The sequence below is a fragment of the Sphingomonas lacusdianchii genome (genome assembly GCF_022664395.1).
In the GTDB taxonomy this organism is placed as follows: domain Bacteria; phylum Pseudomonadota; class Alphaproteobacteria; order Sphingomonadales; family Sphingomonadaceae; genus Sphingomonas; species Sphingomonas lacusdianchii.
In genome coordinates this window covers 1-57,671 of sequence record NZ_JAKRET010000005.1, presented here as the reverse complement: position 1 = coordinate 57,671, position 57,671 = coordinate 1, and the positions used below count along the sequence as shown (strand labels likewise).

Genomic DNA, 57,671 nt, shown 5'->3' with positions numbered 1-57,671 from the left:
TCCGATCGCGGATCGCGGTACAGCGGTACCAGTTGCGCCAACGGCCGGTCGCCGATCACCACGCCCGCCGCGTGGGTCGAACTATGCCGCGGCAACCCCTCCAGCTTCATGGCAAGGTCGAGCAGCCGCCGGACATCCTCCTCGCGCTCGTACTGCTGGTTCAGCTCCGAGACGCCGTTGATCGCGCGGTCGAGCGTCCATGGATCGGTCGGATGGTTCGGGACCAGCTTGGCGAGGCGATCGACCTGACCATAGCTCATCTGCAACACGCGGCCGGTGTCCTTGAGCACCGCGCGGGCCTTCAGCTTACCGAAGGTGATGATCTGCGCCACCTGATCGCGGCCATATTTCTGCTGGACGTAGCGGATGACCTCGCCACGCCGGGTTTCGCAGAAGTCGATGTCGAAGTCGGGCATCGACACACGTTCGGGGTTCAGGAAGCGTTCGAACAGCAGCCCCAGCTTGATCGGGTCGAGATCGGTGATGGTCAGCGCCCACGCGACCGCCGAGCCTGCACCCGAACCACGGCCCGGCCCGACCGGAATATCGTGATCCTTCGCCCATTTGATGAAGTCGGCGACGATCAGGAAATAGCCCGGAAACCCCATCTGGCAGATGACGTCGAGTTCGAAATCGAGCCGTTGGAAATAGTCGGGGAACCGCGCGACCAGTTCGTCCTCGGACAATTCCGGCACCTTGCCGGTCACGGCGGGCGCCGGCGCATCTTCCCATGGCGCGGGTGCCTCCACCGCGACCTCGGCAGTCACCATGCCCGCTTCAAGCGCGACGATCTTGCGCAGCCGATCGACCAGGCCCGCGCGCGAATCGACGCGCAGCTTCAGCGCCTCACCCTCGCGATCGCCGGCAAGGCTCGGCAGGATCGGCTTGCGCTTCGGGGCGGCCACCGCGCAGCGCTGCGCGACGACCAATGTGTTGGCCAGCGCTTCGGGCAGGTCGGCGAACATCTCCTGCATCACCGGCGCGGGTTTCAGCCATGCCTGTGGCGACGAACGCTGGCGATCCTCGCTGGCAACATAGCTGGACGACGCGATGCACAGCATGGCGTCGTGGGCGTCGTGGAAGTCGGCATCGGCAAAACAGCACGGATTGGTCGCGACCAGTGGCAGGTCGCGGGCATAAGCGAGGTCGAGCAAGTGCGGTTCCGCCTTGGCCTCGATCGCATCGTCGCGCCGAGCGATCTCGACATAGAGCCGGTCGCCGAACAGCGCCTGCAACCGGTCGGCATAGGCCGCCGCCTCATCGTCGCGCCCCGCAGCGAACAGCCGCGCCAGCGCGCCGTCGCCCGCTCCGGTCAACGCGACCAGCCCTTCGCTGCGCCCGATCAGGGCATCGATCGGCACGTGCGCCGGAATTTCGACCGGCCGGTCGAGATGCGCCATCGACACCAACGCACATAGATTGTCGTAGCCGCGCGGATTCTGCGCATAGAGCGGCAGCCAGTCGATCTCCGGCTCAACACCATCCGCCCCGCCCGGGCGCGCGACGGCCAGCAACGTGCCGACCACCGGCTGTACGCCCTGATCCTTGCACGCGTCGGAGAACGCCATCGCCGCATATAGCCCGTTGCGGTCGGACAGGCCGGCAGCAGGAAAGCCCAGTTTGCGCGCGACCTTGGCAATCGCCTTCGGATCGATCGCCCCTTCCAGCATGGTGAAGGAGGAGAAGATACGAAGCGGTACGAACCCGGAATGCGCCATCCGATGGACCTAACCATCCGACCGTGATTCGACCAGTGGGCGCGCGGTTACAAATGCCCCTGCGTCATCCCGGACTCGATCCGGAGTGACGTTGTGGAGCGGGTGTCGCGAACGACGAACTTACCCCAACGCCGCGACGATCGCCCCTTCAAGGTCCTCAGGCTTTGTGGTCGGCGCGAACCGCTGCACCCGCCCGTCGCGCCCGACCAGGAATTTGGTGAAGTTCCATTTCACCCCCTCGCTGCCCAGCACACCCGGCGCGGCCTTCTTCAATGCCCGGAACAGCGGCGCGGCCGCTGCGCCATTCACATCGACCTTGGCGAAGACGGGAAAGCTGACGTCATAGGTCAGCGAACAGAATTGCGCGATTTCCGCCGCGTCGCCCGGCTCCTGCCCGCCGAACTGGTTGCAGGGGAAGCCGAGCACTGCGAAGCCCTGCGCGCCGAACCTGCGGCGCAGCGCTTCCAGCCCGGCATATTGCGGCGTGAAACCACATTTGGACGCGACGTTGACGATCAGGAGGACCGTGCCGCGATAATCGGCCAGCGTCGTCTCGGCACCGTCGGCAGTCCGCACCGGCAGATCGTACAGGTCGCTCATGCGAGCACCCCGTCGTGCAGGCGGACCACCCGGTCCATGCGGTTGGCCAGCCGCTCGTTATGCGTCGCGACCAGCGCCGCCGACCCCTGCCCGCGCACCAGCCGGACGAATTCGGCGAACACCACATCGGCCGTCGCCTCGTCCAGATTGCCGGTCGGTTCGTCGGCGAGCACCAGTGCGGGGCGATTGGCCAGCGCGCGCGCCACCGCCACCCGCTGCTGCTCGCCGCCCGATAACTGGCTCGGCCGATGGTCGAGCCGCTTGCCCAATCCAAGCGCGGTCAGCAATTCCTCGGCCCGCGCATTCGCCTCCGCCCGCGTGCCGCCACGTACCAGTTGCGGCAGCACGACATTCTCCAGCGCGTTGAAATCGGGCAGCAGGTGGTGGAACTGATAGATGAACCCCATCCGGTCGCGCCGCACCTCGGTCCGGCGATTGGCACCAGCCTTCGCGACCTGTTCGCCACAGACCAGAATCTCGCCCTCGAAGCCGCCTTCGAGCAGGCCGACCGCCTGCAACAGCGTCGACTTGCCCGACCCCGAAGGTCCCAGCAGCGCGACGATCTCGCCCGGCGCGATGGTCAGGTCGACCCCGCGCAGCACGTCGATCGTCACCGCGCCTTGCGTAAAGCTCCGCTGCAATGCGCGGGTCTGGAGGACCGGTTCAGTCATAACGCAGCACCTGCACGGGATCGGTATTGGCCGCCTTGAACGCCGGATACAGCGTGGCGAGGAACGAGAAGAGCAAGGCGACCAGCGCGATCGTCACCACCTCGACCGGATCGACCTTCGACGGCAATTCGGTGAGATAGCGCATCGTCGGGTCCCAGATATCGATGCCGGTCACCGCGCCGATGCCCTCGACCACCTTCTGCCGGAAGGTCAGGAACACGAAGCCAAGGATCAGCCCCGCCCCCACGCCCAGCGCGCCGATTGTCGTGCCGACCGTCATGAAGATGCGCAGCAGCCCGCCGCGCGTCGCCCCCATCGTCCGCAGAATCGCGATGTCGCGCGTCTTGGCGCGGACCAGCATGATCAGCGACGACAGGATGTTGAACACCGCGATCAGGATGATGATCGACAGCACGGTGAAGGTGACGATCCGGTCGACCGACAGCGCCTGGAACAGTTCGGAATTGAGCTGTCGCCAATCGGTGATCTGGGCGCTGGCGACATATTTCTCGCGCAACGGCGCCAGGATGCGGCCGACATCGTCGGGGTCGGACGTCTCCAGTTCGATCGATCCGACCGAATCGCCGGTCAGCAGCAATTGCTGCGCATCCTCGATCGGCATGATGACGAACGCCTTGTCGTAATCATATACCCCGACCTCGACGATCGCCGCGATGCGATAGGGCACCTGCCGAATCATCGTGCCGAACGGGGTCGTCGGCCCCTGCGGGCTGATGATCGTGATCTCGCTGCCGACGGTCACGCCCAGCGCCATCGCCAGCCTGCTGCCGATCACGACATTGCCGCTGCCCGGCGTCACCGCGTTCAGCGACCCCTGTTTGACATTGTCGCGGATCGTCGGGTTGTCGCGGATATCCTCGATCCGCATGCCGCGCATCAGGATGAATTCGGACCGGCCGTTATAGGTCGCGAACAGCGGCTGTTCGATCAGCGGCGTCGCGCTGGTAACGCCCGGCGTCCGCCGTGCCTCCGCCGCGATACGACGCCAGTCGGGCAGCTGATTATTATACCCCTGGATCAGTGCATGGCCGTTCAGCCCGACGATCTTGTCGAACAACTCGGCGCGGAAGCCATTCATCACGCTCATCACGATGACCAGCGCGGCGACGCCCAGCATCACCGCGACGAGGCTGATCGATGCGACCAGCGCGATGAACGCCTCGCCCCGTCCGGGCAGGAGATAGCGGCGGGCGATCATCCGCTCGTAACGCGATAGCAGCATAAGGGCGGTCGGTGTCCTCGAACGGGGGCGTTGGTCGGGCTGTAGGTAGGCGCGGGTCCGACTTCAATCCATGCTGTTGCCGAATCGACACATGGTTAGCAAAACCGTAGCAAAGCTGCCGCAAAGCCGGTGACAGAATAGGCGCGGTTCCGTATCGAGAGTGCCACGAAGCGCAGGCAAGCAAGGCCACGGTTCGGGGAGGCCAACCGGCTCCGCCCTGGAAGGGGGGAAGGGGCGTAGAAGCGGTGGCAACCAAGGGGGCTGACGAACGATCGTCACGCAGGCGGCCGGGCTGGTGACAGTCCGGCCGTTTGCCGTTTCAGGGCCTTTTGGTTCCGGGATGAAAGGCCATGACGGGTATCCGGCCTCCATTGCATCGGATCACGCGGCTGATTGTAAGTCACTTGGATCGTTATCTATTGTGGTCACTGCTGGCAGCAGCCGTGCGTCAAAGTTCACAAAGTTCACGCTTGCCGCAGTGCGTCGGGCCAACCGATACGATCGATAGAAGCGGCTAGAGCGGTTTCCGACCAGCTTGAACCACCGTCATCGCCCTACGGGCGACCGCTGACGCGGCGGGGTGATTTCGGCTCGGGGCAGCGTTGCTTCGTCGGTCACGATGCTTCGGCATCGCTCCCTCCTTGCGCCTCGCCCCGAACCAAAATCACCTCCGTGCCGGTGATCCAACCTGATCGGAAACCGCTCTAGAAGTCGATGTGCCGGCCGACCATCGCGCATGATGGCGCGGTCGCTTCTTGTAGGACAGCGGGCGATCCGCGACCTGACAACATTCACTCCATCACACGGGGCTTTGACCGACGCACACCCCATCGTCATTCCCGCGCAGGCGGGAGTCCATATGGGCCAAGGCCGCCGATCCGTCGGAGGCGATAGCGGCTATGGATTCCCGCCTGCGCGGGAATGACGAAGATGCGTTGCAGTCCCTGACTATCAATCGCCCTTGTTCCGAGCAATCGGTCGCGGAGCGCCGCAAAAAATTCGCCGAAGATCCGCTTGAAGCCCTTCACCTTCGAACCATATCGGTTCGCGAACGGTGCCTTTGGGCCGTTCACGAACCGGCATCGCTTTGTGGATGCCGCTCGGTTCAACTCGCTTCATCTGGAGGATTTGACATGCGTAGCTTCGACTTCACCCCGTATCGCCGCTCGACCATCGGTTTCGACCGTCTGTTCGACATGCTCGAAAACAACGCGCGCGCGACCACGGGCGAAAATTATCCGCCCTTCAATCTCGAACGCCTCGCCGAGGATCGCTACCGCATCACGCTCGCGATTGCCGGGTTCAAGCGCGAAGAGGTGGACATCACCGCCCAGCAGAACCTGCTCGTCGTCTCGGGCCGTAAGGCCGACCAGACCGACGCACAGAAGAGCGCGGTCCTGCATCTGGGCATCGCCAACCGCAGCTTCGAACGCCGGTTCGAACTGGCCGATTTCATCGTCGTCGAACACGCCGACCTTGCCGATGGCCTGCTGACCATCGACCTGCGTCGCGAGGTCCCCGACGCCATGAAGCCGCGCCGGATTGCGATCGGCGGCACGACCGAACAGCCGGTCATCGCGAACGACGCGACCAAGACCGACGATCCGGCACACGCTGCCTAAACTACGGCGCGCTGCTCCCTTGCGCGCCGTGGGCGGGCGCCCGAACCGGATGGGTTCGGGCGCCCGTTCCGATTCTTCGGATCGGTGGCCGAGCGATGCGACATCTCCGCCAGCTCTTTCGCGACTTATGCAACAGTCCCGAGCGTAGCCGAACAAGAGCCGTACCCCGGCGAAGGCCGGGGTCCAGTTGGGAAGGTTCCTCCGCCGATCACCGAAGTCCCCCAACTGGGCCCCGGCCTTCGCCGGGGTACGATCCAGGCGAAGGTCTCGAATTGAAGCGGGACCCCGGGGTCGCCCTGGGATGACGTAATTGGTGGGGCTACCCTGTGCGCCTCAGACCAACCGCGACTGCTTCACCGCCGCGGCGATAAAGCTCGCGAACAGCGGGTGCGGGTCGAACGGCTTGGACTTGAGTTCCGGGTGGAACTGCACGCCGACGAACCACGGATGGTCGGGCCGCTCGACGATTTCGGGGAGCATCCCGTCAGGCGACATGCCCGAAAAGACCAGCCCACCCGATTCGAGCAGGTCGCGATAGCCGGTATTGACCTCGTAGCGATGGCGATGCCGCTCGCTGATCGTCGTGCCGCCATAGATCGACGCTACCACCGAATTGCCGGTCAGCGTCGCCTCATAGGCGCCCAGCCGCATCGTGCCGCCCAGATCGCCGTCCGATTCGCGCTTCTGGATGCCCTCGGGGCTCATCCATTCGGTGATCATGCCGACCACCGGTTGCTCGGTCGGACCGAATTCGGTCGACGACGCATCCGGAATGCCGCCGGTCGTGCGCACGCCCTCGATACACGCCATCTGCATCCCGAAGCAGATGCCGAAATAGGGCACCTTGCGTTCCCGCGCGAAGCGGACGCTGGCGATCTTGCCCTCGGCACCGCGCTCGCCGAATGCGCCGGGGACGAGGATCGCGTGGCACGGCTCCAGCTCGGCGGCGACCAGGTCGTGATCGCCCTCGAACAGTTCCGCATCGATCCAGCGGATATTGACCTTCACCCGGTTGGCGATGCCGCCATGGACCAGCGCCTCGTTGAGCGACTTGTACGCGTCCTGCAGCCCGACATATTTGCCGACCACGCCGATCGTGACCTCGCCTTCGGGATTCTGCAGCCGGTCCATGATGTCGCTCCAGCGCGACAGGTCCGGATTGCCTTCCGGTTCGATACCGAAGGCGCGGAGCACTTCGGCGTCCAGTCCTTCGGCATGATATTGTTCGGGCACCGCGTAGATGCTCGGCGCGTCAAGCGCGGGGATGACCGCGCCCGCCGGCACGTTGCAGAACAGTGCGATCTTGGCGCGCTCGCTTGCCGGCAGCGGCTTTTCGCAGCGGCAGACCAGCACGTCGGGCTGCACGCCCAACGCCGCCAGTTCACGGACCGAATGCTGGGTCGGCTTGGTCTTCAGCTCGCCCGCCGCCGCGATGTACGGCACCAACGTGACGTGGATGCTGATCGAGCGGCCCCGGCCCAGTTCGTTCTTGAGCTGACGGATCGCCTCGATGAACGGCAGCGATTCGATGTCGCCGACCGTGCCGCCGATCTCGCACAGGACGAAATCGAGGTCCTGCCCGTCGTCATCGACGGTATCGGCCTGCGCGAACGCCTTGATCGCGTCGGTGACGTGGGGGACGACCTGCACCGTCGCGCCCAGATAATCGCCGCGCCGTTCGCGCTGGATGATCGTCTGGTAGATGCGCCCGGACGTTACGTTGTCCGACTGGTGCGCCGCGACGCCGGTGAAGCGTTCATAATGGCCGAGATCGAGGTCGGTCTCCGCCCCGTCGTCGGTCACATAGACTTCGCCATGCTGATAGGGCGACATCGTGCCCGGATCGACGTTCAGATAGGGATCGAACTTGCGGATGCGGACCTTGTAGCCGCGCGCCTGCAAGAGTGCTGCGAGAGAGGCGGCCATGAGGCCCTTGCCGAGCGACGAGACCACGCCGCCGGTGATGAAGATATACCGCGCCATGGGAGATATCGCCTAGCGTCGAACGCCATCGCCGCCAAGCGCGGGATTGCTCCCACGCCCGCGAAATACGACGGACCGGTTGATGAAAGTGGGTTTAGCGGGCCAGCGGGACCGCGCCGTTATCGGCACCCGTCAGATTGCCGATCGGATCGGCGGCCGGATTGACCGGCCCGCTGGCGGCGGGCGGCGGAGTCGTCGGCCGCGCCAGCGAGGTATCGATCGAGTTCGCCCCCCGATTCGCCGCGATCACCGCCAGCGCGATGCTCATCGCGATGAACAGCCCGGCGAGGATCGCGGTCGCCCGCGTCAGGAAATCAGCCGCTCCCCGCGCCGACATCAGCCCCGACGGGCTACCGCCGGTGGTCAGCCCGCCGCCTTCCGACTTCTGCATGAGGATCACCGTCACGAGCAGCGCGGCGATGATCGCATGGACGACGAGCAGGAAGGTGAACATGGTCGGGGAACATTTCCGAAAGAAAGGAGTGCGAGTTCGAAGCGCGGCACATAGGCGAGGCTGCCGCGCCAATCAACCGAGCGCCACCGACCAATCCGTAACATTATCGTATCGACCGGGAAACCAAGCGCGCAATTGCGACGTTCATCTTTCGACCCCGCCTCACGGCCTGTATCGACGTTAGGTTGCTGCGATGTTCCCCACGATCCCCTTGAAGAAATGGATGGACGGCCTGGTCGACTATGTACGCTCGGGCGAGCCGGACCTGACCAACCGCCAGATGGCGCTGATGATGATCGTCTATCTGCAACCCGGCCCCCATACCGTCCGCGGTCTGGCACGTGCGCTGAACGTATCGAAGCCGGTCGTAACGCGCGCCTTGAATCGTTTGGGTACGCTCGGCTATCTCCGCCGCCAACGCGACGATGCCGACAAGCGCAACATCTTCGTCGCTCAGACCAGCGAAGGGGCCAATTTTCTTGCAGAGTTCGGGCAGTTCATGGGCGGCGACGGCGTCGGCGACTTCCAACGACGCGCCAGCGCGTAGCCGCTTCGCGCTGCGCGGCCGGTCGGTCGCGCTCGATTCCCGGATCGACGCAGTCCGCCGTGATCTGGCCGATATCCGTCTCGCCGACCGGGTGTTCGCGCCGCATTATGCCGTTCCCGCCCGCCGCAGCGTCGGCCTGACGACCTCGATCCTCGACGCCCCCGACGGCATCGTCGTGTCGCAGGCGCTTGCCGGCGAACCGTTCGACGTGCTCGAATTCACCTCGACCCATGGCTGGGGCCGCTCGCCGATCGACGGCAGTGTCGGCTTCGTACCGCGCGATGTGCTGGTCGAGGCTTATGACGCGACGCATGTCGTCGTGGCTGCGAAGGCGGTTCTGCATGCCGACCGCTCGCTCGATCGCCCCCTCCCCCTGTCGCTGCCGATGGGCTGCCGCGTTGCGGCGGTGCCGGCAAATGACGAATGGGCGGAGGTCGATGGCGGTTATGTCCTGCGGGCAACGCTCTTGCCGCTTGGCGACGATGTCGGCGATGCGGTAGCCTATGCGACCCGGTTGCAGGGGGTGCCGACGATCCCCGGCGGCCGGTCCGCCGAAGGTGTCGATGCCGCCGGTCTGGTCTTTCTCGCCCTGTCGCTGGCCGGGTCGCCCCCGCCCCGCTTCCTCGACCTGCAGGCCGAGACGATCGGCACGCCGCTGGCCGTCGGCGATCCGCTGCGACGCGGTGATTTGATCTACTTTAACGACCATGTCGCAATGCTGGTCGATAGCGATACCGCCATCCATGCCGACGACGTCGTGCGGTGCGAACCCGTCGCCGCGCTCGACCGGTTCGGCCCCATTCGCGCCCGGAGGCGCCCCGCATGACCGTTCGTGTCTTCATCGATGGTGCCGCCGGCACCACCGGCCTCGAAATCGCCGACCGGCTGTCGGGCCGGACCGAGATCGACTTCATCACCCTCGACGATGCCAGGCGCAAGGATCCGGCGGCGCGGCGCGAGGCGCTGAACGATGCCGATTTCGTCATCCTCTGCCTGCCCGACGACGCGGCGCGCGAAGCGGTGTCGCTGATCGACAACGACCGGACCCGCGTGATCGACGCCTCGACCGCACACCGTGTCGCCGATGGCTGGACCTATGGCATGGCGGAGCTGGAGCCGGCCCAGCCGGGCGCGATCGCGACGGCGATGCGGGTGTCGAATCCCGGCTGCTATCCGACCGGTTTCCTCGCGCTGGTCCGGCCGCTGGTCCGCGCCGGGCTGATCCCGCACGAATGGCCGGTCAGCGTCAACGCCGTCTCGGGCTATTCGGGCGGCGGCAAGGCAATGATCGCCGCGTTCGAGAATGGCGAGACCGATACCGCATGGCTCGGCTATGGCCTGTCGCTGGCGCACAAGCATGTGCCGGAAATGCAGCGTCACGCCCGCCTCGCCCATCCGCCGCTGTTCCAGCCTTCGGTAGCGCGCGCCTATCGCGGAATGGTGGTCGAGGTGCCGTTGCCGCTCTTCGCCTTCCACCGCCGCCCCAGCCTGTCGGCGATCGAGCAGACGTTGCGCGAGGCCTATCGCGAATCGCCGGTGGTGCGCGTGCTCGACGGCGACGACAGCGCGATCCCGATCGAGGCCGATGCCGGCACCGACCGCCTCTCGCTGCGCGTGTTCGGCAATATGGAAACGGGCCAGGCGCGGCTGGTCGCGACGCTCGACAATCTGGGCAAGGGCGCGGCCGGGGCGGCAGTGCAGAATTTCAACCTGATGGCCGGATTCGACCAGACGGCGGGACTGACACTGTAAATACGGCCGGTTTGTAATATTCTGACAGTTCTGCAATCGTTTCGCATCGCATAGCTATGCCGCCTTCGCGTTTGCGAAATAGGCTGCTAGGAGCGCGCGGGACCGAGTTTGAAGATAGGAGCACGCATGACGAGGCAAGCGGTAGCGAAGCTGCTGTTGTTCGGCGCGACCGGGGATTTGTCGCAACGTATGCTGCTCCCCTCGCTCTACGGCCTCCATGCCGATGGTCTGCTGCCCGACGGGCTGACGATCACCGGTACCGCGCGGCACGAGCATGACGACGAAGGGTTCCGCGCGTTCGCCAAACACGCGCTCGACCAGTTCCTGCCCGACGATCGCAAGGACGAAGTGGCAATCGACGGCTTCCTCGCGCGGCTCCATTATCAGCCGCTCGACGCGTCGAACGTCGAAGGCTTTGCAGACCTCGCCACGAAGCTCGGCGACATTTCGGGCGGCCTCGCCATCTTCCTGTCGACTGCGCCGTGGTTGTTCGGCCCGACCATCACCGGGCTGAAGAGCGCCGGCCTCGCCGGTCCGAACGTCCGCATCAGCCTCGAGAAGCCGCTGGGCAAGGATCTCGAATCGAGCCGCGAGATCAACGATCTGGTCGCGGCCGCCTTTCCCGAGGAGCGGACCTTCCGCATCGACCATTATCTCGGCAAGGAAACCGTCCAGAACATTCTCGCGCTGCGCTTCGGCAATGCGATGTTCGAGCCGGTGTGGAACGCGCGCGGCATCGATCATGTCCAGATCACCATCTCGGAAACGGTCGGCCTCGAAGGGCGCGCCGGCTATTATGACGAGGTCGGCGCGCTGCGCGACATGGTGCAGAACCACGTCCTGCAACTGGTCGCGCTGATCGCGATGGAGCCGCCCGCGAAGTTCGACGGCACCTCGATCCGCGATGAAAAGGTCAAGGTGCTGCGCTCGCTCCGCCCGATCGGCCCGGCCGAGGTCAACAGCCACACCGTCACCGGCCAGTACGACGCCGGCGCGGTCAAGGGCGAGATCGTGCGCGGCTATGACGAGGAACTGGGCAAGGATTCGGACACCGAAACCTTCGTCGCAGTGAAGGCGCATATCGACAACTGGCGCTGGCAGGGCGTGCCCTTCTATCTGCGCACCGGCAAGCGGATGCAGGATCGCCATTCGGAAATCTCGATCCAGTTCAAACCGGTACCGCACTCGATCTTCGCCGATCGCGGCGGCCGGTTGCAGCCCAACACGCTGGTCATCCGCCTGCAGCCGGAGGAATATGTCCGCCTGCTGGTCATGGCCAAGGAACCGGGCCTCGACCGCGACGGCGTGCGCCTGCGCGAAGTGCCGCTCGACCTGTCGCTGACCACCGCCTTTGCCGGCACCCGCCGCCGCATCGCCTATGAGCGGCTGCTGCTCGACCTGATCGAGGGCGACCCGACGCTGTTCGTCCGTCGCGATGAAGTGGAGGCGCAGTGGATGTGGATCGACGCGATCCGCGACGGGTGGAAGGCGAATGCGACCAGTCCCAAGGGCTATCCGTCGGGTAGCTGGGGACCGAATGCCAGCGTCGCGCTGACCGAACGCGACGGGGTGACGTGGAACGAGTGAGCGCCTTACGCGCTCCACTTCCACACCATAATTAACCCGTTCAGTTCGAGCAGCATCGAGCGAAGTCGAGATGCGTCCGTCGAGAACCGGTTCTCGACAAGCTCGAACAGAACGGAAAAATACACGGGAAGACAGAATGACAGAGATCGAATGGTGGGAATATGACGAACCCGCCGAATTCGCCGAAGCTTTGGCCGGCGATATCCAGTTCATCATCGAATCGGCGATCGATGCGCGCGGCGCGGCGGTGATCGCGCTGGCGGGCGGTCGCACCCCTGCCCCGATCTATGAGAAGCTGGTCAAGGCCAAGCTCGACTGGAAGCGGGTGACGATCGTTCCGACCGACGACCGCATCGTCCCGATGGGTGACGCGATGTCGAACGTCACCGGCCTCGCCAAGGTGTTCCTGCCCAAGGGCGCGCGGGTGATCCCGCTGACCGCCGAAAAGGCGGCGGACTATAAGGCGGCGGGCCGCGCCGCCGATGCCCGGTTGCAGGATCTGCACTGGCCGCTCGACCTGTGCCTGCTCGGCATGGGTGCCGATGGCCATACCGCGTCGATCTTTCCCGGCCCCGATCTGGCCGAAGCGCTGACCGGTCCCAAGGAACGCCGCGCGCTGGGCGTCATGCCCGACCCGCTGCCGCCCGAGGCCCCCGTCGCCCGTGTGACGCTCAGCCATGCCGCGATTGCTTCGGCGCGCGCGCTGATGATCGCCATTACCGGGGACGAAAAGAAATCGGTGCTTGAACGCGCCGTCGATCAGGGCGCATCCTCAACCTATCCGATCGGCCGCGTGCTGGCCGTAGTCGAACTTCCCGTCGATATCCACTGGAGCCGCTGATGGCCCTCAACGCCACGATCGCCGCCGTCACCGACCGCATCATCGAAGCGTCGCGCGACAAACGCGCCGCCTATCTCGCGCTGATCGATCGGGAGCGCGAAAGTGGCGTCGACCGTCCGATGCTCGGCTGCGCGAACCTCGCCCATGCCTATGCCGGCACCGACGAGGATCGCGATGCGATGCGGCCGGCCAACCGCATGAACATCGGCATCGTCACCGCCTATAACGACATGCTGTCGGCGCATGCGACCTATTACCGCTATCCCGAACAGATGAAGGTCTGGGCGCGCGAGGCGGGCGTGACGGCGCAGGTCGCGGGCGGCGTGCCGGCGATGTGCGATGGCGTGACGCAGGGATTTCCGGGCATGGAATTGTCGCTGTTCAGCCGCGACACCATCGCGCTGTCGACGGCGGTGTCGCTGAGCCACGGCACGTTCGAGGGCGCGGCACTGCTCGGCATCTGCGACAAGATCGTGCCGGGGCTGTTGATGGGCGCGCTGCGCTTCGGCCACCTGCCGATGGTGCTGATCCCCGGCGGCCCGATGCGGTCGGGCATCCCCAACAAACAGAAGGCGGCGGTCCGCGAAGCCTATGCCGAGGGCAAGGTGGGGCGCGAGGAGCTGCTCGACGCCGAGATCGCCGCCTATCATGGCAAGGGTACCTGCACCTTCTACGGCACCGCCAATTCGAACCAGATGATGATGGAGGCGATGGGGCTGCACGTTCCCGACGCCGCCTTCGCCAATCCGGGGACGAAGCTGCGCCAGGAATTGACCCGACACGCCGTCCACCGGTTGGCAGAGATCGGCTGGGACGGCGACGATTACCGCCCGATCGGCCGCGTCGTCGATGAGAAGGCGATCGTGAATGCGGCGATCGTGCTGCTCGCGACCGGGGGGTCGACCAACCATCTGATCCACCTGCCCGCCATCGCGCGGTCGGCCGGAATCATCATCGACTGGGAAGACTTCAACCGGTTGAGCCAGGCCGTGCCGCTGCTGACGCGCGTCTATCCGAACGGATCGGCCGATGTGAACGGGTTCGAGGATGCCGGCGGTCCGTCCTTCGTCATTCGCGAACTGCTCAACGGCGGTTTGATGCATGGTGACGTGATGACGATCGCGAAGGACGGCATGGCCGCCTATGGCCGCAAGTCGACGATCGAAAACGAGCAGCTTGTCTGGAAGGAGCATGGCCCGGTCAGCGGGGACGACACCATCGTCCGCACCGTCGCCAATCCGTTCAACGAAGAGGGCGGCTTCCGCATCCTGCAGGGCAATATCGGCCGCGCCTGCATCAAGGTGTCGGCCGTCGATCGCGATCGCTGGGTAATCGAGGCGCCATGCCGCGTGTTCAGCGATCAGGCATCGGTACAGGCGGCGTTCAAGGCCGGTGAGCTCGACCGCGACGTCGTCGTCGTGGTTCGTCATCAGGGGCCGCGCGCCAACGGCATGCCTGAACTCCACAAGCTGACCCCGCCGCTGGGCGTGCTTCAGAATCGCGGCTACCGCGTCGCGCTGGTCACCGATGGCCGCATGTCGGGTGCGTCGGGCAAGGTCCCGGCGGCGATCCATCTGTCGCCGGAAGCGCTGGGCGGCGGGCCGATCGGCAAGCTGCGCGATGGCGACATCGTCCGCCTCGACGCCGATGCCAACACGCTGGAGGCGCTGGTTCCGGCCGACGAATGGGCGGCGCGCGAGCATGCGCCGGTGCCGCCGGAGGCCGATGGCACCGGTCGCGAGATTTTCGCGATGATGCGGCAGGGGGCGAGCGAGGCCGAAGCCGGAGCATCGGCGATGCTGGCGGCGGCGGGGCTCTGACCCTAAACTGACCCGTACCCCCGCGCAGGCGGGGGTCCAGGGCAACAAGCGCCAGCGTGCGCGACTCTGGATCCCCGCCTGCGCGGGGATACGGACTGACGGAGAGATGCATGGAAGTCGTTGCGGTAGATATCGGCGGCACGCACGCCCGCTTCGCGATCGCCGAGGTCGAGGATGGGCGCGTCGTCCACCTCGGCGAGCCGAGCACGCAGAAGGTCGCCGAACATGGCAGCCTGCAGCTCGCCTGGCGCGCGTTCGAACGCGATCTGGGCCGCCCGCTGCCCAAGGCGGCCAGCCTCGCGGTCGCCTCGCCGGTCAACGATACGCTTATCAAATTCACCAACAATCCGTGGATCATCCGTCCGCCGCTGATGGAGGAACGGCTGGGCGTCGAAACCTGGACGATCATCAACGATTTCGGTGCGGTCGGCCACGCCGTGGCACAGGTCGCGGAGGAAGATTTCATCCACCTGTGCGGTCCCGAAGGCCCGCTGCCGGACAAGGGCATCGTCACCATCTGTGGTCCCGGCACCGGCCTGGGTGTCGCGCAGTTGCTGCGCACGGCGGAGCGCTATCACGTCCTCGAAACGGAAGGCGGGCATCAGGATTTCGCACCGCTTGACGGGATCGAGGATGCGCTGCTCAAGCGCTTGCGCAAGGCGCATGGCCGCGGCTCGAACGAGCGGGCCTGCGCCGGTCCGTCGATCGTCGCGTGGTATGAAACGCTTGCCGAGATCGAGGGCGCGCCGATGCCGCACAGCGACGACAAGACGATCTGGGCCGCCGCGCTCGACGGCACCGACAGCATCGCCGTCGCCGCGCTCGATCGCTTCTGCCTGACGCTCGGCGCGGTCGCGGGCGACCTCGCGCTGGCGCAGGGGGCGAAGGCGGTGGTGATCGCCGGGGGCCTCGGCCTGCGGCTCAAGGATCACCTGCTTGAGTCGGGCTTCGGTACGCGCTTCACTGCGAAGGGCCGCTTTCAGCAGCTGATGGCGGGCGTCTCCGTCAAGCTTATCACCCATCCCCAGCCCGGCCTGTTCGGGGCCGCCGCCGCCTTTGCGCAGGAGCACGCACGATGACCGTCACCATCGCCGATATCATGCAGACCAGCCCGGTCATCCCGGTCCTGGTCATCCACGACGCCGCCGAGGCGCGCCCAATGGCCGAGGCGCTGGTCAAGGGCGGCCTGCGCGTCCTCGAAGTGACGCTGCGCACCCCCGCCGCGCTCGAGGCGATTGCCGAGATGAAGAAGGTCGACAGCGCGATTGTCGGTGCCGGCACCGTCGTCAACACGCAGCAGTTCAAGCAGGCGATGGACGCCGGTTCGGAATTCATCGTCTCGCCGGGCCTGACCGAGACGATCGCACGGCCGATCATCGACAGCCGCGTGCCGTTCCTGCCGGGCATCGCCAATGCCGGCGACATCATGCGCGGGCTCGACCTTGGCCTCACCCACTTCAAATTCTTCCCTGCCGAAGCATCGGGTGGGTTGAAGGCGTTGAAGGCGCTGGCGGCGCCTTTCTATCAGGCAAAATTTTGCCCGACCGGTGGCATTACAGAAGCAACCGCACCCGAATGGCTCGCGTTCGATCCGGTGCTGTGCGTCGGCGGAAGCTGGATCGTCGGCGCGACCCATGCCGAGACCGAAACCCGCGCCCACGCAGCGGCGGGGTTGAAGGGTTAGAATCCTCCCCGCTCCGCGGGGAGGGGGACCATACGCAGCATGGTGGAGGGGGTTGGCCCCGTACGCGACGTCAGCGTTTGCGGCGATCCCCCTCCACCAGCTTCGCTGGTCCCCCTCCCCATGAATGGGGAGGATTGTTGGTCCTTACATCTCGCCTCTTGCGCGGCGGATGTCGTACCACTTCTTCACATTGGCGTTATGCTCGGCCAGCGTGTCGGCAAACACATGCCCCCCGCTGCCGTCCGCGACGAAATACAACGCCTTCGTCTCCGCCGGATCGAGCACCGCGTCGATCGATGCGCGTCCCGGATTGGCGATCGGCCCGACCGGCAAGCCGGCCGAGGCATAGGTGTTGTACCCGTTCTTCGCCTGCAACTCAGACCGAAGGATTCGCCGTCCGAGCGGCTTCCCCTTGGTAATCGGGTAGATGACGGTCGGATCGGCCTGTAGCCGCATGCCGACGCGTAGCCGGTTCGAGTAGACGGCAGCGACCATCCGCCGTTCCGAGGGCTTGCCGGTTTCCTTCTCGACGATCGAGGCGAGGATGATCGCCTCGCGCGGGGATTTGACCACCGTCGTCGGCTTGCGCTTCTTCCAAGCCTCGGCAAGGTAGCGGTCCATCGCCGCCTGCATCCGCTCGACCAGATCAGCACGGCTGCCGTCGCGTTCATAGCTGTAGCTGTCGGGGAGGATGCTGCCCTCGGCAGGCAGCGGCGCGTTGCCGGCCATTTGCGGGGCCTTCGCCACCGCTTCCTGCACCAGCACCGATGGCCAGCCTTCGGGCACCATCACGAAACGTTGCAGGGTCTTGCCGCCCTGCAACAGTTTCAGCACGTCCGCCTGGCTCAGTCCCTTCGGAATGCGATACTCGCCGGCACGGATCGGTTCGTCGCTGCCGAGGAAGCGGGCGAGCAGGCGGAAACGACCAGCCGACCGGATCGCGCCAGCCTCCTCCAGCTTTTCGGCGGCGGCAGCGAGGCTCGCGCCCTGCGGCACGGTCACCGTCAGCGTCCGCTCCGCCGGACCGGCCCCGCCCCAGCTCTGGATGACGAAGAACAGCGCGCCAATGGCGAGCAGTCCGACGATCAGGCCGACGCAACCGATCCGGCGCATGGCGTCAGATCGCCTTCATCACCAGCGAGGCATTGGTGCCGCCGAAACCGAACGAGTTGTTCAGCACCGCCTTCACCTTCCGCTCCTGCGCGGTGTGCGGAACGAGGTTCACGCCGGCGCAATTCTCCGACGGATTGTCGAGGTTCAGCGTCGGCGGGACGATGCCGTCGCGCATGGCGAGGATGCAGAAGATGCTCTCGACCGCACCGGCGCCGCCCAGCAGGTGGCCGATCGCCGACTTGGTCGACGACATCGCCAGCCCGCCGATCGCGTCGCCGAACAGCCGACGCACCGCGCCCAGTTCCAGTTCGTCGCCGAGCGGGGTCGAAGTGCCGTGCGCGTTGATATAGTCGATGTCCGACAGCGACAGCCCCGACTTGCGCATCGCCATCTCCATCGAGCGGAACGCCCCCGACCCTTCGGGATGCGGCGCGGTCACGTGATAGGCGTCGCCCGACAGGCCATAGCCGATCACCTCGGCATAGATTTTCGCGCCGCGCGCCTTGGCCCGTTCATATTCCTCGAGCACGACGACGCCCGCGCCCTCGCCCATGACGAAGCCGTCGCGGTCGCGGTCATAGGGACGCGATGCCTTTTCGGGCTGGTCGTTGAACGCGGTCGACAGCGCGCGCGCCTGCGCGAAACCGGCGATGCCGAGGGGGCAGATCGCACCTTCGGCACCACCCGCCAGCATCACATCGGCATCGTCCATCGCGATCATCCGCGCGGCGTCACCAATCGAATGCGCCCCGGTCGAACAGGCGGTGACCACCGCATGGTTCGGACCCATCAGGCCGTACTTGATCGATACCTGACCCGAAATCAGGTTGATGAGGCGACCATGGACGAAGTGCGGCGAAACGCGCGACGGACCCTTATTCTCGCACACCAGCGATTCGCTGGCGATGCCCGGCAGGCCGCCAATGCCTGCGCCGATCGAACAACCGGCGCGATAGCGTTCTTCCTCGCTCATGTCGGTCAGGCCGGCATCTTCGAGCGCCTGTCCGGCGGCGTCGATGCCGAAGATGATGAACGGATCGACCTGCCGCTGAATCTTGTGATCCACGCGCAGTCCGGGATCGAAACCATATGCGTGATCGGCCGGCTTCACCTCGCAGGCGATCCGGCACTTCTGGTTCGACGCATCGAAATGCGTGATCGGACCCGCCCCGGATTTGCCGGCGATCAGGTTCTTCCACGCGGTTTCCACCTCGGCACCCAGCGGGGTCACGAGGCCGAGGCCGGTCACGACTACGCGGCGCATGGCATTACTCTCCGTTCAGATACTTAACGAACGACCCCCCGCCCATGGCTTTTCGCCGGGACGGGGGGCCGCGATGGTCTCGGCAGATGGCGGGACGCGAAAGCGCGCCCCCGCCGGATCAGCCCTTGTGCTCGTCGATATAGGTGATCGCGTCCTTGACGGTCGTGATCTTCTCGGCGGCATCGTCGGGGATCTCGACGCCGAATTCTTCCTCGAACGCCATCACCAGCTCGACGATGTCGAGGCTGTCGGCGCCCAGATCGTCGATGAAGCTCGCGTCTTCGGTAACCTTTTCCGCTTCGACGCCGAGATGCTCGACGACGATCTTCTTCACGCGTTCGGCAGTCTCGCTCATATTCATTCCCTCTTCACGTCCGGGGTGTATCGTACCTGAACGCCCCTAAAGCGCGTCCGGCCTCGGCGCAAGTCCGCCGCTCAAGCCTTTGCAGCGAACAGGCGGGCCAGCGTCGCGGCATTATACGCATAGCCGCCCATCAACCGCTGCACCCGCGTATCGCCCTTTTGCGCGCCCGCCAGCGTCATCATACCACTCATGAAGGCATCGACCTGCGCCGTCTGCTTGCGCGCCAGAAAGGCGTTGAGAACGGCAGGCGGCGTCTGGCTCAACCGGCGATTGACCGCGATCGGATCGACGCCCTTGGCGGTCAGTCCCGACGCCAGCGCCTCGACCGCGATGCTGGTGACGACGATCTCGCCCGCGCGGGCATCGGCCTTGCCGGTACCGGGCTGGCAGGCGGCGGCATGGGCGCGCGCCTTCCGGACCAGCGCCTCGGTCGCGGGCGCCGGTTTCTTGCCCTCCAGCACGCCGACGATCATGCCCTGCTGCAGGCGCGCCATATCGGCCTTGGGCATCTTGGTCGCCACGCAGCGGACGACGTTCGCATCGCCCGTCGCCAGCATCGCCGCCATCAGCACTACGCTCATATCATCGCCATCCCGCCATTCACATGGATCGTCTGGCCGGTGACATAGCCGGCCTCGCGACTGGCGAGATAGGCGACCGCCGCGGCGACGTCACCGCCCGTCCCCAACGCCCCGGCCGGAATCTTGCCCAGCAGGGCGGCTTTCTGCGCCTCGGGCAGCACATCGGTCATCGCCGACGCCATGAAGCCGGGAGCGACGCAGTTGACGGTGATGCCGCGGCTGGCGAGTTCGGCGGCCAGCGCCTTCGACATGCCGACAAGGCCCGCCTTCGACGCGGCATAGTTCGCCTGTCCCGGATTGCCGGTCTGCCCGACGACCGAGGTGATCGAGACGATGCGGCCGAAGCGCGCCTTCATCATCGGCTTGGCAGCGGCACGGCACAGGCGGAACGCCGCCTCGAGGTTGACGCGGATCACCTGGTCCCATTCGTCGTCCTTCATCCGCATCGCGAGGTTATCGCGGGTGACGCCGGCATTGTTGACGAGGATGTCGAGCTTGCCGAGCGCGGCCACCGCCTGCGGCACCAGCCCGTCGACCGCCGCACCGTCGGACAGGTCGCAGACGAGCGGCACATGGTCGCCCCCCAGTTCGGCGGCGAACGCCTCCAGCTTGGCGGCGTTGGAGCCGGACAACGCAAGCCGCGCACCCTGCGCGGCGAGGCCCTTGGCAATCGCGGAGCCGAGCCCGCCGCTGGCGCCGGTTACGAGGGCGGTCATTCCCGTTAAGTCGAACATGAGGTCAGTCTTCCCGATTTTGATTCACGCGAAGGCGCGAAGACGCGGAGGGGCGATAGTCATTGACTATCCGGCGCAGCCCCTCCTTGAGCGTTTCGCCGCCGAAGTTCAAAAGCAGCCCGAGGGGCTGCTTGGTGAGACGAAGGTAGGTCAGCAATTGCTTGGCGTGGATTGCATTCAACCGCTCGACCGATTTGACCTCCACCAGTATCAGTCCGTCGATGATGAGGTCTATCCGGAAGGCGGCTTCGAACCTGATGCCGTCGAACGTGACGTCGACCGGATGTTGCCGAACGACATCGTATCCCATTGTCGCCAGCCGCCCGGCCAATAGCATTTCATAGACACTTTCCAGCAACCCCGGCCCCAGTTCACGATGCAGGCGCAGCGCAACGTCGACAATGTCACGACAGATATCCTCGCGATCCCTCATCTTCGTGCCTTCGCGCCTTCGCGTGAACCGAAACCTAAGCTTACAACCGCCCCACGAGCGCCTCGATATCGGCCATCGTCACCACGCTGGTCGCGGTCGCGTCCGGGGCGATGCGTTTTACCATCGCGCCCAGCACCTTGCCGCCCAGTTCGACGAAGTCGCCGACACCCGCATCCTGCATCGCCAGCACCGATTCCCGCCAGCGGACCATGCCGGTCACCTGCTCGACCAGCAGCGTCCGGATCGCTTCCGGATCGGCGACCGGCGCGGCGGTGACATTGGCATAGACCGGCACGACCGGTGCCGACAGCGCGACATCGGCCAGCGCCGCGGCCATCGCATCGGCCGCCGGCTGCATCATCGGACAATGGAACGGGGCCGACACCGGCAGCACGACCGCGCGCTTGATGCCCATTTCCTTCGCCAGCGGCACGGCGCGGTCGATCGCCGCCTTCGCGCCCGAAATAACGACCTGCGACGGATCATTGTCGTTGGCGACGGTGCAGACATCGCCTTCCGCCGCCGCCTCGGCCAGGGCCTGCGCCTTGGCGCGGTCGGCACCGAGGAGCGCGGCCATGGCGCCCTCGCCCACCGGCACCGCCGCCTGCATCGCCTGTCCGCGCAGCTTCAGCAACCGGGCCGTGGTCGACAGGTCGAGCGCGCCGGCGGCACATAGCGCGGTATATTCGCCCAGCGAGTGACCCGCGACGAAATCGGCCTTGTCGGCCAGACGGATGCCACCCTCGCGCTCCAGCACGCGCAGCGTCGCGATGGCATTGGCCATGATCGCCGGCTGCGCATTTTCGGTCAGCAGCAGGTCCGCATCGGGACCCTCGGCCATCAGGCGGAAGAGATGCTGGCCGAGCGCCTCGTCGACCTCCTGGAACACCTCGCGGGCATGGGGGCTGGCGGCGGCAAGTGCGGCGCCCATGCCGACCGACTGACTCCCCTGCCCCGGAAAGATGAATGCGCGCATCGCCGACGTCTCCTGCAAATCCAAGCCGCGCGGGGTAGTCGCTTGGCCAAGCTGAACGCAAGGGGGCGCATCGCGACATGCTGCGACCATTTCGCCGCAAGGCTGACAAACCACCGTTACAGCCGATCGCCATCTTGGCTCCAGCAACCGATCACAAGGAGACCATAGATGAAGAAGCTGATCCTCGCCGCGATGACCGCCTCGCTCCTCGCGACCCCGATGGCGGCGTCGGCGCAGAGCCGCACCGTCATCAAGGAGAAGCCGGGCCGGACTATCGTCGTCCAGAAGGACGGCCGGGGCCAGAAGGTCACCAAGACCGTTGTCCGCCCGCAACAGGCACGTGCCACCAAGTGGCAGCGCGGCCAGAAGTTCGACCGCAATCGCGCCGCGAATTATCGCGTGATCGATTATCGCAGCTATCGCCAGCGCGGCGTCTATGCGCCCCCGCGCGGCTATCAGTGGGTCCGGTCGGGCAATGATGCGATACTTGTTGCGATCGCCAGCGGTCTGATCGGCGCGGTCATCGGCGGTGCGATCGCCAACTGACCTTGCTTTCCCGCCCGATTCGGGTAAGGGGAGCGCATCCGGGGTGGCAGGCATGTCCTGTCGCCCCGGCCTGCATTTGAAGACGACAGCCGGAGGGGCGTTCGCGATTGGCGCGGCGTCAGCGATCGGCCAACAGACGAGAAAGACACATGGCTCTCTACGAGCACGTGTTCCTTGCGCGCCAGGATCTGGCACAGGCGCAGGTGGACGCGCTGGCGGAAACCGCCACCAAGATCGTTCAGGATATGAACGGCAAGGTCGTCAAGACCGAAACCTGGGGCCTGCGCAGCCTCGCCTATCGCATCGCGAAGAACCGCAAGGCGCATTACGTCATGCTCGAAATCGACGCGCCGGGCGACGTCGTGGCCGAGCTGGAGCGTCAGACGCAGATCAACGAAGACGTGATCCGCTTCATGACCGTCAAGGTTGACGCGCATGAGGAAGGTCCGACCGTGATGATGCGCAAGAGCGAGCGTTCGGAGCGTGGCGACCGTCGTGGTGGCCGTGACCGTGACGATCGTGGCGACCGTGGTCCGCGCCGCGAGCGCGAGCCGTCGGCCGAAGTCGAAGCGTAAGGAGCAGCACCCATGGCACGTCCGTTTTTCCGCCGCCGCAAGAGCTGCCCCTTCTCCGCCAAGGACGCTCCCCGGATCGACTACAAGGATGTTCGTCTGCTGCAGGGCTTCGTGTCCGAACGCGGCAAGATCGTCCCGTCGCGCATCACTTCGGTGAGCGCCAAGAAGCAGCGCGAACTGGCCCAGGCCATCAAGCGCGCCCGCCATCTGGGCCTGCTGCCCTACATCGTTAAGTAAGGAGCGCCCGACATGGACGTCATTCTGCTGGAACGCGTCGAGAAGCTCGGCGCCATCGGCGACGTGGTGAAGGTAAAGGACGGCTTCGCCCGTAACTTCCTGCTGCCGCGCAAGAAGGCGCTGCGCGCCAACGAAGCCAACAAGAAGGTGTTCGAGGCGAACCGCGAGCGGATCGTCGCCGACAACGCCGCCCGTCGCACCGACGCCGAAGCCGAAGCCAAGACGCTGGAAGGCGTTTCGGTCACGCTGATCCGTCAGTCGTCGAACACCGGCCAGCTTTACGGTTCGGTCGCGGTTCGCGATCTGGTCGAGGCGCTCGTCGCCGACGGCCACAAGGTCGACAAGTCGCAGATCGTGCTCGACCGTCCGATCAAGGCCATCGGCCTGTACGACGTGAAGGTCGCGCTGCACCCGGAAGTCGCCGTGACCGTCAAGGTCAACGTCGCGCGTTCGCCGGAAGAAGCCGAGATGCAGGCGCAGGGCGTCGACGTCATGGCCTCGATGTTCGAGCGTGACGATGCCGGCTTCACCGAAGACTATGATCCCAACGCCGAACCGGGCGAAATCGCCCGTGACGACGCAGAGGAAGAAGCGCAGGGCTGAGCCCCTCGCCTCGACCGACAGACAAAGGCCGCCGGAGCGATCCGGCGGCCTTTCGTTTAAGGGGGTCATGGCGAATGGCGGAACAACGCGCCGAAGATCACGGACAGGCGACGCACGTCCCGATAACGGCGGCAAGCGGGATCAGCGACAGGATCAGCGGAACGGCCTTGGCCATGACGAATGCCTTTATGCACAGGGTTTGTCGCTTCAATCCCGCAGCCGGCAAAAGGTTTCGCGGCGATGAACGACCGTCCCGCCGTGGAACGTCCACCGAACGGCTTGACGCGGCCAGAGGCGCGGCGTAGGAGCGCCCCTTCCCGCAAGCGGCCCCTTCGTCTAGCGGTTAGGACGTCGCCCTCTCACGGCGAAAACACGGGTTCGATTCCCGTAGGGGTCACCAGCGCCCGCCAAAATGGCGGATTTGCGCGGTGTATGCGGTCTTCATGGACGCTTTACCCATCCTTGTGTACAAAGGATGCGTACAAAGTGATCCGCATGGCTGCTCCGTTCAAAGATCCTCGCACCGGCATTTTCTACTTTCGACGGGTCGTCCCCGCCGCGCTCCGCCCGTTCTTCAACGGCGCGTCGACCGAGTATAAGCGCACCCTCGATACCCGCGATCCCGACGAAGCCCGTCAGCGCTACCACCCACATGCCGTGGTCTATGAGCAGAAGCTTGCCGCGGCTCGTCGCGCCTTAGCCAGCCGGCAACTTCGCTCGGCGCGTGTAATGGTCGATGATTTTCTCGACGGACAGACGGACGAGCAACTCCGGGGCGTGGCGCAGAAGCTCGCCACGCTCGAACTCGGGGCATTCGAACATGCCAACGGCCTGATCGACCATGCGCCCGGCGCCCGCTACGACTTCGGCGTACCACCGGGCCTTGATGATTTGCGCGATCACGCAAGCCGAACCGCCATGTTGAATGCGGTTCCTGACTTCATGCCCCTGCCCTGGCTGGAGACTCTACAGCGGGTCGCCGCCCTCCCCTCCCTCGATCCGATCGAGTGGTTTATCGCGGCGGTGGCCTCCGCGAACACCTTGGACTGGCCGCTGGCGCCCGAACTCTATGAGGCGATTGGTCGCGCTTACCTCGACAGGCTCTGCACTGCGTGCGCCCTCAGCATTGATCCCGCGCGGCGCCGTATCCTACCACCCTCGGTCCTCGTTACCGGCTCCGGAACGGCGGCCTCTACGCTTTCTGCATCCTCCAACGAACCACATCTGCCGGTACAACCAGCCAAGACGGTGCCGACCATTACCCAAGTCTATGAAGCCTGGGCAACGTTCGAGCCGCGCGAGGCCAAACTCGTCGACGAATGGCGAACCGCTGTGAAGCGCTTTGCTCAGCTTCATGACGACCCACCCGTCGATCAGGTCACCGCGTCGATGGTACGCGCCTATCGCCGCGTCTGCTCCGGACTTCCAAGCCGGGCTAAGCAGGATGTGACTGCCCTTCCTTTGCTGGAACAGGTCGAACTGGCAGAAAACGAGGGATTACCCACGCTATCGCCCGCAACTGTCAACAAAGCGCTTTCGGCCATAAGGGTGACTCTCGAGCACGCGGTCGAGGAACTGGAGGTCATCGACGGCAACGTAGCCAAAACCGTGAAATCCATGGCCAAGAAATCGTTGGAGGATGCACGCCTCGCCTTCGAACCGGAAGATATGGTCAGGATTTTTACCTCACCTTTGCCCGAACGCAGCGGCGTAGCGCAACGAACGCTGTTCTGGATACTGACGCTTGCTCCATTCACCGGTTGCCGCCTCGACGAGTTGGGCAAGCTGCGGCCGGGCAACATCAAGACCTATGATGGCATCCCATACATCGCTATTGAGCCGGATCGCATCCGTGTCCGTCAGGAGCAGCAAGGCCCGGCCAAGCGGATGAAGACTGCCAGCGCCAAGCGGGACATCCCGTTACATTCTATTCTCCTTGAGGCCGGCTTCCTCGACATGGTGGATACCCGTCATTCGGAAGGTGCAGAGTGGCTGTTCCCCGAGCTCAAGACGAACAAATATGGTAGCCGAACACAACGCCTATCGAGAGTAATGAACGACTTCCTTGACGATATCGGTCTATCCGATCCGGAGTTGGTATTTTACTCGTTCCGTCATACCGGCAAGCGAGCCGTGCGCGGTAAAGTCGCAAAGGAAATCGTCGACCTAATCTTTGGTCACGCAGATGGTTCAGTCAGCACGTTGTATGGGCGCGGCGCTGACATTGCGGTACTGCGAGATGCGATCGAGCAAATTCACTACCCATCGGTCGATTGGAAACCACTGATCGCACTCGCCCGGAATTTGATGTGATCACCTGTAGGCAGACGCAATTTGAAGCCGCCAATAGGCCGAATAACACATTTCCGGTCGTTCGCTGTGCCTTTCAGGCTACTTCAAGGTGGCCGCTTATTCATGGAAGCCAACCGGCCGGCACGGCAGCTCCGGTCAACTGCTCCTAACGGCTCAAGTTGGGGACAAACCAGTCGTATAGCTGCGCGGTTCTGAACGTCGGTCTAAACCGAAACCGGTCATTTGTTGGGCAGCGCAACCCCTCTCTCGTTTGCCCCTTATTTCGGGTGATGCGGTAAGTCCGCATCTATATGTCCACAAAGGAAGTAATCGTTCATTCATCTAACCGCCGCTAGGGCAACTTATAAGCATGACTTAAAGCGTCGGCATGTCCACGCCAAGTGCTACGCCGGTATTCGCGCCGACGATTCCGTCTGCTTGGCCTTTGCCGAAATTGGCGATCTGAAAGCGGATGACCGCTTCTAACGTATCGCGGTCAAACTCGCCGTTAACCGTGCCCAACGGATACCCTTTAGCTTTGAGGGCCATTTGCACATCCTTTACCAAAGTACCCTCCGAGCCGAATCGTACTGACTGGACCAGATCACTGTCCGGCTTGAGGGCGACCATCGCCAATTCCGTGCCGCTGAAAAGATAATAGGCATAGGTTTTTTGGAGGGGTTGCGCCGCGCCGTAGGCGTTTTCAATGAAGCGCTTCCACGGCCCGCTCTCGGGAAGGTTGCCGTTGGCGGGCATTGAAGGCCGACCCGCGACCACCTGGCATCCCGCGCTACTGTAGCCCGGCGTTGCGAGGTTATCGTGATAGGCGCAGTGTAGATTGTCCGCCACGATGCCGCCATCATTGTCAATCTGGTCATCGAGATCGTAATCGGTATCGTCGGCCGTTCGCCAGACCGGGAAGAACATGGCCTGCAGGAACGCGCGGTGGCCGGTGGGCTTGCTGCTTTTGTGTATGCCTCGAGTGTAGGCATATTTTCCCAGCATCAGCGTGTTGACGCCTGCGCCGCCCTTGGCGATCGCAGCCTTCACATATTTCAGGGTGGGAACCGTCGAGCCGGGGAAGACGGCCAGCGTCTGTTCCGACGATCGCACCTGGCCAAGCGTGCAGCGCATGAGCAGATGATCGGGATCGGTGACGCGCATCGGATGTCCATTCGCGAAGGGCGTGCCCGATACATCGAGAGGCAAGGCTCCCCTGACGCCGAAGAACATGAGGGAGCCATGGTCCAAAGGATAGTTGTTGCGCCTCGCAGCCCTTTCGAACAGCGCATAGTCCAGCACGAAATCCGGCATCGAGATGTCCCCCGTTACGAGATGAAATCAGATCAGACTGATGAATTCAGCCACCGCGTCACGGCTGAGCCAAGGATCGATCTCATGGCGTTTCACGGGGCCGTTGTGATTGACCGTATGCCGGAGCAACCGGGCGATATATTCCATCGCGAGCGCATGGTCGCTTTTCATTGCGGCCTGGAAAGCATTGCCGTCTGTCGTGCCGACCCTGGCGTTCACCAGATCCTTAAGGTCCTGTCCGAAGCTCAACGAGTTGGCGCTGACCTGCCAAGCCCCGGCTTCGATCGTAGTCGGCGTCGTGGAGGTAGGGTTGGTGACATCGACGCCAGCATTCCATTTCCAGGAAGACTCGAACCCGGCGAGAACCCGCATGACCTCCAGCATCACGGCCCTGCGGTGCTTGGGATCGAGCCACGGCCCCAATGCTTCCCGAACCGAGGAATAGACGTCGTGCACCGTATTGGGCGCAAAGATTGCGTCAGGTGCGGCCTTCCCCCAAGCGACAAGCTCATTCAGGAAGGCATCGGGTGGAGTTCCTCGGTTCTTCACTTTCAGCGACAGAAATTTATAGGCCACTTCATCCACCTCCTTCTGTTTCGCCGGAGTCTCGCGCTTGGCCTGTGATGGGGTGGCTTACGGCTTCGAATCCGGCGAGCACCTGCATGACCTCCAACATAACGGCCCGACGGTGCTGCGCTCCCTGCCGCCTCCCAGGCGATACTGGAGTGTCGTCGTCGGACCGGCACAAGTTCAACCGGATGCGCAGGCCCTCGTTGCTTGCGGCGTTGCGCGCGGCCTGGAACTCGTTGACTTGGTGGTCGGGGATCAGGCAGCGGAACAGCGGATCGCCGACCCGCTCGACATCGGCGAGCATGCCGACATGCCGCGGGAAGTCAGGCCTGTCTTCGCCCGCGTCGCGCATCGTTCCGCCCACGCCGCCCGCGCTCGCGGGATAGTCGAACGGCGGGGTGTCCACCTCCAGGGTCTCGTCGAAAAGCTTGTCGTCTTGGTTGGGCAGCTCGACGCACACCTTGCCCCGCCCGACGAACCCGCCCGGGGTGAAGGCAATGCGGACGAAACGTGCGGGCATGGCGCTACTGGTATAGCGGCAGGCCGGCGAGCGTGTCGGGCACGCCGCGAACCTGGCCAGTGTCGGAGATTGCGCCGCCGCCGAACGCATCGCGCATCAGCTCCTCTGCGGCCGCGACAAGCTGGCGCGCGTCGGCGGTGATCAGATCGGGGGAGAAGATCGCGGTACGTCGGAACACCGCCAGCGTCTCCTTCGCATCCGCCTCGACCCCCTTCAGGATCGCGGCGCGGAACGCGGCGTAGCTCGCCTTCAGCTCGGGAATGTCGCCGTAATCGGCCTTGCGGTCGACCGCGCGGATCGAGAACACGCAATACGCCGCCTTGAGCGGCTCGCCCGCGACGAGCAGCTTGTTGTCCGCCGGATCGATCGACAGCCGCGCGACGTCGATGCTGCCCTTCTTCGCGGCGATGATCGCGAAGGCGCCGGGGCGTTCGAGCTTGATCGTTGTGTCGATCCCGACTTCCAGCGCGGTGTCCCTCGACTGGCCCGCGATCAGGTCCATGCCCTCGGTGATCAGCGGCACGAACGGCTTGATCGCGCCGACGAAGCTGACCCCTGCGATCTGCGACACGCGGCTGACGTAGTCAACGACCGGGGTCAACACATTGCCAGCTTTGACGGAGAACAGCCCGAGCTCCAGCCCCAGGTCGCCGCCGCGCCACGGCACCGCGCCCATCATCGACTTGTGAACGGTGATCACCTTGCCGATAGAATTCGGATCGAGCTCGGCGAGCTTGGGCGGTTTGGACACCGCGGCGACGACTGCGCTCTCCTCACCCTGCCGCGACAGCTTAACGAAGGAATAGACGATGCCGTGAAACTTGGTTGCAAACACCCGTGCCCGCTCTAGTCGTAGGGACTCGACGACCAGTTCGACGTAGCAGCTGTCGCGCACGATCGGCTTGGACGCATCGAGCCCCTTCATCGGCAGGTTGGGCGCGAAAATCAGGTCCTCGGCCTCCGCGCCGCGCACCGTCTTCCACAAATCACCAAGCCATCCCATCGCAATCCTCCTTCAGACTTTCAGCGGCGTCAGTCCGAGCGCGGCGAGCGCATTGCCCGCCCAGATCCAGTCGGTGATCTCCGGAAACTCGCCGTACGCGCTGCGCTCGAAGGCGAACCCGACCACCTGGTCGCGGCCGTCGACCAGCGCGGAGCCGGAATCGCCGCGGTTGGTGTCTGCAGGCGTCTGGACCTTCAGTTGTATGCCTGGGCGGCGGCGGAGCAGACCCGCGTCGTGCGAAGACACTCGAGTTCGGACCGCACCCGATTTCGCACCCTCGAAGCGGACGGGCATGCCCGCGGACGGCGCCTCGTCGCTGCGGATACCGCTGCACGCAGTCAATTCAGGCAGGTTCATCGCCTCGTCGAGCGGCAGGAAGACGATATCCTGGATCAGATCTGCGGCGGCGACCATGGTCTGGCGCAGGTCGACGACGACTTGGGTGCCGACGGGGCCGGTGCCGTGATAGCAGGCTGTAACGCCGAGCTGACCGGCGGGGTTGCGGCACATGATGCCCGCGGTCGACAGCTCGCCCGCGTGGTCGACCGTCATCATCGGGTTCGGCACGCACAGCGGCACCATTCGGGGGCGGCTCGTGACGATCACGTCGGGTGCGACCGCCCGTGCCAAATCAGCGGAGGCTGGCCCTAGTTGGGACAGGATGCGGCTTTCCGGCGAACGGGTCTTCAGCTCCCGCGCATCCGCGAACATGCGTTCCGCCGCCTGGGACAGGATTTGGGGAGAGACCGCCTCTTCGAAGGGCACTTGCCTCACCGTACCTCGCGGCATGCCCGGATCAAGGATGATGACCGCTGAGCTGCGACCGCCCGCGGTCACCAGGAAACGGCGGTCCGCACCGGTCACGCTCTGACGTCTGCCGAACGAGGCAAGCTGCTCCGCCATCGCCGCGGCAACCAGCTCGGCCGCGACGGCCAGCCCGGGGTCAATGCCGTCCTCGCCGCTGCCGCCACGCCGTTCGAATGCGCGGCCGAACTGCTGCATCATCCGACGAATCCGCCCTTCCGTCCCGCCGCCGCGATCGTACCTTCGCGGAGACGCTTGGGGGTCAAGCAACCCGTCCTCCGCCGCGCGGACGAGGCTGCCAATGTCCGATCCAGCACTGCTCGCCACGCGCGTACTCCCTCCCGAAGGCTTCAGAGATGGATGGGGTAGCAGCGCTCCGAACGTCCGTCCGCCCCGGTACGCACACGAGTCGTGCCGACGGCGCGACAAGTGTCAGATGGTATGGCCCACAACGGCGAAGCGCAAGGCTGCGCTAGGGAAGATGTAGGGATGTGACGGGCCGTCCGCGGGGTCGATGCAAGATCCACATCGCTCGCGCCGCTCTTTGGTTTGGCGCTCGCGGCGCAACCCCCGCCAGCTTGTGTGGACATTTACCGTAGCCTCGGACCACTAGCCCCTGAACAAACGGCCGTTTACCGTCAGGCGCCGCCCATAAGCAGCCATTCCGCTATAACCCAGAGTTCCGACGTGCCGGTTCGCTGCCGGAGATCTGAAGGCAGCGCAGACGATCAACCTTTCGGCATGTTCCGATCACTGGCCTTGATCGGGGCGAACGGCAGTTACTGTCGGGACCAGACGTTCGCTGGAGTGAACGCCAACGGGAAAGTTTGGTCGGAAGCTGTCGGCGCCCAACGCGCCAACGAATGACTGATTACCATGGGTGCTTAGTCTGAGGCGGACAGACCGGTTTCGACCAAACTACGACTTGCTGCCGTTTGGCCTCAACTCTCCGAGATCGAACTCGCGCGCTCCGATTTCGCCCGTCCCGTTCAGCATGTCGCCCGCCAGAGCCCGTTTGGCCTCCAGCAGTTCGTCCAGCTTCACATCGAAGGTCTTGAAGTCTGGCGCAGAGACCGTTGGGTGGCGGCCGGGTCCGCGCGACAGCTATTGGCCGCCGCATGCCAACGGCATGGACCCCGAGCAGGTGGTGCGGATCAAGTCGCGCGACTTTCATTGACCGGCCATGTCGCGCAACCAGCGGATCATCATCGAACTGTCGGTTCGTATCCTGCGCGCGGCAGCCGCCCGATCGGGCAAGGCGAAGGTCGACACTATCGAAGTCCGCCTCGCACTTCGGTGCCTGATTGCCCATTGCCCCAAACGGTGGCCGCTCGACATGTTCTGGAACTCTGCCGGTACCGATCACGACATCGGACGTGCGCAGGGTTGCACGGCAGCGCTTAATGGCATCATGCGGCAATTACTCAAACAAACAGACATAACCAGGTCCGGAATTGGGTCCGCTTCTATGCTCGGAGTTGATCCATCGGCGCCTGCAGCAATTTCGGATTTGTCGCAGCAAGATGCAAGATGAACTCGCCGAACAGGCCATTAGCCCAGGCGAACCAGTCGCGGGTGAACTTCGCCGGATCGTCCTTTTCGAACGCCTCGTGCATGAAGCCCGTGCCAGCATGGGTGCGCTTCAGCGTAGCGAGGCATTGCAGGATCGTCGCGTCGTCGGTGGCGGTCAGGCCGCGCACGATCAGCGACATCGGCCAGATATAGTCCACCCCCTGATGCGGGCCGCCAATCCCTTCGCCCGCGCGCCCCTTGAAGAACCATGGGTTCTCCTCACTCCACGCCGCCTTCGCCGTCCGTTGCCACCGCGCGTCGCTGGGGGCGACGCAGCCTAGCCAGGCCAGGCTAGAGAGCGACGGCACGTTCGCGTCGTCCATGAAGATCGCATTGCCGAACCCGTCGACTTCATAGGCCCAGACGTCGCTGCCATCGGGCAGGCGCATCGTACCATGCTGCGCCACGACGGCGGCGACCTCGTTGGCTAGCGCGGTCGCGTCATTGGCCAGCGCCGCATCCTTGCGCGCCTCGTTCGCGACCTGCGCCAATTCGCGGAGCGTCGTCACCGCGAACATGTTGGCCGGCACGAACAGCGGGTACTGGCAGGCGTCGTCTGAGGGGCGGAAGCCCGAATGGATCATGCCGTTCTTGCGCGTCGGCGCACCATAGCCGGCGAGCAGCGTCTCGGTCGGCTGGCGGCTGGCGCGCTGGAACTTGTAGGGTCCGGGGCCGTCCTTGCGCTGCTGTTCGCGGAAGGTGCGGACGATCGCGCGCATAGCTTCAGCCCACTGGGCATCGAACGGCGCGGGATCGCGCGTGGTGGTCCAGTAGCCATGGCTCAGCCGCATCGAATAGCATAGCGAATCGATCTCCCATTTCCGCTCGGCGACGCCCGGCTTCATCTCGGTCTCGTCGACCTGCGACCATTCGAGCGTCGTCTTTGCGGTCGGGTCCTCCATGAAGGCGTTGGCATAGGGATCGATCAGCACCGAGCGCGCGTGCCGGGCGATCAGGCCGCGGAACAACTCGCGCAGCTTCGCATCCTGACGGGCGAGATGCAGGTAGGACTTCACCTGCGCCGCCGAATCGCGCAACCACAGGCAGGGAATGTCGCCGGTGATGACGAAGCTGTCGGGCTTGCCGTCGACCATCCCCATCTTGACCGTGGTGTCGAGCGTGTTGGGATAGGCGTTGGTGAACAGCCAGGCGAGTTCGGGATCGGCGATCATCCGGCTGACGCGGGCGATCTCCTGCTCGACCGCCTTGCTGACGAAGCGGCGGTCGGCCGGGGCGGGGCGCTTGCTCGGAAACGCCTTGCCCTGCGCCATCGCCAGCGGCGCGACACCCGCACTCGCCAGCCCCGCCCCCAGCAGCGCGCCCTGTGTCATCAACGTGCGGCGGTCGGTCAGCATGGGGGTCGGTCTCCGGTAATGATCTCGGGCGAAGGTCACGCGACCGACGCCTTGCAATGATGGTCGATGAACTGGTCGTGGGGCGGCATCGTGGCGACGGCGGATGCGATGTCGACCCGGACCCGCGCGAGATACTGGTCGAGATGCCCTTCGGGCATCGCATCGACGATAGGGTGATAGTCGGCCGGAACGATGCCCTGCCCGATCATCACCTGCACCCAGCTGGGCAGTGCGAAGAAATCCTCACCGTTGCGGAAATAGCGGCCATCGGTACGAAACAGGTCGATCGCCTCGCGCAGCGGATCGGGCACGTCCATCGTCCGGCAATAGCGCCAGAACGGCGTGTCGTCGCGCGTCGTCGCCTTGTAATGCAGGACGAGGAAATCGCGGGTGCGTTCATATTCGAACGCCGTCTCGCGATTGAACCGATCGGCCAGCGCCGGATCGATGTCGCGGCCGGGAAACAGGCCGAGCAGGCGGCGGATACCGGCCTGCGCCAGATAGATGCCGGTCGACTCCAGCGGTTCGAGGAACCCGGCGGCAAGGCCCAGCGCGATGACATTGCCGTTCCACGCTCTTGCCCGGCGGCCGGCCGTGAAGCGCAGCTGTCGCGGAACGTCGAGCGCCTTTCCCTGCAGCGTGCCGAGCAGCGTCGCGATCGCCTGTTCATCGCTTTCATAGGCGCTGGAATAGACATAGCCGTTGCCGACGCGGTGCTGGAGCGGAATGCGCCATTGCCACCCCGCCGGACGCGCGGCCGCTTCGGTATAGGGCGTGGGTGGCCCGACCGATGCGGAAGGAACCGCGAACGCCCGGTCGCACGGCAACCAGTGCCGCCAGTCGAGATAGCCGGTCTTCAGCGTCTGTTCGATCAGCACGCCGCGGAACCCCGAACAGTCGATGAAGAATTCGCCGTCGATCCGCTGGCCGTCGTCCAGCACGATCGCCTGCACATGGCCGCTGCCGCCATCCTGTTCGACACGGACGACCTTGCCCTCGATCCGCTCGACGCCGCGCCGCTCGGCCAGTTCGCGCAGGAACCGGGCATAGAGCACGGCATCGAGGTGATAGGCATAGGCGATGTCGGCCAGCGGCGTGTCGGGGGGACCACTCCACTGGAATTTCCCGGCAGGTGCCGCGACCGTCTGCAACGAATAATCGCCGAGTGGCCCCGCCCGCCCGGCTAGGAAGCGTTTCAGCCAGAGTTGGTGAAAGGGCAACGGGCCGAGACCGCGGCCGATGGTGCCGAACCCGTGGATATAATCGTTACCGACCCGGCCCCAGTCGGTGAAGCGGATGCCGAGTTTGAACGTGCTGTTGGTGCGGGTGACGAAGTCGCGCTCGTCAATGCCCAGCGTTTCGCTGTTGAACGTCTTCATATGGGGGACGCTGGATTCCCCGACACCGACGATGCCGACTTCCTCGGATTCGACCAGCCGGACCGATATGCCGCGCCCCAAATAGGTAGCCAGCGCCGCTGCCGCCATCCATCCCGCGCTGCCGCCGCCCAGCACGACGATCTGGCGGATGCGGTTGTCGGTCATGCGGCTGGGCTCCGTTCACGCGCGTCCGTGCGACTGGACGCCTGCGCGCCCCTATCGGCGATATCGACCCCCCGCGCCACCGACGCACGGGGTCGTTCGTTCAGAACTTGAACGTCGCGCCGGCAAACGCAATCCGGCCCGAATAGCCGTTGGTCCAGAACCGGGCCTTCGTATCGTTGCCCAGATGCTGGTGCAGTTCGGACTTGGTCAGGTTCAGCACCGATGCCGTCAGCACCAGCTGCGGCGTGATGTTGAACGCGACGTTCAGGTCCACCTGCTCATACGGCTCGGTATAGATGGTCAGCTGGTTGTGGGTGCCGTTCACCACCTCGCCACGTCGGTTGTACGAGGCGCGGGCGAGGAACCGGTCATTCTCGTAGAACAGCGTGAAGTTCGCCTGGTTCTCGGCGCTGCCGACCAGCGGCGATTCCGCGATCTCGCGCCCGGCCAGCACAACGGCGGCGGTGTTGGTGTCGTTGAACGTCAGATTGGCCTGATAACCGACGCCGAAGTCGAAGGTGTGCTGCGCATAGAATTCAATGCCCTGCGACACGCCGTTCTGCCCGTTCGCCTGCGTTGAGAAGTTGCGGACGTTGACCGTCTCGCCACCGATCGTCACCGCCTGATCCTGCGACACCGGGACGACGAAGTTCTTCACGTCCTTGCGGAACAGGCCGACGCCGATCACCGATCCACGGTGATAATACCATTCTAGGCCAAGGTCGTACTGCCATGCCTGGAACGCCTCGAGGTCCTTGTTGCTGCCGCTGCCGGTCCAGCCCGGCTGGCTGGTGCCGCCGCCTGCGACGCGGTCGCTGCTATATTCCTCCGACACGAAGTTGAGCGCGCCGGGAAAGGCGAGGTTGGTGAAGGCCGGCCGTGCAATCACCTTTGCCACCGCGCCGCGCGCCACCAGGTTGGAAGTGACGTCATAGGCGACGTTCAGGCTGGGCAGGACGTCGGTATAGGTCTTGTCCAGCGTGTTCAGTTCGAACGTCTTCTCGCGCACTTCGGCCCGCACGAACCCGCTTTCGCAAATCTGGTTCGCAGCACCCGGGGTACAGGCCAGCGGGCGGCCATCGGGACCATCGGCGAAATAGTCGAGGAAGCGTTCGACCGCGTCGGTCGACTCCGCGCGCTGCTTGGTATGCACAACCCGCACACCCCAGTTACCGCGCAGGCGATCGGTCTTGAAGTTCGCCTGGACATAGCCCGACCAGATCTTCTCGCCGACATTGTAGATGAAGTCCGGCTCCTCGAACCGCACCGACCCACCATAGCGATCGTCGAGATAGCCGAGATAGTTGGTGAAGTTGATGCCGGGGAACACATTGGCGCTGAAGCCACCGGGGATGTTGGTGATCGGGTCCGACAGGAAGAATTCGGGCCGCGCGGTGCTGGCCGTCGTGTCGCACTGCTGATAGCGGGTGGTCGTCCCCGGACAGTTCCAGATGGTGTTGCCGGTGTTGCGATGCACAGATCCGTCGCGATACTTCACGCCGAACTGCAACGTGTCGAACGCGCCGTTCGACACCATCCAAGTGCCGTCCGCCTGACCATAATATTGCGAGATACGGGTGTTGATCCATGATGAATCGGTCGAGCCGACGTCGATTTCGGAGAAGCCGCCGAGGATGCGGTCCTGCAGATCGGGCGAGAAGGTCATCGTCGGCGTGCCAGTCAGGTCCCACGACGTAAAGCGGTTGCCCGGCTGATACTGGCCGTTGATCGCCACGCGCGGCTTGGCCGACATGCGGAAGTTGATCGAAGGACCGCCTTCCGACCAGGTGCGGCCGAGCTTCACCACGCCGACGAAGTTGTCGTTCTTATATTCAGCCTCGAAATCGGCGGTCTGCGACAGCGCTTCCTCGCGGCTATAGCCACCGGTCAGCTGCGGCGTCGGGACGGTGCAGTCGTCGGGACCCCAGCCGCCGGGGCGCTGCCCGCCGGCCGCGGCCTGCGCTTCGCTGCAATAATAGGTCTTGCCCTGTTGCAGGCTGAACTGCGCGCCGGTCACGATCGTGCCGCTGGGATCGAAGTTCAGCTTGTCGAGCAACCGACCGCCCGCCCAGTTGCCGTCGCCGTTGAAGCGGGCGATATTCCACTCGGGCACCTTCAGCGAATTGTTGACGTAATCCCCGGTCAGGTTGAACCGGAAATAATTGGCGGTCAGCGTCAGGCCGTCGGTCGGCCGCCACTGCGCTGTCGCCTGGATGCCCAGCCGCTCGCGATTTTCGTCGCGGATGCCGAAATTGACCGCGGTCGGCATGAAGAAGCCCGAATAGAGCCGGCCATTCTGGTCGTTAAAGCCCGATTGCCCCCACCATTCGCTGGGTGCCGGCGAAAAGGGATTGCCGTTGACGTCGACGCCGCTGCGCGCGCCGTTCTGGTCGTACCACAGCCAGTCTTCGGTCGTGGCGCTCATCGTGCGCGTCTGGCGCTTCTGCCAAGTACCGCTGACCAGTACGCCGAACGTCTCGTCCCTGTTCTTCCACGACAGCTGACCCGACAGCTGCGGGTCGACGCGCTCGGTCGTGTCGGCATAGGTGCCCTCCGCCGTGACGAAGCCGGACCAAGCCGGCAGGTCGAGCGGGCGGCGGGTGTGCAGGATCACCGTGCCGCCGATACCGCCTTCGTCGATACGGGCTTCGGACGATTTGAACAGTTCGGCCTTGCCCAACAGGTTGGAGGGCATCAGCAGGAAGTTGAACGAGCGGGTCGCTTCGCTGTTGGTTTCCGAAGTCGCGATATAGTTGCCGTTCAGCAACGTCAGGGTCAGATCGGGTTGCAGGCCGCGGACACTGACGGTGCGCCCTTCGCCGCCATCGCGGGTGATGACCACGCCCGGCACGCGTTGCAGCGCGTCAGCGACGTTGCGGTCGGGGAATTTGCTGATGTCTTCGGCGGTGATGACTTCGACCACTGCCGCCGAATTGCGCTTGTCGCGCAGGTTGCGGTCGATCGACGAACGATAGCCCGTGACGAGGATTTCGCCGTCGCCCTCACCCTGCGTCGCCTCCGCCATGGTGACGGGCGCATCGGTGCCGACCGGATTGGCGCCGGTCGTCGTTTGCGCCTGTGCGATGCCGGCAAAGCCGACGACTGCCGCGACCGCGACGCCGGCCATCAGCCGGGCACGACCGGTTCCGCCAAATGAAAACGCCTTCATCCGTCCCTCCCTTTGCATGGTGCGACCCCTGCGCCGCGCATGTTGCCGCCGCCGCGATCGATCTTCCGTCGATTCGTGCCACCGCATGATGTAATCGATTACATGCATGGCGTCTGATGATTGTGTCAAGCGTCTTTCTAATCGCCGCAGCCCGCCTCGATAGTAATTCGGCCGATGTTGATCGGCTGCTGCGCGGCGCGTTCGATGTTCAGCGATACCCTCGCGTCCGCAGCGGGCGCACGAACACACCAGCTTGTTGCCTGCCAATCGTTCGACGCAGGCAAGGCGCGCATATGGTTGCCCACGCGTAGTGCGTAGCCGGTTCCACCACGGGTAACCGCGGTAATCCTGACCGTTCGCGGCAGGCGCAACGCATATAGCGGCACCGACGTCCGGCTACCCGATCCGTCGGGGGCGATCCGCAGCGACGATCCGCCACCAAAGGGACGATCGAAATCATAGTCGGTTACCACCGGTCGCTTGCCGATCGTCGCGAACTGCCATGTCGGCAATACGTCCTGCCGCGCCATGTCATGCCACGCTCCGCCGACCACCTTCCCATCGCGGGCGTCGATACGGCCATGGCCGGTGTTGAAGCTGGTCGTGAACGGCAGGGTCGGTACGATCCCATGGGTCGGCGCCAGCGACGATACGCCCGGCCAGCCGGTGCGTGCCGGGTCGGCCATGTTGCGCGTGTCGCCGGCGAACAGCCGCCGTTCGGCATAATAGAACCGCGCGACGTCGCGCGGGTCGTGATCGAAATTGCTGAAGCGCGGCGCGCGCGCGTCCCCCGGGAAATTATACCCGAAATGAGGCGCGAACAGCGCGATCGACCCGAGCGCCCGTCCACCCGGCCGTTCGCGCAGCGCATCGAGCCATGCGGTATTCCGGAACGCCGGCTGGGCATTGCGCGCAGGCCATAGATCGGCACCGATGAACAGGTCGTAGCGGCTGCGCCCCGACCGTTCTGCGAGCGTCGCGCTGTCGACCAGACCCTGCCGCGTCCAGTCGTAATTCAGGAACATCGCGTCCGCCGTGCGCTGGCCGCCGTTCTGCAGGAACCGCAGATTGGCGTGGGTCAGCGCGTTCTGCCAGACGACACGGCCATCGGGCAGCAGTGCGTCGTACCAGTGGATCGTCATCATCGGCGGAGCGATCGCGCGCAATTCGGCCATGAAATCGATCATCGCCTGCCCGTCGGCGCCACTCGTTTCGGCATTCACGAACCAGCCGTCGAACCGGTAATGGCGCGCAATCCGCACGAGTTGCGCCGCCGCCGGAAAATGGCCGCGCGCATCGCGGCGCAGGAACGACGTGACGGTGTTCGGCGACCCGCCCCATGCGTCCGGTGCGAAAAACACCGTACCGATCACCGGTACGCCGTTGCGATGCGCCGCCTCCACCCAGCCGCGCGCCGGCAGGTTGATGCCGCGATCGGCGGTGCCGGCGAACCATGCGAACACGTCGATCTGCGGCCAATGGGTGAAGGTATAGCCGTTGAAGCGCGCGCCAGTCGTCGGCTGTCCGCCCAGCACGTTCATCCCGTCGGGCGCATACAGCACCCGCACCTGCGGATCGATCGCCCGGTTTCGTCCGATCGGCGCCACGCGAAAGCGCTGCGCGAGCGACACCCGCGCGACCTGCCCCGGATCGGCGGTCGACCCGTCCGGGGTCCAGCGCAGCAGTTCGTCGACGCCGAGCGCCAACGGCGCGCCCTGTGCAGCCGCCGGCGCGCTCGCCAACAGGGCAAGGATAGCGGCCAACGCCCTCATGCCGGTTCGATCCAGTCGACCATACTCGACACCGATACCGGCGCATCGGCCGGCAGCAGCCCGCGGCGCAACGGAACGCGACGCTCCTCGCCCGGCAGCAGGTCGAAATAATTGTCGGCAAGGTTGCCATGCCCGGCATCGACGACGATCCGAACCGCGCGGGCGAAGCGTTCCGCGCGGACGACGACCGCACCTTCCTCTACCCATCCGCGCAGTGCCGGATCGAGCAATCGGCAGCGCACCGGATCGTTCAGCATCCGCACGTCACGCGTCAGTTCCTCCCCCCCGCGCACGATGCGGCCGACCAACACTCCTGGGCGACTGGCGACGGAGCCGGGAACGCTGGCGGAGACGGCGGCATGGTTGCCGGTGATCGTCACCGGCGCCTGCCACCGCCACGTCGACACACCCTCGTAATCGATCACGTCGAGCAGCAGCTCGGCATCGATCGTATCGGCGCGGTCCGATACGATATGGATGTCGAACCCGTCGGCCACCGCCTCCGCCGACAGGATCAGCGGCGCGAAGGAGCGCGCCGCCTGGTAGTGCAGCGCTTTCCACCGGCCATAATAGTCGATGCTCGACCAGGAGATCGCCGGGAAACAGTCGTTGAACTGCCAATACAGCGAACCCATGCACCAGGGCATGGCCCGCCGATGCGCCTCGAACGCGATGCGCAGCCCATCGGCCTGGGTCAGCTGGCTGAGCGTGCAGAAGGCGGCGAAGTCGCGCGGTTCGCCATAATGTTCGCGCAGGAACCGGCCGATGATCGCATCGCCGCGTGGATGCTTCTGGTGCAGCGCCAGCACGTCGGACCCCACCACCCGGTCGGCAGGATCGGTGAAACGTTCGACCGACGCGATGTCGGGATAGGACTGGAAGCCATATTCGCTCATGAAGCGGGGAATGCGCTTCGCATAGGCGTCGAGCGGGTCCTCGCCGTGCCAGACGCCCCAATAATGGCTGTCACCGCGCGCATCGTCTGCGGGATCGTTCCAGAAACCGATCGGCGAGGACGCCATGTAGAATCGGTCCGGATCATGGTCGGCGACCAGATCGCGCAGCAGCCGTTCGAACAGGTCGCGATTGCCCGCCACCAGCCGGTCGAACAGCCCGTCCGGATAGGCAAAGGTCGTCGGCCAGTTCCAGTGCGCGACACCCAGCGCTACTTCGTTGTTGCCGCACCAAAGCGCCAACGAAGGATGCCGCCGCAGCCGCCGGATCTGCTGCCGCGCCTCTTCGGCCACATTGGCGAGGAACGCCGCATCGAAGGGATAGAGCGTACAGCTGAACATGAAATCCTGCCAGATCAGGATGCCATGTTCGTCGGCCAGATCGTGGAACAGGTCGCTTTCATAGGTGCCGCCACCCCAGACGCGCAGCATGTTCATATTGGCGTCGACCGCGTCGCGGAACAACTGCCGATATCGCTCCGGCGTCACCCGTTCGAGGAAGCTGTCCGAGGGGATATAGTTCGCGCCCTTCATGAAGGTGCGGCGACCGTTCACCTCGATCTCGAAACATTCGCCGGCCGCGTCGGGTTCGTTGCGGACGCGAATGGTGCGCAGGCCGACGCGCGTCGTCGCACGGTCGATCACCCCCGCGGCGTCGGACAACGTCGCGGTGAAGCGATAGAGGAACGGATCGCCCAGCCCGTTCGGCCACCAGCGACGCGGCGCAGCGATGACGACCCGGGCGGTCGCCTTCCCCGCCCCAGCCGCGACCCGTACCGGCGCGACCCCGGCCACGTCGCAGGCGATCTCGACGGTGCCGCTGCCCTCCAGTTCGACATCGAACGTCACGACCGCCTGCGCATCGTCGAGCGCATTGATGCGGTACTGGACATCGACGATCCGGCCGCGCCGCACGACGTCCAGCCATACCGGGCGCCACACCCCGGCGGTGATATATTTCGGGCCCCAGTCCCAGCCGAAGTGATAGGGGGCCTTGCGGACATGGACGCTGGCACGCGCGACGGTCTTGTCGTTTTCCGCCGGGTAGCAGAACCCGTCCGCCGCCCGGCGCGCCTCGCCATAGCGCACCGGCGACCGGAAATGCAGCGCCAGTTCGTTGGCACCGACCCGCAACCGGTCGCGCACGTCGATGCGATAGGTTCGGAACATATTGTCGGCCGACAACAGCGCCACGCCGTTCAGCTGCACGTCGCACAGCGTGTCGAGCCCGTCGAAAACCAGCGCCACCGCGTCGCCCGCCAGTTCGCCTTCGGTCACGTCGAAGGTGCAGCGATATTCCCAATCGGCCAGTTCGATCCATTCGAGCCGCGGTTCGGCATCGCCGAAATAAGGATCCTCGATCAGCCCGGCGCGCCACAGGTCGGTAAAGTTCGACCCCGGCACCTGCGCCGGCAGCCAGTCGTCCTGCCCATATCGGCGAAAGGTCCAGCCGCTGTCGATCGCGCGGCGGGTTGTGGCAGGCGTCATTGCAGATTGATCTCGTCGAGGAACAGCCAGGCCGGCTTGCCCGGTGCTTTGAGCGAGGGCGGCAGGTCGCCCCCGGCGGTCGCCGCCACGCGGTAATAGCGATAGGGCCGCCCGGGCAGCGGTATTGCGATCCGTTCGACCTGCTGCACCACGCCCCCCCACGGACCGAGCGCATGCTGGCCGATCGGCACCATGTGGTCGGGATCGTCGCCGGCCAGCACCTCGATCCGGCGCGGCGGCAGGATGCCGTTCATTGCATCGTCGAGATAGCCGATCGTCAACGTCCGCGCCGGTGTCGCGCTGCCCAGATCGATCGTCGCGGTGATGTCACCAACCCGCCCGGTCCATTTCCTGTCGCCATAGGCCGGACCGCCGGTGATGCCGTCGATCAGCATCGCGCCGTCCTTTGCCCCATAACCGATCCCGGCTTCGGCGACCGCGATACGCGGGAAGCCGGGCGCCAATCCTTTCAGCAGGCTGCGGACATAATGGCGTTCGAATGTCGTGCTGCGCCCCCGCGCGTCGAACGCCGCAGCGCGCAGCACCGTGTCGCGATCGATCCGCACCGGCGCGGTATAGCGTGGCGACTGCCCGGTCGGTTCGCCGGCATCCCGGGTGTAGCGGATCGTCCCCCCCGCCGCCCGCAACGCCACGTCGCGCGTGACCGCGAAGCGCGGATCGTCGACCGGGTCATAGGGTGCCCAGGGCGCGCGCTGCCCGATCGGCACCGCTGCCTTGTCATCGAACGCGCCCAGCCTGCTGTCCGCCGCCCCCGTGCCCCAGCGCGACGGCGTGTCTCCCATCGCGAAACGCAGCGTCCCCCCGGCGAGCAACTGCGCATGCGTCAGATAGCTTTTGGTCAGTGTCTGCCCGTTCAGCGTCGCCGACTGGACATAGATGTTGCGCGGCGACAGCCCGTCCGCGTCGATCGTGAAACGTCGCCCGCCCGGCAGCGTCATTGCGGCCCGCCGGTGATAGGGGGCACCGATCTGATAGGTCAGATCACCGGGCGCGACCGGGTAGAGGCCGAGCGTGCTGAACACATACCATGCCGACATCTGGCCCAGATCGTCATTGTTGACGAGCCCGCCGGGCCGGTCCGAATACATCTCGCGCAGCACGCGGTTGACGTAATATTGCGTGCGGCCGGGCTGTCCGGCGAAGTTGAACAGATAGGGCATCTGATGCCCCGGTTCGTCGCCATGACCATAGCGGCCGACGAACCCCGACAGGTCGACATGCTGCTCGCCGCCGATCGGGGTCGTGTCGCGAAAGATCCGGTCGAGCCAGTCGCCATAGGCCGCCCGCCCGCCGTGCAGCCGGATCGCCGCTGCCATGTCATGCGGGGTATAGGCCGAATAGGCCCAGATATTGCCCGACACATAATGACGGTTCAAATCGCCCCAATCGTCGCGGCGCATCGGTGCCCACCGCCCGTCGGCCAGCCGCGGCAGCAACCATCCGCTCGGCCGGTCGAGCAACTGTCGCCACCCGGTCGCCCGCATCGCGAACAATGCGGCATCGTCCTTGCGACCCAGCGTCGCCGCGACCTGACCGATCGTCCAGTCCTCGTAATTCTGCTCGGTCGTCTTCGACACCGAACTGGCGACGTCGGCAGGCACGAAGCCATAGCGCAGATAGCCGTCCATGCCGTTCAGGTCATACACGTTGCTATGCTTGGTCCGGTCGAACGCGCTCGCCCGGATCGCGGCATAGGCGCTGACCGGGTCGACGCCCGGCAGCCGCTTGAGGACCGCATCGGCAATGATCGACACGATCGGATAGCCGATCATCACCCGGTTATCATGCCCGACCGCTTCCCAACTCGGCAGGATCAGCCGGGCATCGCGGTGGCGCGACACCATGCTGGCGACGATCGACCCCGCCTGATCGGGATCGACGATGGTCAGCAGCGGATGGACCGCGCGATAGGTGTCCCAGTTGGAAAAATTGCTGAACTGCGGAATGGCGGAGCGCAGCACGCGCCCTTCGACCCGGTAGTCGCCGGTCACGTCGGACACCAGATTGGGCGCGATGGCGGCGTGATAGCCGGCGGTGTAGAAGACGCGCTTTTTAGAGGGGTCGAGTTCGTCGATGCGGATCGCCGACAGTCGCCGGTTCCACGCATCCTGCGCCGCGCGGCGGACGGTATCGAAATCTCTGCCTTCGGCTTCCGCCCGGAAGTTGGCGAGCGCACCTTGCGCCGAGGCATGCGAGATCGCCACCGCCACCTCGACCTGTCCTACGTCCTTGCCGAAGCGGACATAGGCGCGGCGGGTCGCGCCCTTGCCCCGAACACCCGCAACCGGCCGGTCGGTTTCAGTCAGTTGCGCGGCCACGAACGGCTGCGAAAAGCGCGCCACGAAATACACGGTGCGCGTACCCGCCGACGATCCGATTGTTTGCCGCCAGCCGCGGATTTCGCGGTCGGACACCACCTCCAGCCCGGCCTCCAGCGCATGGTCGTCGCCGACCGCATGGATCGGATCGATCACCACATAGCGGTCGGCCGCGCCGTTGAAGCGATAGCGGTGGAAACCGGTGCGCAGCGTCGTCGTCAGCTCGACATCGACATCGGCGTCGTCGAGATGGACGCGGTAATAGCCCGCCTCCGCCTTTTCACGATCGTGCGAGAAGCGCGATCGATAGCCGCTGCCCGGCCGGTCGAGCGCACCCGCCGCCGTACCCGCCACCCGTGTCGGCATCAGCAATATGTCGCCCAGCGCCCCCAGCCCCGCGCCGCTGATATGGGTATGGGCGAACCCGTCGATGACGGTGTCGGAATAATGATAGCCCGACGTCCATTTCCACCCGTCGCGGGTGTTGGAGGGGCTAAGTTGCACCATCCCGAACGGCAGCGTCGCGCCGGGAAACACGTGGCCGTCGCCATCGGTGCCGATCATCGGATCGACCCACCGCACCGGATCGTCGCCGTCCTGCGCCATGGCCGGGATCGCCAGCGCCAGCAGCATCGCCCCCGCCAGCATCCTCATGCCCGCACCCCGGCCGGGCCGTCGGCCATATCCTCGGGCCAGTCGGCCAGGCGCCGATACCAGGTCCGCCACAATATTCCTCCACACAGGATCACCACGACCAGACACGCGGCCATGGCGACGAAATTCTTGACCACCAGGAACACCGGCGTCGCGACCAGCGCGGTCTGCATCAACGTGCCGACGACGATGTTGAAGGCGTTGCGCGGCAGGTCGCGATTGGGCTGCGCCGTCGGGTTCTCCGCCTGCAACAACGCCTGCACCGGCCCCCAGAAACCCCAGGGCCGCACCTGTCGATAGAAGCAGATTAGCACCGCCAGATCGGTCGGCTTCGTCATCAGGCTGGCGGCGACGGCGACGGCCCCCGATACTAGGATGATGAGCGGGAACAGGTATAGCGGCAGGATCGCGCCTGCGTGCGGCAGCAGCGGCCCGAACAGGAACGGAAACGCCAGCGAACAGGCGATACCCGCAACCATGCCCGCGAAATATCCTTCGCCGTTGAAGCGCCACCAATACCATTTGATGACGTTGGAGACGGTGTATCCGCCCCACAGGCCGGACACGATCCATTGCAGCGCGTCGTTGATCGAGGCGACGAACAGCCCGATGCCCATCGCGAGCAGCACCACCGCGACCGACACCGCATAGCTCAGCCGCACCAGCAGACGCTGCGACGCATCCGGGTTCACATACCGGCGATAGACGTCGTTAACGATGTAGAGCGGCGCGGCATTCAGGCTGGAGGCAAAGGTCGCCATGAACGCCGCGAGCAGCCCAGTGACGATCACCCCGCGGACACCGGCCGGCATGAAAGCCTGGATCGCGGCGGGCAGCAAATTCTCGAAATCGACCTTGCCGCCCGATGCCAGGTCGAGCCGGTCGACGAACACCAACGCCAGCACGGTGAACCCTGCGATCATCAGATAGCGGATCGGCATCAGCACGACCGATACGAAGCCGGTCACCTTCGCGGCGTCGCGCGGGGATCGGGTCGCCAGCACCCGCTGCATGTCATAGCTCGGCGCCGGCCCGGCCGCACTCTTCAGGATGCCGGAGAACAGCATCATCATCATCAGCGCGGTGAACAGTTCATATCCGTCGCCGGCGATCTTCGCTGCCGCCTCGGGCCGGATCGCGCTCCAGTCCAATCCCAGATGCCAGCCGAAGGCGGGGCTCATCCACCCCGCCGGCGTCGCAGCCGCAATCTGTTCGGGGGTGACCATCATCATCGCCATGCCCGCGACGAAGAAGGCGGCCAGCGTCATGATCGCGAATTGCAGCACGTCGGTCCACACGATGCCGGGCAGCCCGCCCAGCACGACATAGACCGTGACCAGCGTGGTGAAGAACACCGCATAGGCGACCGGCACCTGCTCCGGCGTCAGGCTCAATCCCAGCGCCGGACCGATCGCCTCCCACGGCAGGAACAATTCCATGAACTTACCGATGCCGACGAACGCATAGACGAGGAAGCCGACGACGCAGATGACCGAGAACAGCACGACCGACAGGTGCGACAACCGGCTGCCGCGATTGTCGCCGAAACGGAACAATATCCATTCCGCCCCCGACCGCACGTTCGACCGCCGCAGCCAGACAGCCAGATACGCCATCAGGAAAATCTGGTTGAACACCGGCCACAGCCACGGCAGCCAGATGCTCTTCATCCCGTACAGGAACAGCAACGTCGCCAGCCACATCGTGCCCGAAATGTCGAACATGCCCGATGCGTCGGACAGGCACAGCAGATACCAGGGCATGCGCTTGTTGCCGAGATAATAGCTGTCGATACTCTCGGCGGCGCGGGCGCGGACCTTCAGCGCGATCGCCAGCGTCGCTAGCAGATATGCGAGCACGATCAGCCCGTCGATCGGCGCCACCCCCGTCCTCCCATATGGCCGGTCCCTGCCGGATCCGCTTCGTTGTCGGTAAGCCTATGCAGCATCGCCGACTCTCGCAAGCGAATAATGTAATGGATTACATGACCAGCTGGACGTATACGTACCGCCCGGCCGGGCCGCGGGCAGCGCGCTTGACTTGGGACAGGCGGTTGGCAGAACGATCGGGCGGGGGTGTACGGGGCATGAGCAGTATCATCGACGTCGCCAACGCGGCCGGCCTGTCGACGGCCACCGTGTCGCGCGCGCTGCGTACCCCTGAAAAAGTGACCGAGGCGACCCGTGCCCGGGTAATGGCGGCGGTCGAGGCGGTCGATTACCGCCCCAATCTGCTGGCGCGCAACCTGCGCTCCGACCGCTCCTTTTCGGTATTGGTGCTGGTGCCGGGCATCGCCAACCCGTTCTTCGCCAATGTGACCGCCGGGATCGAATCGATCGCATGGCGGCGCGGCTATTCGGTGTTCCTGGGCGATACCCGCGATTCCCGCGACCGGGAGGCGCATTACGAACAACTGGTCGAAACCCGCCTCGCCGATGGCGTCATCCAGTTATCGCCCGACTACGGGTTCAATGCGCGGCAACGTGCCGCCAGCTATCCGATCGTCCATGCCTGCGGCTGCGAACTGACCCAGGCGCCGTCGGTGCGGATCGACAATGCCGGCGCGGCGCGTGAAATGGTCGAGCATCTGATCGCCGCCGGCCACCGCCGGATCGCGACGATCAGCGGCCCGCCCGCCAATCCGCACGCGGTCGACCGGATGAAGGGGTATCGCACAGCGCTCGACGCGGCCGGCATCGTCTTCGATCCGGCGCTGGTCCGGTTCGGCGACTGGACGATGGGATCGGGCCACGCCGCCGCGTCGGAATTCCTTGCACTGCCGCAACGCCCGACGGCGTTGTTCAGCATGAACGATGAAATGGCGATCGGCGCGATCCAGGCTGCCACCGCCAGCGCCCTGCGCGTGCCGCACGACATGGCGATCACCGGCTTCGACGATATCAGCTTCGCCGCCCACTCCACCCCGTCGCTGACCACCATCGCCCAGCCGGCTGAGGCGATGGGCGCCAAGGCGTGCGAGATCCTGATCGACCGGATCGAGGGCAAATCGGCCGACGACACCGTCCATGTCCTGCCCCACGCACTGATCGTCCGACAGAGCAGCGCTGCGATTTAGGCTTGGTTTCGGCCGATGTAATGGATTACACGAACCCAAGCGATGGCGAACCGGCCGCGCAGCACAACGGGGAGAGCGCGTGCCGATGATCGTCGGGGTCGACATTGGGGGGCATCATGTCGCAGCCGCAGCGCTCGCCGCCAACGCGCCGGGTGCGTTGCTGCCCGGCAGTTTCCGCCACGACCCCTGTACCCCCGATGCCGATCGCGACACGCTGATCGCCGCATGGGCCGATGCGATCGATGCGGTGATCGACCCGCTCGGCGCCGAGCGGGTCGTCGGCATCGGCATCGCCATGCCCGGACCGTTCGACTATGCCGCCGGGGTCGGTCACTTTGCCGGCAATGCGAAGTTCACCGCGCTGAACGGTGTCGATATCGGCGCGGCCCTTGCCGCCCGGCAACGCTTTCCCCGGCCCGTCCGCTTCCTGAACGACGCCACCGCCTTCGCGGTCGGCTGCGTCGCGATCGGCGCGGTGCCGGCGCACGGCAATGTCGTCGGCGTTACGCTGGGCACCGGCTTGGGGTCGGCATTCCTGCGCGATGGCATTCCGGTGATCGACGGGGACGACGTCCCGCCGCACGGGTCGCTGTGGCATCTCCCCTTCGGCGACGGCATCGCCGACGACCATGTCTCCGCCCGCTGGCTGACCGCGCAGGTCCGCGACCGGCTGGACGGGATTGACACGGTCGTCGCCGGTGCCGATGCGGCCCGGGCCGGCAACACCGCTGCCGCGGCGATCTTTACCGAATATGGCGCCAGTCTCGGCACGATATTGTCGCCGTGGGTCGCGCGCTTCGGCGCCGAAGCGGTCGTGCTCGGCGGACGCATCTGCGGCGCGTTCGACCTGTTCGGACCGGCACTGTCCGCCGCCCTGCCCGGAACCCGCATCGCCGTGCACAGCGATACCGAGGACGCGGCGATCATCGGCGTCGCCGCCACCTTCGACGCCCGCTTCTGGGACCGCGCCCGCCACCACCTGCCGACCCGTTGAGAAAGAGGACCGCCCCCATGGCCCTGCCCCGCCTGACCGCCGCCGCCACCGCGCTGGCGCTGATCCTCGCACCCGTCTCTCCGGCAACCGCGCAGGACCGCCGCGCCGACCCGGTCGATCTGGTCAACCCGTTGATGGGGACCGATTCCACCTACGAACTGTCCTACGGCAACACCTATCCGGCGATCGCGCTGCCATGGGGCATGAACTTCTGGACGCCGACCACCAATAAAGCCGGTGACGGCTGGGCGTACCGCTATCGCGACAACAAGCTGTGGGGGTTCAAGCAGACGCACCAGCCCAGTCCGTGGATGAACGACTATGGCGCCTTCTCGCTGATGGCGATGACCGGCGCGCCGAAACTGGCCGAGGCCGATCGCGCGTCGTGGTATTCGCACAAGGCGGAGGTAGCGCGCCCCTATTATTACAGCGCCTACCTTGCCGATTACGACACCACCGTCGAAATCGCCCCGACCGAACGCGCCGCGCAATTCCGCTTCACCTTTCCTGAAAGCGACCAGAGCTGGATCCTGCTCGATGCATTCGACAAGGGATCGGCGGTCACCATCCTGCCCAAGCAGCGTCGGATCATCGGCTATGCCCGCAACAACAGTGGCGGCGTACCCGCCAATTTCCGCAACTACTTCGTCCTCGAATTCGACCACGACTTCACCGTCGCCGACACCTTCGGCGATGGCTTCAAGCGCCGACCGGGGGTGACCCGGGCCGAGGGCGAGCGCGTCGGCGCGCTGATCGGCTTCCGGACGCGCAGGGGCGAACAGGTGAACGTCCGCGTCGCCTCCTCCTTCATCAGCGCCGAACAGGCGCAGCTGAACCTCGACCGCGAACTCGGTCGCGACAGCTTCGACACGACGAAGGAGAAGGCGCGCGCGACCTGGTCGGCGCTGCTGAACCGCTACAAGGTCGACGATCCCGACCTCGACAATGTCCGCACCTTCTATTCGGCGCTCTATCGCACGCAACTCTTCCCGCGCCGCTTCCACGAATATGACCGCGCAGGGAAGATGGTCCACTACAGCCCCTATAACGGGCAGGTGCTGCCGGGTCCGATGTTCACCGACAACGGTTTCTGGGACACGTTCCGCGCCGTCTTCCCGCTGTTCACGATCATGGAGCGCAAGCTCGATGGCGAGATCATGGAGGGCCTCGCCAACACCTATCGCGAATCCGGCTGGCTGCCCGAATGGGCCAGCCCCGGCCACCGCGACGTTATGATCGGGTCGAATTCGGCGGTGAACATCGCGGACGCGTATCTGAACGGTATCCGCGGCTACGACATCGAAACCCTGTACGAAGCGATCAAGAAGAACGCGACGACCAGCGTCGGCCGCCCCAAATCGGCGGACGGCAAGACGATCAGCGCGGTCGGACGCGAGGGCGTCGAATATTACAACCGCCTCGGCTACGTCCCCTATGACGTCGGCATCAAGGAAAACGCCGCCCGCACCCTCGAATACGCCTATGCCGACTTCACAATCGCGCGCCTCGCCGAAGCATTGGGCAAGACCGAGGACGCGGCGATGTTCCGTGCGCGGGCGCAGAATTATCGCAAGCTGTTCGATCCCAGTGTCGGCTGGATGCGCGGGCGCAATCAGGACGGCAGCTTCCAGTCGCCGTTCAACCCGCTGAAATGGGGCGATGCCTTCACCGAAGGCAATTCGATGCACTATAGCTGGTCGGTGTTTCAGGACGTGCGCGGCCTGATCGACCTGATGGGTGGCGACCGCGCGTTCGTCGCCAAGATCGATCAGGTATTCGACAGCCCGCCCAAGTTCGACGAAAGCTATTACGGACAGGTCATTCACGAAATCCGCGAGATGCAGGTGGTCAACATGGGCAATTACGCCCATGGCAATCAGCCGATCCAGCACATGATCTATCTGTACGACTATGCCGGCGCGCCGTGGAAGACTCAGTGGCATATCCGCAACGTCATGCGTCGCCTCTATGCCGCGCAGCCCGATGGCTATCCGGGCGACGAGGATAACGGTCAGACCTCGGCATGGTATGTGTTCAGCGCGCTGGGCTTCTATCCGGTCACGCCCGGCGCGAACCAATATGTCATCGGGTCGCCGCTGTTCCGCCGGTCCGAACTGGCGCTAGAAAACGGTCGGCGCTTCGTGGTCGAGGCGCCCGCGAACAGCGCCGCCAACGTGTATATCCAGTCGGCGATGCTGAACGGTCGCAAGCTTGATCGAACTTGGTTGTTGCAGGACGAGATCATGGCCGGCGGCACGCTGCATTTCGTCATGGGTCCGTATCCAAACAAGGCATGGGCTATTGATCCCACAGCAGCTCCCTATTCAATGGCGAACGACCGAAATCAGGGAAACAATTAAAATTAGGACCCCTTAGGGCCGAGACTCAATCAGAGCCAGAATGCGAGCGCGGTCGCGATGGCGACGCCTGAGAGGAAGTTGGCGGCGAGTTGATCGTAGCGGGTGGCGACACGGCGAAAGTCCTTGAGACGGCAGAAGGCGTTCTCGATCAGGTGGCGGCCGCGGTAGCGCTCCTTGTTGTATCGGATGACGCGCTTCCGGTTGCGCCGTCCGGGAATGACAGGAACGGCTCCTGCGTCACGTAGCGAACGGCGCAGCCGGTCGGCGTCATAGCCCTTGTCTGCCAACAGGTAACGCATGCGACCGGCCCGTTCGAGGAGTGCAGGTGCCGCTTTCACGTCGCTGACATTGCCGGCCGTCAGCATCAGGGCATAGGGACGGCCGATAACGTCGGTGAGCGCATGGATTTTGGTCGTCCAGCCACCGCGTGAACGGCCAATCGCCTGGATCTGGCGCCCCCTTTTCCGCCGAACGCCGCGCGTTGCGCCTTGATGTAGGTGCTGTCGATCGCGGTGCTCTTTGTAACCACACCGGCATCCACCAGCGCGTCGAGCAGCTTGAGCCAGAAGCCACGGCGCGACCAGCGGTTGAACCGGTTGTAGATCGTCGTGGATGGTCCGTAATCGGCCGGGCAGTCGCACCAGGGGCAGCCAACCTTCAGCACATGCACGATGCCCGAGATCACCCGCCGGTCGTCAACCCGCCGCGCGCCGGGTTGGTTCTTCGGCAGATGCGGCTCGATCGCTGCCCACGCTTCATCCGACAACCAGAACAGCGCCATGCCTTACTCCTCCTGATCCACGCACCAGTGAATCAGGAAAACCAGCATGCCTCAAGAGGCTGATTAGGTTTCGACCCTAGGGTCAGGACTCGTTGATTACAGCCAGAAGATGATGGTGGCAGCGAGGGCGATGGCGGAGAAGAAGGCGGTCGGGCAGCGGTCGTAGCGGGTTGCGACGCGGCGCCAGTCCTTGAGGCGGCCAAACATGATCTCAATGCGGCTGCGGCGCCGGTATCGGCGCTTATCGTATCGGACCGGCTCGTTGCGGGATTTGCGACCCGGTATGCAGGGCTGAATGCCCTTGGCCTGGAGAGCGTCGCGGAACCAGTCGGCGTCGTAGCCGCGATCACCGAGCAGCCACTGTGCCGCAGGCATGTCATCAAGCAGCGCGGCCGCCCCGGTGTAGTCGCTGACCTGGCCCGCGGTCATGAAGAAGCTCAAGGGCCTCCCGTTCGCGTCGGCGATGGCATGGAGCTTTGTGTTCATGCCGCCTTTGGTGCGGCCGATAAGGCGGCCGAGATCCCCTTTTTAACCCGCAGGCTTGATGCCGTGCGGTGCGCCTTCAGGTAGGTCGCGTCGATCATCACGGTCTTGGGCTCCGCATCGACCGCCGCCAGCCCCTCCATCATGCGCGTGAATACGCCTCGCTCGCCCCAGCGCTTCCACCGGTTATTCAGCGTCTTGTGAGGACCATACGCGCTTGGCGCGTCTCGCCAGCGCAGCCCGTTGCGGTTGACGAAGACGATGCCGCTGAGCACCCGCCGGTCATCGACACGCGGCTTGCCGTGGCTCTTGGGAAAGAACGGCCGCAGCCGCTCGATCTGCTCGTCCGTCAGCCAAAAAAGGTCGCTCATCCCGGTCTCCTCGCAGAGCCTGAATCAGATCGCGATCCTCATATCAATGGGTCCTGACCCTAAGAGCCCGACTCATAATTCGATCTTCGCGCTGCGTGACGTCAGTCGCCCGATGGAACCGATGAGGCGCCATGCTTCGGAGGAAGCGATGGTTGTCTCGCAGTCCTTGGCAAGGCGACGGCATCGGTTGACCCATGCTACGATGCGCCACATCACCTGTGCCCGGTGCGGGTATGGACGGCCTACCTACCTCGTTCGAACCGGCAGTGGCGCGACGGTTGCCCATTCCTCGTCAGTGCCGTCGCTTGCATAGCGCAACCTGCTTCCGTCATGTCTCCGGAAAGCAGGGTCGGTCGAGCCCATGCGGTCGCCGTGGTCTTCGCAACCCACGGCGCATCACGACTGGATGAAAACGCCCTACTCGCCTTTTGGTCGGGCTCCAACTCGCTTGCAGACACTTTCACGGTCGAAGATCGCCGATCCTCCGATACGGTCACGCCTTGCAAGACTTAATTGTTCACATCAAACGATTGCCGAATGGCGTACTCACCGCCTAGAGCGGTAATTTCATAACGGCCTGTAGACATGATAATCGGTTCGCCGACGCCTCTGAAACCACCTGGAACTTTACCAATTTGAAACTGATCGATACATACCTTACTTTCCGTATTTCGAAACACCTGCCACACATTCACTGCTCGATCCGGACCAATTTTTGATACAGAAAAAGATGTTATGCAAATATGTTCTGGCTTGTCGATGCTGACGTAAATTTCTGAAGGAGAAACCACTTTAATAGTGGCCTCTCCTCCCATATTGCATGCAGCGATAATTGCGCTCAAATAAAGTCCGATTATGGCTTTATTTGCCGAAAAGGCCGCTCCCAACCGCATACTGCTCCAATTGCGCTGCCGTAACGTTGACCACCACCCCGTCCACAACCATGGATGGTAGAATTCCATACAATTGATACCCTGCGTAATGCTGGGCTAGTTCCGCGCGACTTTCAAGGGGAAGCACACTGAAATTCGGTTCAAATCGAATATATTGGTATGCGTTATTCGAACCACAAGTCGCGGCCTGCAGCGCGATACGGCGGAATACCTCCAGCATGCCAAATTGCCTATATTGCACTACGTGCATCATTTCATGAACCAGCAAGAGCAAGTCGTTGCCAAACGACATATTGCGAGGTTGCGAGAAAAAGTAGATATGGTTCCCGAGAGTGATTGCTCCCGCACCGCTCTCGAACGCCTTTCGCGCAAGAAAAGGCATCCGTGCCGGATCGGTACCAAAATGAAGCAGTACATTGGCATCTGAAATGCTGGTAAATACTCTACGGAGCACTTGTTTTTCGTCAACTGACAGATCTCGATATCGTTCTGAGTAGCGATCTTCGCTGGAAGCAGATGCATTCTGAAAGAGAGGGAGAAAACTCACTCCGCCAAGCGTCATAGTTGCAATCCCTGGACTGACGACGCCGAGAGGTGGCACGGCCGTCGGCGCGTTGACTAGAATGTCGTTGGGGAACAAGTATTGGTCGATACTCACGAAAACGCCATCGGACCGTTGCGCAATGCTGACGATACCGCCCGATGCCAGGACCGCTGCCTCGTTTGCTGTAAATTCAAACCCGTTCGTTCGAGCACCTGTCCGTACGCGAGCAGCAATTTCATCGCGCTCGAACTGCGCGATGTTCGCAAGATAACTTTTCGCGTTCAGAATGTTCGCCTGCCCTTGGTAGGAAAGAACATTTCCTAAAACGTAGCTGTCAAAAATGGCGTCCCTTCCGCCCGAGTACGGAGCAGTTTGCTGCGCGCGCCGCATCATATAATCATAGTAGGCCTGACTGGTGTAGAATGCCTGCTTTACACTCAAGGGCGCGTCTGCGGGGGGAAACTGCAGCGCGCCAGCGTCGCTAGGCGTCACTGGTACTCGGAACACTAACGTTGGAATCGATGGAGCAGCCGGCAGGGCGATCTCATACCAACCCATGTCCGACAGCAACTGATCAAGTTGCCTAGATTCAGTAGAATTTATGTATTGTTGCACCTCGTTTCGGAGAGTTTTAACCCGCAGGCGACTTCCTCCTGCCTCGTTAATTATACGGCTTGCAAGAGCACTCGTGTTCAATCCGGTCCCGTACATCCTGGAAGCGGATACCATTTCCTTGGCCATTGCCATTTTCATTCTCCATTGTTGATTTCTTGGAGATGGCTGGCAAAGTCCTACATGTATCCTACAAAATATTCCGTTGGGCATCACGGGTAAGGAGTGGTCGCTGCTGGTCTGGGTGCTGCTACAGCGGAAACTGCTCTGCGCGAATTCTGGGATGCCCTTCACAGAAGATTGCACGCCAAGGACCCAGAAGCGGTCATCATGGATGCCCTGCTCGCTTCCCAGCTTCTGCCATTCGTTCATCCCCCAATCAAAGGGAGCATCATGCAAAACCGAGGCGGCCACTCGGGTGTCCGGCATGGGTGGTGGACAGACGGCGCGGGTATCGCGTCGCGCATTGGAGGGTATTGAAGGCGCGCCAAACCGCAGGAATACATGGGCGCGGCGGAGAATGGGTTCTCTACCGTTTGAGCACACCGTCTCACTAGGGCGGCCTTGACTTCAAGCCGAAGCACTCGAACTATGTTACATACGAGCATCGACGCTTCTTTGATGGTCGGCGTCTTTAAGCCCGAAGTGTCGGAAGCTCACGAGGTGTACGTCATGATTATATCGTCTACGATGCTCCTGATCGTATTTGCATGGGTAGAAATCCCGCCGCCGTTAGATGCTGCTGCGGTCGGGGGTGTACCCCATTACTACTTCAATAAAAAACTCACAGTCTGTGGCGATAGTGTTTATCGCAACAACAGCTACCTGTTACTCAACTCTCAACCGAACCCTGACACGATACAAACCCGTGAAGATGGGACGTTCGTAATGCCTGTTCGATACGAGGGTGCGGGCAGTACATCACTTGTAATCGACCCAAAGCTCACGCAACATAACGTGAATGGTAGAATTTGCGTAACTGGTCGTTTGCTCCGCCACGATGGTTTGACCCTTGAACAAGCCAGCGCTCAAGGAAAATCGTACGTCATCGTCGATGCGGAATTTGATCCGCAATATGTGTTAAAGCCTTAACGCCCCGGTTCGCGCTGGACTACGCGGGTATGATGCAATGCGATTGAGGGTAGCAACATGCACTTCAACCGCAGAGAGCCGCAGGCAAGGCGGGCGGCACCTCCGTCGCGCGCTGAGTTCTGAATGACAGGGACTACCGTCACTGCTTACGCAACGACCCAGAAGCGGTCACTTAGCCCCCTGCGACGCCTGCCAGAAACCGGACGTTCGTTCACCGCTTGGATTGGGCCAAAGCGCCCTACTTTCGTGTGCACGATGCCAGCCAGAGTAACGGGATGCTAAAGCCTGACAGGTACGGCCAAACCCATGTTGTCGTCACTTTCAGCCCGGATCGCCGCTATCGGCGTCGTTGTCCTAATCGCACTGGCTTCGCTGGCCGGACTCCTAGTGGATGCCTCACGACAGACCAGCCAAAGTTTTGAGTGGGCTGGACACTCAGCAGAGGTGATTGAGACGACTGAAGCAGCGTTAGGTGATTTACGCGAGGCGGAGTCGGGTCAGCGGGGCTTCATCATCACGCGCAATCCAGCTTACGCTCGGTCGTTTGCCGAGCGGGTGGAAAGCTCGGCGCGCAATATGGCCGTTGCGATCCGGCAGACGAGCGACAACCCTATACAGCATGCAAGAGCTCGTGAGATCGCGGTTCTGATGACGCAGCGGGCAACCTTCCTTCGGCAGCCCCTGACCCTCGCGCGTCATGGCGATTTTGCTGGTGCGGTAGCAATCGTCGCCAGTGGTCGCGGACGTGAGCTGATGGATGCGATCAGCGTCCGGGCTAGTGGCTTCCTCGACGAGGAGCGGGCTTTGCAGACTAGCCGTCAAGACGCGGCAGCCAAGCGGCTCGCCAGCGGGCGGAGGCTCGCCATTATCGGAGGGGGCGTGGTTGCGTTGCTGGTTGTCTGCAGCTTCGCACTACTGATCCGCGCTATCCGCCGGCCGTTGGCGACGATGATGCGTGCCATGACGGCGTTGGGTGACGGTGAGCAGGATGCGCGCATTGATACGGCAATGGGATCCGAGGAATTTAACCGACTTGCACAGGGCTATAACGCCATGGCGGAGAGGCTGAGGAACGCCGTTGCGGATCAGGCGAACAGCGAGCGTCAGCTGCAAACCGCCAACGCCGAATTGCACCGGAATAGCGAAACCCTGCGCGAACGTGGCTCCG

50 protein-coding genes, 1 tRNA gene and 2 pseudogenes (1 of these 53 running past the window's edge) are annotated in these 57,671 nt (G+C 64.3%); 21 read left to right on the top strand and 32 right to left on the bottom strand.

Annotation, left to right across the window (positions count from 1 at the left end; translation table 11 throughout):
* The 5 genes from dnaE to MF607_RS08340 form a co-directional block, all read right to left on the bottom strand.
* Positions 1-1,718 carry the start of a DNA polymerase III subunit alpha gene (gene dnaE / locus MF607_RS08360; protein WP_242117436.1) on the bottom strand. It extends 1,870 nt beyond the left edge of the window, so only the first 1,718 of its 3,588 coding nucleotides appear in the window; its start codon is at positions 1,716-1,718; its stop codon lies beyond the left edge, outside the window.
* A 120-nt stretch (positions 1,719-1,838) separates the two neighbouring features.
* On the bottom strand, positions 1,839-2,318 hold the full coding sequence (locus tag MF607_RS08355; protein ID WP_242117435.1) for a glutathione peroxidase: 480 nt from the start codon (positions 2,316-2,318) through the stop codon (positions 1,839-1,841).
* The gene (locus MF607_RS08350) at positions 2,315-2,989 is read right to left on the bottom strand and encodes an ABC transporter ATP-binding protein (protein ID WP_242117432.1); all 675 of its coding nucleotides are present in this window, start codon (positions 2,987-2,989) and stop codon (positions 2,315-2,317) included. Before MF607_RS08350 ends, MF607_RS08355 begins: the two co-directional genes overlap by 4 nt.
* On the bottom strand, positions 2,982-4,232 hold the full coding sequence (locus tag MF607_RS08345; protein WP_242117430.1) for a lipoprotein-releasing ABC transporter permease subunit: 1,251 nt from the start codon (positions 4,230-4,232) through the stop codon (positions 2,982-2,984). Before MF607_RS08345 ends, MF607_RS08350 begins: the two co-directional genes overlap by 8 nt.
* Positions 4,233-5,065: 833 nt before the next feature.
* On the bottom strand, positions 5,066-5,260 hold the full coding sequence (locus tag MF607_RS08340) for a hypothetical protein (RefSeq protein ID WP_242117428.1): 195 nt from the start codon (positions 5,258-5,260) through the stop codon (positions 5,066-5,068).
* Positions 5,261-5,365: 105 nt separating this feature from the next.
* Between MF607_RS08340 and MF607_RS08335 the strand changes: the two genes are divergently transcribed.
* Positions 5,366-5,854: an Hsp20 family protein gene (locus MF607_RS08335; RefSeq protein ID WP_242117426.1), complete on the top strand. Its 489-nt coding sequence runs from the start codon at positions 5,366-5,368 to the stop codon at positions 5,852-5,854.
* A gap of 333 nt (positions 5,855-6,187) precedes the next feature.
* On the opposite strand, the gene pyrG is transcribed toward MF607_RS08335, so the two are convergent.
* On the bottom strand, positions 6,188-7,837 hold the full coding sequence (gene pyrG / locus MF607_RS08330; protein WP_242117424.1) for a CTP synthase: 1,650 nt from the start codon (positions 7,835-7,837) through the stop codon (positions 6,188-6,190).
* 94 nt (positions 7,838-7,931) lie between these two features.
* Positions 7,932-8,291 carry a preprotein translocase subunit SecG gene (gene secG / locus MF607_RS08325; RefSeq protein WP_242117422.1) on the bottom strand — a complete coding sequence of 120 codons (360 nt, stop codon included), beginning with the start codon at positions 8,289-8,291 and terminating at the stop codon, positions 7,932-7,934.
* Positions 8,292-8,514: 223 nt separating this feature from the next.
* On the opposite strand from secG, the gene MF607_RS08320 reads away from it, so the two are divergent.
* The 8 genes from MF607_RS08320 to eda all read left to right on the top strand — a co-directional run bounded on the left by MF607_RS08320 (position 8,515) and on the right by eda (position 16,522).
* A complete protein-coding gene (locus MF607_RS08320; protein WP_056401160.1) occupies positions 8,515-8,838 on the top strand; it encodes a MarR family transcriptional regulator in 324 nt (107 codons plus the stop codon).
* Positions 8,771-9,664 carry a C40 family peptidase gene (locus MF607_RS08315; RefSeq protein WP_242117419.1) on the top strand — a complete coding sequence of 298 codons (894 nt, stop codon included), beginning with the start codon at positions 8,771-8,773 and terminating at the stop codon, positions 9,662-9,664. The genes MF607_RS08320 and MF607_RS08315 overlap by 68 nt, the downstream gene beginning before the upstream one ends.
* Positions 9,661-10,590, top strand: coding sequence for an N-acetyl-gamma-glutamyl-phosphate reductase (gene argC, locus MF607_RS08310; RefSeq protein WP_242117417.1), 930 nt, complete (start codon positions 9,661-9,663; stop codon positions 10,588-10,590). The genes MF607_RS08315 and argC overlap by 4 nt, the downstream gene beginning before the upstream one ends.
* Before the next feature lie 126 nt (positions 10,591-10,716).
* Complete coding sequence (gene zwf / locus MF607_RS08305) at positions 10,717-12,177, top strand: glucose-6-phosphate dehydrogenase (RefSeq protein ID WP_242117415.1); 1,461 nt, start codon at positions 10,717-10,719, stop codon at positions 12,175-12,177.
* Between the two features lie 136 nt (positions 12,178-12,313).
* The gene (pgl, locus tag MF607_RS08300) at positions 12,314-13,018 is read left to right on the top strand and encodes a 6-phosphogluconolactonase (protein WP_242117413.1); all 705 of its coding nucleotides are present in this window, start codon (positions 12,314-12,316) and stop codon (positions 13,016-13,018) included.
* Positions 13,018-14,838 carry a phosphogluconate dehydratase gene (gene edd, locus MF607_RS08295; protein WP_242117410.1) on the top strand — a complete coding sequence of 607 codons (1,821 nt, stop codon included), beginning with the start codon at positions 13,018-13,020 and terminating at the stop codon, positions 14,836-14,838. Before pgl ends, edd begins: the two co-directional genes overlap by 1 nt.
* Before the next feature lie 110 nt (positions 14,839-14,948).
* Entirely contained in the window at positions 14,949-15,917 is a 969-nt protein-coding gene (locus MF607_RS08290) for a glucokinase (protein WP_242117407.1), read from the top strand.
* Positions 15,914-16,522: a bifunctional 4-hydroxy-2-oxoglutarate aldolase/2-dehydro-3-deoxy-phosphogluconate aldolase gene (gene eda / locus MF607_RS08285; RefSeq protein WP_242117404.1), complete on the top strand. Its 609-nt coding sequence runs from the start codon at positions 15,914-15,916 to the stop codon at positions 16,520-16,522. Before MF607_RS08290 ends, eda begins: the two co-directional genes overlap by 4 nt.
* 144 nt (positions 16,523-16,666) lie before the next feature.
* On the opposite strand, the gene mltG is transcribed toward eda, so the two are convergent.
* The 7 genes from mltG to fabD all read right to left on the bottom strand — a co-directional run bounded on the left by mltG (position 16,667) and on the right by fabD (position 21,987).
* On the bottom strand, positions 16,667-17,635 hold the full coding sequence (gene mltG / locus MF607_RS08280; protein ID WP_242117401.1) for an endolytic transglycosylase MltG: 969 nt from the start codon (positions 17,633-17,635) through the stop codon (positions 16,667-16,669).
* 4 nt (positions 17,636-17,639) lie between these two features.
* Complete coding sequence (gene fabF / locus MF607_RS08275) at positions 17,640-18,899, bottom strand: beta-ketoacyl-ACP synthase II (protein ID WP_242117398.1); 1,260 nt, start codon at positions 18,897-18,899, stop codon at positions 17,640-17,642.
* 118 nt (positions 18,900-19,017) lie between these two features.
* On the bottom strand, positions 19,018-19,254 hold the full coding sequence (locus MF607_RS08270) for an acyl carrier protein (protein ID WP_055760552.1): 237 nt from the start codon (positions 19,252-19,254) through the stop codon (positions 19,018-19,020).
* Between the two features lie 80 nt (positions 19,255-19,334).
* Positions 19,335-19,844 carry a hypothetical protein gene (locus MF607_RS08265; RefSeq protein WP_242117395.1) on the bottom strand — a complete coding sequence of 170 codons (510 nt, stop codon included), beginning with the start codon at positions 19,842-19,844 and terminating at the stop codon, positions 19,335-19,337.
* The gene (fabG, locus tag MF607_RS08260) at positions 19,841-20,578 is read right to left on the bottom strand and encodes a 3-oxoacyl-[acyl-carrier-protein] reductase (protein WP_242117393.1); all 738 of its coding nucleotides are present in this window, start codon (positions 20,576-20,578) and stop codon (positions 19,841-19,843) included. The genes MF607_RS08265 and fabG overlap by 4 nt, the downstream gene beginning before the upstream one ends.
* 4 nt (positions 20,579-20,582) lie before the next feature.
* Positions 20,583-21,011: a GxxExxY protein gene (locus MF607_RS08255; protein WP_242117390.1), complete on the bottom strand. Its 429-nt coding sequence runs from the start codon at positions 21,009-21,011 to the stop codon at positions 20,583-20,585.
* Between the two features lie 40 nt (positions 21,012-21,051).
* Positions 21,052-21,987 carry an ACP S-malonyltransferase gene (gene fabD / locus MF607_RS08250; RefSeq protein ID WP_242117389.1) on the bottom strand — a complete coding sequence of 312 codons (936 nt, stop codon included), beginning with the start codon at positions 21,985-21,987 and terminating at the stop codon, positions 21,052-21,054.
* 168 nt (positions 21,988-22,155) lie between these two features.
* On the opposite strand from fabD, the gene MF607_RS08245 reads away from it, so the two are divergent.
* From MF607_RS08245 to MF607_RS08220, 6 genes are all read left to right on the top strand, one after another.
* Complete coding sequence (locus tag MF607_RS08245) at positions 22,156-22,533, top strand: RcnB family protein (RefSeq protein ID WP_242117386.1); 378 nt, start codon at positions 22,156-22,158, stop codon at positions 22,531-22,533.
* Positions 22,534-22,682: 149 nt separating this feature from the next.
* Positions 22,683-23,108: a 30S ribosomal protein S6 gene (gene rpsF, locus MF607_RS08240; protein ID WP_056451105.1), complete on the top strand. Its 426-nt coding sequence runs from the start codon at positions 22,683-22,685 to the stop codon at positions 23,106-23,108.
* Positions 23,109-23,120: 12 nt separating this feature from the next.
* Positions 23,121-23,345, top strand: a complete 225-nt coding sequence (gene rpsR / locus MF607_RS08235) for a 30S ribosomal protein S18 (RefSeq protein WP_010543816.1) — start codon at positions 23,121-23,123, stop codon at positions 23,343-23,345.
* 12 nt (positions 23,346-23,357) lie between these two features.
* On the top strand, positions 23,358-23,948 hold the full coding sequence (gene rplI / locus MF607_RS08230; protein WP_242117384.1) for a 50S ribosomal protein L9: 591 nt from the start codon (positions 23,358-23,360) through the stop codon (positions 23,946-23,948).
* A 325-nt stretch (positions 23,949-24,273) separates the two neighbouring features.
* Positions 24,274-24,348, top strand: a tRNA-Glu gene (locus MF607_RS08225).
* A 95-nt stretch (positions 24,349-24,443) separates the two neighbouring features.
* Entirely contained in the window at positions 24,444-26,261 is a 1,818-nt protein-coding gene (locus MF607_RS08220; protein ID WP_347340876.1) for a DUF6538 domain-containing protein, read from the top strand.
* Positions 26,262-26,615: 354 nt separating this feature from the next.
* Here the strand turns inward: MF607_RS08220 and MF607_RS08215 are convergent, their stop codons facing one another.
* The 6 genes from MF607_RS08215 to MF607_RS22690 form a co-directional block, all read right to left on the bottom strand.
* Positions 26,616-27,554 carry a peptidoglycan-binding domain-containing protein gene (locus MF607_RS08215; protein ID WP_242117379.1) on the bottom strand — a complete coding sequence of 313 codons (939 nt, stop codon included), beginning with the start codon at positions 27,552-27,554 and terminating at the stop codon, positions 26,616-26,618.
* 27 nt (positions 27,555-27,581) lie between these two features.
* Positions 27,582-28,130, bottom strand: coding sequence for a hypothetical protein (locus tag MF607_RS08210; RefSeq protein WP_242117376.1), 549 nt, complete (start codon positions 28,128-28,130; stop codon positions 27,582-27,584).
* 1 nt (position 28,131) lies between these two features.
* On the bottom strand, positions 28,132-28,644 hold the full coding sequence (locus MF607_RS08205; protein ID WP_242117375.1) for a hypothetical protein: 513 nt from the start codon (positions 28,642-28,644) through the stop codon (positions 28,132-28,134).
* Between the two features lie 4 nt (positions 28,645-28,648).
* On the bottom strand, positions 28,649-29,647 hold the full coding sequence (locus MF607_RS08200) for a hypothetical protein (protein ID WP_242117372.1): 999 nt from the start codon (positions 29,645-29,647) through the stop codon (positions 28,649-28,651).
* A gap of 12 nt (positions 29,648-29,659) precedes the next feature.
* Positions 29,660-30,652 (bottom strand): S1 family serine peptidase, encoded by a 993-nt coding sequence (locus MF607_RS08195; protein ID WP_242117370.1) that lies wholly within the window; start codon positions 30,650-30,652, stop codon positions 29,660-29,662.
* A gap of 717 nt (positions 30,653-31,369) precedes the next feature.
* The gene (locus tag MF607_RS22690; RefSeq protein ID WP_277925800.1) at positions 31,370-31,495 is read right to left on the bottom strand and encodes a hypothetical protein; all 126 of its coding nucleotides are present in this window, start codon (positions 31,493-31,495) and stop codon (positions 31,370-31,372) included.
* A 10-nt stretch (positions 31,496-31,505) separates the two neighbouring features.
* Here MF607_RS22690 and MF607_RS22685 point away from each other — a divergent pair, with 10 nt between their 5' ends.
* On the top strand, positions 31,506-31,628 hold the full coding sequence (locus MF607_RS22685) for a hypothetical protein (RefSeq protein WP_277925799.1): 123 nt from the start codon (positions 31,506-31,508) through the stop codon (positions 31,626-31,628).
* Between the two features lie 289 nt (positions 31,629-31,917).
* On the opposite strand, the gene MF607_RS08190 is transcribed toward MF607_RS22685, so the two are convergent.
* From MF607_RS08190 to MF607_RS08160, 7 genes are all read right to left on the bottom strand, one after another.
* On the bottom strand, positions 31,918-33,378 hold the full coding sequence (locus MF607_RS08190; RefSeq protein WP_242117368.1) for a glycoside hydrolase family 125 protein: 1,461 nt from the start codon (positions 33,376-33,378) through the stop codon (positions 31,918-31,920).
* 35 nt (positions 33,379-33,413) lie between these two features.
* Positions 33,414-34,922, bottom strand: coding sequence for a tryptophan halogenase family protein (locus tag MF607_RS08185; protein WP_242117365.1), 1,509 nt, complete (start codon positions 34,920-34,922; stop codon positions 33,414-33,416).
* Positions 34,923-35,022: 100 nt separating this feature from the next.
* On the bottom strand, positions 35,023-38,091 hold the full coding sequence (locus MF607_RS08180; RefSeq protein WP_242117363.1) for a TonB-dependent receptor: 3,069 nt from the start codon (positions 38,089-38,091) through the stop codon (positions 35,023-35,025).
* Between the two features lie 137 nt (positions 38,092-38,228).
* Positions 38,229-39,863: an endo-beta-N-acetylglucosaminidase gene (locus MF607_RS08175; protein ID WP_242117360.1), complete on the bottom strand. Its 1,635-nt coding sequence runs from the start codon at positions 39,861-39,863 to the stop codon at positions 38,229-38,231.
* Positions 39,860-42,304, bottom strand: coding sequence for a beta-mannosidase (locus MF607_RS08170; protein ID WP_242117358.1), 2,445 nt, complete (start codon positions 42,302-42,304; stop codon positions 39,860-39,862). Before MF607_RS08170 ends, MF607_RS08175 begins: the two co-directional genes overlap by 4 nt.
* Complete coding sequence (locus MF607_RS08165) at positions 42,301-45,297, bottom strand: GH92 family glycosyl hydrolase (RefSeq protein ID WP_242117356.1); 2,997 nt, start codon at positions 45,295-45,297, stop codon at positions 42,301-42,303. The genes MF607_RS08170 and MF607_RS08165 overlap by 4 nt, the downstream gene beginning before the upstream one ends.
* Positions 45,294-47,180, bottom strand: a complete 1,887-nt coding sequence (locus tag MF607_RS08160; RefSeq protein ID WP_242117354.1) for a sodium:solute symporter family protein — start codon at positions 47,178-47,180, stop codon at positions 45,294-45,296. The genes MF607_RS08165 and MF607_RS08160 overlap by 4 nt, the downstream gene beginning before the upstream one ends.
* Positions 47,181-47,383: 203 nt before the next feature.
* Here MF607_RS08160 and MF607_RS08155 point away from each other — a divergent pair, with 203 nt between their 5' ends.
* From MF607_RS08155 to MF607_RS08145, 3 genes are all read left to right on the top strand, one after another.
* Positions 47,384-48,373 (top strand): LacI family DNA-binding transcriptional regulator, encoded by a 990-nt coding sequence (locus MF607_RS08155; RefSeq protein ID WP_242117351.1) that lies wholly within the window; start codon positions 47,384-47,386, stop codon positions 48,371-48,373.
* An 85-nt stretch (positions 48,374-48,458) separates the two neighbouring features.
* Positions 48,459-49,367, top strand: a complete 909-nt coding sequence (locus MF607_RS08150) for an ROK family protein (protein WP_242117887.1) — start codon at positions 48,459-48,461, stop codon at positions 49,365-49,367.
* 17 nt (positions 49,368-49,384) lie between these two features.
* Positions 49,385-51,727, top strand: a complete 2,343-nt coding sequence (locus tag MF607_RS08145; RefSeq protein ID WP_242117348.1) for a GH92 family glycosyl hydrolase — start codon at positions 49,385-49,387, stop codon at positions 51,725-51,727.
* 29 nt (positions 51,728-51,756) lie between these two features.
* Here the strand turns inward: MF607_RS08145 and MF607_RS08140 are convergent.
* The 5 genes and pseudogenes from MF607_RS08140 to MF607_RS08120 form a co-directional block, all read right to left on the bottom strand.
* Positions 51,757-52,508: pseudogene (locus MF607_RS08140) on the bottom strand (IS5 family transposase).
* Between the two features lie 96 nt (positions 52,509-52,604).
* Positions 52,605-53,362, bottom strand: a protein-coding gene (locus tag MF607_RS08135) for an IS5 family transposase (protein ID WP_242117346.1) whose coding sequence is annotated in 2 segments (ribosomal slippage) — positions 52,605-53,029 and positions 53,029-53,362 — 759 coding nt in all. Because the reading frame shifts where the segments join, the coding sequence is not laid out codon by codon here.
* 72 nt (positions 53,363-53,434) lie between these two features.
* Positions 53,435-53,587 (bottom strand): annotated as a pseudogene (locus MF607_RS08130) (IS5/IS1182 family transposase); the annotation flags it as partial.
* A 284-nt stretch (positions 53,588-53,871) separates the two neighbouring features.
* A complete protein-coding gene (locus MF607_RS08125; RefSeq protein WP_242117343.1) occupies positions 53,872-54,204 on the bottom strand; it encodes a hypothetical protein in 333 nt (110 codons plus the stop codon).
* 19 nt (positions 54,205-54,223) lie between these two features.
* The gene (locus tag MF607_RS08120) at positions 54,224-55,840 is read right to left on the bottom strand and encodes an eCIS core domain-containing protein (protein WP_242117340.1); all 1,617 of its coding nucleotides are present in this window, start codon (positions 55,838-55,840) and stop codon (positions 54,224-54,226) included.
* Between the two features lie 261 nt (positions 55,841-56,101).
* Between MF607_RS08120 and MF607_RS08115 the strand changes: the two genes are divergently transcribed.
* Together MF607_RS08115 and MF607_RS08110 are read left to right on the top strand one after the other, a co-directional pair.
* On the top strand, positions 56,102-56,503 hold the full coding sequence (locus tag MF607_RS08115) for a hypothetical protein (RefSeq protein WP_242117337.1): 402 nt from the start codon (positions 56,102-56,104) through the stop codon (positions 56,501-56,503).
* Positions 56,504-56,809: 306 nt separating this feature from the next.
* Positions 56,810-57,671, top strand: an 862-nt coding sequence (locus MF607_RS08110; RefSeq protein WP_242117335.1) for a CHASE3 domain-containing protein, incomplete at its 3' end; no start/stop codon positions are given.

Coding starts and splice junctions, on each gene's coding strand:
- MF607_RS08355 (WP_242117435.1), bottom strand. CDS start 2,318: ATGAGCGACCTGTACGATCTGCCGGTGCGGACTGCCGACGGTGCCGAG.
- MF607_RS08350 (WP_242117432.1), bottom strand. CDS start 2,989: ATGACTGAACCGGTCCTCCAGACCCGCGCATTGCAGCGGAGCTTTACG.
- MF607_RS08345 (WP_242117430.1), bottom strand. CDS start 4,232: ATGCTGCTATCGCGTTACGAGCGGATGATCGCCCGCCGCTATCTCCTG.
- MF607_RS08335 (WP_242117426.1), top strand. CDS start 5,366: ATGCGTAGCTTCGACTTCACCCCGTATCGCCGCTCGACCATCGGTTTC.
- pyrG (WP_242117424.1), bottom strand. CDS start 7,837: ATGGCGCGGTATATCTTCATCACCGGCGGCGTGGTCTCGTCGCTCGGC.
- secG (WP_242117422.1), bottom strand. CDS start 8,291: ATGTTCACCTTCCTGCTCGTCGTCCATGCGATCATCGCCGCGCTGCTC.
- MF607_RS08320 (WP_056401160.1), top strand. CDS start 8,515: ATGGACGGCCTGGTCGACTATGTACGCTCGGGCGAGCCGGACCTGACC.
- argC (WP_242117417.1), top strand. CDS start 9,661: ATGACCGTTCGTGTCTTCATCGATGGTGCCGCCGGCACCACCGGCCTC.
- zwf (WP_242117415.1), top strand. CDS start 10,717: ATGACGAGGCAAGCGGTAGCGAAGCTGCTGTTGTTCGGCGCGACCGGG.
- pgl (WP_242117413.1), top strand. CDS start 12,314: ATGACAGAGATCGAATGGTGGGAATATGACGAACCCGCCGAATTCGCC.
- edd (WP_242117410.1), top strand. CDS start 13,018: ATGGCCCTCAACGCCACGATCGCCGCCGTCACCGACCGCATCATCGAA.
- MF607_RS08290 (WP_242117407.1), top strand. CDS start 14,949: ATGGAAGTCGTTGCGGTAGATATCGGCGGCACGCACGCCCGCTTCGCG.
- eda (WP_242117404.1), top strand. CDS start 15,914: ATGACCGTCACCATCGCCGATATCATGCAGACCAGCCCGGTCATCCCG.
- mltG (WP_242117401.1), bottom strand. CDS start 17,635: ATGCGCCGGATCGGTTGCGTCGGCCTGATCGTCGGACTGCTCGCCATT.
- fabF (WP_242117398.1), bottom strand. CDS start 18,899: ATGCGCCGCGTAGTCGTGACCGGCCTCGGCCTCGTGACCCCGCTGGGT.
- MF607_RS08270 (WP_055760552.1), bottom strand. CDS start 19,254: ATGAGCGAGACTGCCGAACGCGTGAAGAAGATCGTCGTCGAGCATCTC.
- MF607_RS08265 (WP_242117395.1), bottom strand. CDS start 19,844: ATGAGCGTAGTGCTGATGGCGGCGATGCTGGCGACGGGCGATGCGAAC.
- fabG (WP_242117393.1), bottom strand. CDS start 20,578: ATGTTCGACTTAACGGGAATGACCGCCCTCGTAACCGGCGCCAGCGGC.
- MF607_RS08255 (WP_242117390.1), bottom strand. CDS start 21,011: ATGAGGGATCGCGAGGATATCTGTCGTGACATTGTCGACGTTGCGCTG.
- fabD (WP_242117389.1), bottom strand. CDS start 21,987: ATGCGCGCATTCATCTTTCCGGGGCAGGGGAGTCAGTCGGTCGGCATG.
- MF607_RS08245 (WP_242117386.1), top strand. CDS start 22,156: ATGAAGAAGCTGATCCTCGCCGCGATGACCGCCTCGCTCCTCGCGACC.
- rpsF (WP_056451105.1), top strand. CDS start 22,683: ATGGCTCTCTACGAGCACGTGTTCCTTGCGCGCCAGGATCTGGCACAG.
- rpsR (WP_010543816.1), top strand. CDS start 23,121: ATGGCACGTCCGTTTTTCCGCCGCCGCAAGAGCTGCCCCTTCTCCGCC.
- rplI (WP_242117384.1), top strand. CDS start 23,358: ATGGACGTCATTCTGCTGGAACGCGTCGAGAAGCTCGGCGCCATCGGC.
- MF607_RS08220 (WP_347340876.1), top strand. CDS start 24,444: ATGGCTGCTCCGTTCAAAGATCCTCGCACCGGCATTTTCTACTTTCGA.
- MF607_RS08215 (WP_242117379.1), bottom strand. CDS start 27,554: ATGCCGGATTTCGTGCTGGACTATGCGCTGTTCGAAAGGGCTGCGAGG.
- MF607_RS08205 (WP_242117375.1), bottom strand. CDS start 28,644: ATGCCCGCACGTTTCGTCCGCATTGCCTTCACCCCGGGCGGGTTCGTC.
- MF607_RS08200 (WP_242117372.1), bottom strand. CDS start 29,647: ATGGGATGGCTTGGTGATTTGTGGAAGACGGTGCGCGGCGCGGAGGCC.
- MF607_RS08195 (WP_242117370.1), bottom strand. CDS start 30,652: ATGATGCAGCAGTTCGGCCGCGCATTCGAACGGCGTGGCGGCAGCGGC.
- MF607_RS08190 (WP_242117368.1), bottom strand. CDS start 33,378: ATGCTGACCGACCGCCGCACGTTGATGACACAGGGCGCGCTGCTGGGG.
- MF607_RS08185 (WP_242117365.1), bottom strand. CDS start 34,922: ATGACCGACAACCGCATCCGCCAGATCGTCGTGCTGGGCGGCGGCAGC.
- MF607_RS08180 (WP_242117363.1), bottom strand. CDS start 38,091: ATGAAGGCGTTTTCATTTGGCGGAACCGGTCGTGCCCGGCTGATGGCC.
- MF607_RS08175 (WP_242117360.1), bottom strand. CDS start 39,863: ATGAGGGCGTTGGCCGCTATCCTTGCCCTGTTGGCGAGCGCGCCGGCG.
- MF607_RS08170 (WP_242117358.1), bottom strand. CDS start 42,304: ATGACGCCTGCCACAACCCGCCGCGCGATCGACAGCGGCTGGACCTTT.
- MF607_RS08165 (WP_242117356.1), bottom strand. CDS start 45,297: ATGAGGATGCTGGCGGGGGCGATGCTGCTGGCGCTGGCGATCCCGGCC.
- MF607_RS08155 (WP_242117351.1), top strand. CDS start 47,384: ATGAGCAGTATCATCGACGTCGCCAACGCGGCCGGCCTGTCGACGGCC.
- MF607_RS08150 (WP_242117887.1), top strand. CDS start 48,459: ATGATCGTCGGGGTCGACATTGGGGGGCATCATGTCGCAGCCGCAGCG.
- MF607_RS08145 (WP_242117348.1), top strand. CDS start 49,385: ATGGCCCTGCCCCGCCTGACCGCCGCCGCCACCGCGCTGGCGCTGATC.
- MF607_RS08120 (WP_242117340.1), bottom strand. CDS start 55,840: ATGCCGGACACCCGAGTGGCCGCCTCGGTTTTGCATGATGCTCCCTTT.
- MF607_RS08115 (WP_242117337.1), top strand. CDS start 56,102: ATGCTCCTGATCGTATTTGCATGGGTAGAAATCCCGCCGCCGTTAGAT.